This is a genomic window from Agrobacterium genomosp. 2 str. CFBP 5494 (assembly GCF_900013495.1).
Lineage (GTDB): Bacteria > Pseudomonadota > Alphaproteobacteria > Rhizobiales > Rhizobiaceae > Agrobacterium > Agrobacterium pusense.
Map to the genome: position 1 here is coordinate 303,152 of NZ_LT009720.1, position 55,198 is coordinate 358,349.

The window sequence follows — 55,198 nt, forward strand, 5'->3', positions numbered from 1 at the left end:
TCCGGCGGGGAGATACCCGCCGGACACCTGATGTGTTACTGACCGCGGATTTTCTTCAGGTCCGCCAGAACGGCGTCAACGACGTCGGCGCCGATTTCAGCCTTGTGCTTTTCGTAAACGACCATCGACTTTTCGCGGATACGGGCCTGCTCTTCAGCAGAAAGCGTGTTCACCTCGAGGCCGGCCGCCTTGATCTTTTCCAGCGACTTCTGGTTCAGTTCACGGATGACCTTGCGCTCTTCGTCACGACCCACGACCGCGCATTCGCGCAGGGCTGCCTGTTCTTCCGGCGTGTAGCTGTCGAAGATCGGCTTGGAGAAGAGGAAGAGGAACGGCGTGTAGGCGTGGTTCGTCTCCGTGATGTACTTCTGCACCTCGTAGAACTTGGAGGTGTCGATCGTCACATAGGGGTTTTCCTGCGCATCGATCGCATTGGTCTCAAGCGCCGAGAAGACTTCGCCGAAAGCCATCGGCGTAGCGTTTGCACCGAGGTTCTGGAAGGTGTCGAGGAAGATGTTGTTCTGCATCACGCGGACCTTGAGGCCCGAGAAATCTTCCCACTTGTTGACGGCATGCTTGGAGTTCGACAGGTTGCGGAAGCCGTTTTCCCAGTAGGCCAGATTTACGAGGCCCTGTTCTTCCAGCTTCTTGTTCATCATGTCACCGAAGGCGCCGTCCATGACGGCATCGGCTTCCTTGGCATTGGCGAAGAGGAACGGCAGGTCGAAGACGCCAAGCGACGGGATGAGACCGACGAGCGGCGAGGACGACGTGACGACCGCTTCCTGAACGCCGGAGCGCAGGGCCTGTGTCGCCTGAAGGTCACCGCCGAGAGCACCACCCCAGAATGCCGTCAGTTTCAGCTTGCCGCCGGACTTGTCGTCGAGGCAGGCCTGCATGGCCTTGATGCCGTTGCCGACGGGATGATCCTGGTTGATACCGTTCGAAACGCGGATGTTGCGGCTGTTGAATTCGGCCATTGCCGGCGCTGCCGCGCCAACTGCGAAGGCGATTGCCGTGGTGGTCAGAAGAAGCTTTCTCATAATATCCTCCCTTGGATTGTGGTCGAGAAAAAGTTCACTTAACGAAGGTACTGCAGAGGTACGAGGACGATGTCCGGGAAAATCACCAGCAGGAACAGCACCGCGACCTGCGTTAGCAGGAAGGGCAGAACGCCCGCCGTTACACGACCCAACGGTACCCTGCCGACGCCGCTGACGACGTTCAGCACCACGCCAACCGGCGGGGTAATCAGGCCGATACAGGTGTTCATGATGAAGAGGACACCGAAATAGACCGGGTCGATGCCCGCCTGCTTGATGATAGGCATCAGAACTGGCGTCAGGATCAGGATGGTCGGCGTCAGGTCGAGCGCGGTGCCGACGATCAGAATCAGGACCATGATTGCAAACATCAGCAACATTGGCCGGTCGATCAGCGGCTCGATATAGCCGACAACCTCATTTGGAATGTTCGCAGCCGTAATGAGCCATGCGGAGACGAGTGCCGCGCAGACCAGGAACATGATGATAGAGGTGCTTTTTGCGGCGCGCAGGAGCACATGCGGAAGTTCACTCGGCTTCAATTCCCTGTAGACCACCATGCCGACGAAAAGCGCGTAGACGGCAGCCACGACGGCGGCTTCCGTCGGCGTCATGATGCCGGCCTTGATACCGCCGAGGATGATGACGGGCATGCCGAGCGCCCAGCCGGCGCGAGCCGTCGCCTGCAGACGTTGCTTTGCAGTCGTTTTTGGCAGAGGCGTGATGTTGTCCTTGCGCACCACGAACAGCCAGGTCGCGACCAGAGAAAGGCCCATAAGGAGGCCCGGAACGATCCCTGCCATGAACAATTGCGTGATCGACACGTTGGCGGCGACACCGAAGACGATGAACGCCATGGACGGCGGAATGACCGGGGCGATGATACCGCCGGAGGCAATAAGACCAGCCGAGCGCGGCACATTATAACCGGCCTTCGCCATCATCGGGATGAGGATTGCGGCAAGGGCTGCGGTATCGGCTGCGGCCGAACCGGAGATGCTGGCCATGATGATGGCCGCCATGATGGCAACAATGCCGAGGCCGCCTCTGATGTGGCCTACACAGGCGATGGCGAAATCGATGATGCGGCGGGACAGGCCGCCGGAATTCATCAGTTCGCCAGCGAGAATGAAGAAGGGGATGGCAAGCAGGGTGAAGGTGTCTGCGCCCGAGATCATGTTCTGCGCGATGATCTGGGTATTGAACATGCCCATGTACCACATGAGCACGACGCCACAGAACATCAGCGAGAAAGCGACGGGAACGCCAATCGCCATGGCTCCAAGCAGAGAGCCGACAAAAACGAGAAGTGTCATGGTATCAGCGCTCCGAAAGCTGTTCGATCGTCATGTTCTCGCCCGCGAACTGGGCGATTTCGTCTTCCGTCACGCGGCCCGTCAGAAGACGGTACAGGCGTTCCAGCGCGATGATGAACATCAGAGCACCGGTGAACATGCCGATGCCATAGACCCAGATCATGGAGAGCTTGGTGACCGGCGCATGCATGCTGGCGTTGATGCCGGACTGTTTCCAGGTGCCCCAGAAGAAGATGGCGGAACAGGCCAGAATGATGATGTTCGATATGATCATGCAGACGATGCGGCCCCGTCGAGACAGGAACATCACCATGGTTTCAATGCCCATGTGGCCATGTTCCCTGAACGCGACCACCGCGCCGGTGAAGGTGAGCCATACGAAAAAGAAACGCGACAGTTCTTCCGAGACATTGATGCCGGAATTCATCGTGTAACGCATGACGACGTTGACGAAGACCATGATCGCCATGCCGGCGAGCAGCAGGATGAGAATGATTTCGAGAATCCGGTAAAAGAGATTGATGGTCTTTTGCATTTTCCCCTCCCGAAGAAATATCTAGAGCAGCCCTCGTTTCGCCAGGTTGCGCATCAGTGCCGCGGTGCCGAACGTCCATTCCGGGCATTCGTCAGTCGTCGTGACCCAGTTGATCAGCTTACCGAGCTTGGGCGTGGAGATTTCGACACGGTCACCCTTTGAATGGGTGAAGCCGAGACCTGGGCCATGGCGGTCCTTTACCGGCGCGAACATCGTGCCAAGGAAAAAGACTGCGCCGTCAGGATATTGGTGGTTACGGTTCAAGAGCTGCGAAGCGAGGTTTTCCGGGCGTGCGGCTGATCGCCTCCATGGGGCTGACGCCCGTCATGGTGAAACCATCCTCTCCTTCGACCAGAAGAGAAATCTGCGCCTTCTTCACATCTTCAATGCTGAAGTTGCCATCGAACAGGCGGATGAACGGGCCGATTGCGCAGGAGGCATTGTTGTCCTTCGCCTTGCTGAGCAGCAGGGCGGAGCGGCCTTCGAAATCGCGCAGGTTGACGTCGTTGCCGAGCGTCGCGCCGACAATGCGACCGTCAGAGGTGATGGCCAACACCACTTCCGGCTCAGGGTTGTTCCACTGCGATTTGGGATGGACGCCGATCAGGGCACCACAGCCGACGGAGGCCATGGCCTTCTTGGAGAAGATTTCCGCATCCGGGCCGATGCCCACTTCCAGATATTGCGACCAGAGGCCCATTTCCTGAAGCAGTTTTTTCACCTCGGCGGCTTTTTCTGAGCCGGCCTCAAGTCCCTTGAGGATTGTCGCCAAGAACAGGCGCCAGCCGTCCGCGAATTTCCTGCGCACGCAGCGGATCGCCTTTGGCCTGCTCTTCGATTACGCGTTCCAGCATACTGTCGGCAAAGGTGACACCTGCAGCCTTGACGGCCTGAATATCGTTGGGGGCGAGGAGTTCGCCGGCTGAGCCGTCCAGAAATGCGTCCAGTGCGCCTAAGGCGACGAAAGTACCGGTGTCGTTGAGCTGCTCCACCAGGTCGGTCTTCTCCAGAAGCTCTGACATGGTCGGAGAAACAGATGTGAGGTCATAAAGCACGCCATCCTTGAGGAGGACGGGGCAGGGGCCGCCTTCGCTTTTCGACCATACGCGGCCGACGAGCAAAGCGTTTTCATAATCCTCAGGCAAAATTGCGGTAGCGTCGATCGACCTTACGCCGGCCATGTATATCCTCCCACTATCTATGCGTTCGCTAGCATACGACTGGATGTCAGACAACCCGACCTATGTGAAATTCAAACATTTTTATTTGCCCGCAATGGCATGCCGAAGAGTGCGTCCTCACCAAGTCCTAATCGGCTGGCCGAATTAACGATGTGAGAGGTCATCCATTTCTCCGCACCATCCTGGTCGCGAGCGGCGATTGCCTCGTAAACAGCGCGGTGTTCGTCGAATGTTGTTGTCGCGATATTTGTGTCGCCTGTGCAGCGAAAGGCGAGGGGAATGATGTCGCCCAGATAGGTTAACAGGGGAGACAACATATCGACATAGAATCGGTTTTGCGTTGCCCGTGCGACAGCCAGATGAAATGCGATATCAGAGCCGATGCCCTTCGCAAGCCAGTCGCTGACCCGGCTCATTTCGAAGACATGCTCTCTTAGAATGGAAAGATCGTTGACCTTATGCTCCGTTGCGGCCAGTCGAGCAGCTTGCCTTTCAAGAGGCAGCCTCAGTTGGAACAGCCCAGGCAGATCATTCGGATCGGGAACACCACAGATCTCCAGACGAATTTTCGATCGACGAACCGTCGACAATACAAACGCTCCGATACCATGACGGGTCTCGACCAGGCCTTCACTCCGAAGCTTTGCAATTGCTTCACGGATAACGGATCGACTCACGCCGAATGTCCTGGCAAGGCTCAGCTCCGCCGGAAGTTTGCCTCCCGGTTGCAGCTCTCCAGTTTCGATCTTCTTTCCTATCTCATCAGCTACCTTTTGCGGCAAGTGGTGAGTGCGCTCAACGGGTTGAAACATGTCTGGATTGTCCTCCCTTTCGGCACGACGCAAGTCGCTGTGCGTCTTTTGCCGAGTTTTGTGGCGAAAACAATGGTCCGGGGCATTTTATTCGTTCCCGATTTGCTCGTCTGGCTCGCTTCTGTCCCGGCAGGCGTGACTGCAACTCTAGCTCAACGTGTCTCGCGCAAATGGTAGAGGGCTTGAGAGGCCAGCCCGCCAATCCGGCGAAGTGGCCCCAAGAGGTGTCCGGAATACATCACGAGGTGGAGACAGTCTCGCCGGAAGCCTTCGACGTCCGGCGACTTGATGCGCCCAGCACAATGGCGCCCAAGACACCTGCAACGACCGATCCCATCAAAATTCCCACCTTAACATGATTCTGAACTTCCGGGTCGTCGAAGGCGAGCAAGCCAATAAAGAGAGACATGGTAAAGCCGATCCCGCATAAGAGGGCAGTGCCAGTCACCTGACCCCAGCTTGCCTGCGCGGGAAGTTGTGCAAGCCGAAGCTTTACCAGCAAGGTGACGACGCCAAGTACGCCAGCGAGCTTGCCGAAAACGAGGCCGCCAGCAACGCCCATTGTCAACGGCTCGCTGAAGACAGAGACGCTGAGACCGGAAAGTGACACGCCAGCGTTGGCGAAGCCGAAGATTGGCACAATGATGAAAGCAACCGGCTTGTGAAGCGCATGTTCAAGGCGATGGAGGGGGGACTCGGCTGGCGTTGCCTCCGGGGTGCCGGGGGTAAGCTTCAACGGGATCGTCAGTGCGAGCATGACACCAGCAAGTGTGGCATGAACACCTGACGCAAAGACTAGCACCCAAAGGACAGCACCGAGTGTGAGATAAGGCCACAGCACCTTTACCTTCATCCTGTTGAAGATGAAGAGGTTGCCCCAAACAAGTGCAGCGCCAATAAGAGCGGTGAGGTTCAGGTCTGCCGTGTAAAACAGAGCGATGACGATAACAGCGCCGAGGTCATCAATTATAGCAAGCGCCGCGAGAAAAATCTTGAGCGACGTCGGAACTCGTGATCCGAACAATGAGATGACTCCCAGCGCGAACGCGATGTCGGTTGCCGTGGGGATCGCCCATCCCTGTAGTGCTGTGGGATTGCCGCGGTTCAGAAGAACGTAGAAGATGGCCGGAAACAGCATGCCGCCTGCTGCTGCAGCTCCTGGCAAAACCCTCCGACTCCAGGTGGAGAGCTGCCCATCAAGCATTTCGCGCTTGATTTCAAGCCCGACCATCAGGAAGAAGACTGCCATCAGAGCGTCGTTGATCCAGTGTTGAAGGCTCAACGGTCCCAGATAGACATGAAGGACATGAAAGTAGCTTTCCGCCACAGGTGAGTTGGCTGTAATGATCGCGAGTAAAGCGACGGCCATGAGGACGAGGCCGCCCGAGGCTTCATTGTCAAGAAACTTGCGAAGTGTGGAATTGATGCGACCTGGATTTGATGTCGAAGACACAGGTTCACGCTCCCTTGCTTGGAAGTTGATCTCAGTCTCCGTGGATTTCGGGGAACCCGCAGCGCACGCAGCACGCGCTGTTCGAATATAAATATCCGAAGCTGTAGACGGTTTCCACAAAAACCGGAAATTTTTCGCTGAGTGGACCGCCAAGACTTTACGATTGAGCCAAACACCGCATTCTAGACGTAGCAAAGCTATGGGAGACACACTTGACCGCCGCCAACCTCCGTTCCGCGATCCACATTGCCTCCTTGTTCGGCATCTACCTCAGCGTCGCGATGATGGTGCCTGCGCTTGCTGATTTCTACGTTTCGAACCCGGACGCAATTGTTTTCACCCGAGTGAGTGTTCTATGCACGGCCCTGTTTGCCGGAACAGCCATGGCAACCCGGGAGGCACACCGCAACTTAATCGACGCATGGGGGTGCTGCTCGTCAATCTGCTCTGGATTGTTTTCTGCGTTCTTGGCGCCTTACCGCTCTGGCTCAGTGGAGAAGGCCTCACCTTTTTCAAAGCACTTTTTGAATCCGTTTCCGCGGTGACGACAACCGGATCAACGGTGATGACCCATCTTGATCATGCCCCGCCTGGAGTTCTTCTTTGGCGTTCGATGCTGCAATGGTTCGGCGGAATCGGGTCGTCGCATTAGGTCTCTTTGTGATGCCTTTTTTGCGCCTTGGGGGGATGTCATTTGATCGTGTCCCAGCGCGTGGTGTAGCTGGATTTCATAGCCATCGGTGATTTCCGGTAGGGTCGGGTTGCTTAGATCCAACCTGAAGGACACCACCGATGACCGACGATATGATGAACCTGCGCTCACTCGTTGAGAAGAGTGCCGACGCCGATTTGCTCCGGGATATGATCGGCTTTGCTGCCGAGAAGTTGATGGCACTGGAAGTCGGGGCGAAGACTGGCGCGGGATATGGCGAGAAGAACGGCTTTCGACTTGCCCAGCGCAACGGCTACCGCGATCGAGACTGGGAGACACGAGCAGGGACCGTCGAGCTGCGCATTCCCAAGCTTCGCACAGGCAGCTACTTCCCGAGTTTCCTGGAGCCGCGCCGGATGGCGGAGAAGGCTCTGACGGCGGTCATTCAGGAGGCTTACATCCAAGGCGTTTCGACCCGATCCGTAGATGATCTCGTCAAGGCCATGGGCATGAGCGGCATCTCCAAGAGCCAGGTATCGCGGCTCTGCGAGGAGATCGACGAGAAGGTGAAGGCCTTCCTCGACCGTCCTATCGAGGGCGAGTGGCCATACCTCTGGATCGATGCCACCTATCTGAAGGTTCGTCGCGGCGGACGCATCGTCTCTGTCGCTGTCATCATCGCTGTCGGCGTCAACACCGACGGTCGACGCGAGGTGCTCGGCATGGAGATCGGCACTTCAGAAGCAGAAGCGATCTGGACTGAGTTCCTGCGCAAGCTGACCAGGCGAGGCCTGCGCGGCGTGAAGCTTGCTGTCTCCGATGCGCATGAGGGCATCAAGGCAGCGGTGTCGAAGGTGCTGTCCGCCACATGGCAGAGGTGCCGGGTCCACTTTATGCGCAATGCGCTTGCCCATGCCGGGAAGAGCGGACGGCGTGTCGTCTCTGCCTTCATCGCCACGGCGTTTGCCCAGGATACTCCGGAGGCTGCAAGCACCCAATGGCGTAATGTCGCCGACCAGATCAGGCCGAAAGTGCCGAAACTCGCTACCCTGATGGATAGTGCCGAGCAGGATGTGCTCGCCTACATGACCTTTCCCAAGCAGCACTGGGCAAAGCTTCATTCAACAAACCCGATCGAACGTCTCAACGGCGAGATCAAGCGGCGCACCGAAGTCGTCGGTATCTTTCCGAACGACGACGCCATCATCAGGCTCGTCGGCGCTTTGCTCCTCGAGCAAAACGACGAGTGGGCTGTTCAGCGATCCCGCTACATGACACTTGAGACCATCGCCACAATGAGCGATGATCCGCTCATCAGCCTGCCAGCCGCAAGCTGACACTCATCCGCCCCTCTGGGATGAGCCGTGGTCGTCTAAGCTACACCACTCCCCGGGACACGATCTGTCATTTTTCCGGCTGGAATCTTCGGACAAGGGCGACAAGGTTTTCGCGCGTATCGCGAGTTTCCTTCGCGCTTTCGTGGCGATCTATGTCACAATCACACTCGTATGCGCTTCGGCTTATCATGTGCTCGGAATGGATCAGTTTGATGCGCTGAACCATGCGATGACCACAGTCGCTACGGGTGGTTTTTCCACCCACGATGCTTCCTTTGCCTATTTTGACAGCGTGCCATTGCTGTGGGCCGGTACGTTCTTCATGTCTTTGTGCAGCCTGCCTTTTTCGATCCTCATTCTGTTCGCTGTAAAACGCTCCTCTGCCCCATTGAGAGACCCGCAGATCATCACGTTTCTCGGTTACCTCATCCTTTCGGCTCTGGCACTGGGCGTGTACCACCATCTGCATAACAACGTCGCAATAGGGACATCGCTGGCCCACTCGTTTTTTAATTTGGCCTCGATCTTGTCGACATCCGGATTCGCCAGCCAGGACTATACGGCGTGGGGACCTCTCGCGGTGTCGCTGGCCTTTGTCGCTACATTTGTTGGCGGTTGTTCAGGGTCGACAGCGGGCGGCATCAAGGCATATCGTTTTGTCATCATGTACAGGTCGCTGCGACCAGCAATTATGAAGGTTATCTATCCAGACAGCGTCACCACCATTCGATATGGAGGAACTGTTGTGGACGCGGACATGCAGAAGGCGATCTTTCTTTTCTGTCTTCGTTTCGTTCTGGGCGATGGGAACGGTCGTCCTGAGCGCGCTCGGATATGACTTCCAGACAGCAGCTTCATCCGTTTTAACCGCGTTGTCGAACGTCGGACCCGGGATCGGTTCAATGGTCGGCCCCGCCGGCAACTTCGCGGAAATGTCGAACCCCGCTCTGCTTCTCCTCTCTATCCTGATGCTGATGGGTCGTCTGGAGATCGTCACCGTCCTTATTATTCTCTCGCCGCTTTTCTGGCGCAACTAGCGCAATCAATCGTTATCGTTCGGAATGTTCAGCAACTGCCCGCAGGCTTTGCAGTGGACCGCGTCAATCTCATGCCTTTGGAGGCCACATGTCTCGCATGGATACAGGACCTTGTAGGGACGCACGATAGATTGCGCGAGCCGAACGAAAAGCGAGATTCCGACGATCATCGTGACAACGGAGGTGAGTTTTCCGAGGGGGCCCGGAAGAGTGATGTCACCGAACCCGGTCGTCGTCATTGTGGCAACTGTGAAGTAAAGGGCGTCGACGAACCCGATGAGCCCGCCCTGATGGTAGAAGAACGTCGTGTAAACAAACCCCGTCACCATGAAAAGGAAGACGAGGAAGTTCAACGATGCGCGCGCCACGTCCTTAAAGTGATGACAGCCCAGCCGTTTCAGAACAATAACAAAAAGCGGGCTCGCTCCCACTGCCCATAATCGCATCGCTCTCAGAAAAGCGAAATTGAAAAGTGCATCAGGAAACAGCAGCGTCGCGAGGATGACAAGATCGATCCATGTCATCGGGCGCCTCAGCAACGTCGTAACGGAACCGGTAGCGAATGCACGCGCAAACAGCTCCGCCAAGATCCAGACGGCGATGATGTAGTCAATGATCAGATAGGACGGTCCGGTTCGCAAAAACGGCCCGAAGATGAAGAATGCAATGATACTGACGTCGATCACCGCGAGCGCGGCCTGCCAGGCAAGTGCCCACTGATCGCGCCCGCGTTCGATACGACGTAGTTTCATACGCAAGATCTCGAGGCGAGACGGCACGGATCTTCTGGTTCTTGTCGATGGTCTCATTCGTAAGCGATAGGCGCGAGTGAGGTTCGGGTCAACAACGAGGGCGATTCCCAGAGCGTTAAACCTCGAAGCCGGCCTTCGTGTTGGTGTAGGGTGATCACGGACGTCCAGGCGGCCGCGCCGATCATGGCCGCTTGGTAATGCACAACATGCGGCTTGTTTCTGGTTCTGCATGGATCGTAGCGGAGATCGATCCTGCAAAAACGCAGACGGCGCCGCGCTGCAGCGACAACGCGGGTGCCCGCGCATCCGCCTGGTTCGGTGCATCGAAGAAGTCGATAATCATCGACGCTTCCGGAGCTGCGCCACGCCCACGACCGGCGCAGAAGCGCTCGCGGCCGTCGTCAATTTGGAGGCTAGGAATTTGTCCGATCGGCGGCCATCAATGCTATGACACGCAGTCGTGTCGAGAAGATGCGAGATCACGGAAACATCGTATTCTCCAGCCGGTCCTGTGGATCTGGCTGGTCGCGCACGTCTTTCATAAAATCGTCGCTCACGCCGCGCGCCATCGCTGCTTTCAGAGAGTTCCAGGCCTCGGCACGCTCAACATGGGACGCAAGATCGGTGCATCGCCCGCTTGCGTTATTTCCACACGATGGACGTCGAACACAATTCTTTCGGCAGGCGAACCGGCTGAGAGGTACCGGACTGAAATACGCGGGTGACATGGGGCATGGTTCGCTCCCTTCAGTTTGACCGCTTTTATAAAAATCATATGTCCCGCGACTTAAACTAGCAACCTCCCTGTAACCGACAGAGCGTAAGAAACGCGCAAGAGCAGGCTGCCGCAATGAGCGAGGCAAAGGCTCCGCCCTAGACTTGACTGATATCGCCGTCCGCCAGTTGAGCAAGGCCCGGTAGATCGCATACGAGAAGCTTCTGCCGGCCGCCCTGTACCAGGCCCTTGCTCTCCCAGCTGGACAGGATGCGAGAAACGGTGTGGAGCGTGGTGCCGGTCATTTCCGCTATATCCTGCCGCGAGATCGGGAAGTCGATTCGAATACCGTCCACCTCCTTGCGCCCTGCCTGTTGCGAAAGGCGCAGTACGGCGTGCGCCACCCGACGCTCTACCTCCTGCGTCGACATTTCGCGTATGCGCGTATGGGCTTCCTCAAGACGTTGGCCAATGGTCTGCATGGCGGAGACGGCAAGGTGGGGGTTCTGCTCGACGAAGTGCGGCCAGAGGTCCGTCTGCCAGGAAAGGATCACGCTTTCGGCGGCCGTGGTCGCGGTACCGGGATAATCGGACCGCTGCAGCGCCCGGGCGAAACCGAAGAGATCACCGGGATGCACCACACGCACGATGATCTGCTGGCCATCGTGCGTGACCTGCGTCACCTTCAGGCGGCCATGGATGAGCAGGAAGAAATGCTTGGCTGGCTGGCCCTGCTCGAAGATGGCCTCGCCCGGCGGCACCAGCCGAGATGTGGCGTGCGTCAGCAGTCCATCCAGCTCATCGTCGGCCATCCTGGCAAACAAGGCCAGCGACCGGATGACGCTTCGGTCAATCTTCACTTGCACCCTCTCCGGTTAACTGGCACCGCGCGCTCCCCGCCAGGAGAAACATGATGCGAGCGTTCTGTATTCTCCACGATACAGCTCTACCCATGGGGCGAAGAAGAACAAATGATATAAATCAACTGGATGTTTTAAGCGACGACTATCACGTAGCCAGACCGGCTGCCCGAAGCTTTTCGACAAGCGGAGCATACCAGCGCGTGTCCTTCACCAGCCGGAAGCCGAGATTGTCAGGCGGTACTCCGACAGCGCAGCCTCCGCTCTTCGGGTTTTTGACGAAGGCGCTCATGGCCGCGCGGTGTTTTCCCGACGCGACCGGGATACCGCAGGAGGCAACGCTATCGATCGCCTCACCATCCTTGCCGAGCGTCACGCGGTGGCTGCAGCTCGATGTCCATTCCCAGACGTTGCCCCCGAAATCGGCAAGGCCATATTCGTTTTCGCCAAAGCTGCCATAGGATTGCGGAACCGGGTTGCCCGAGGCTTTACGGCGGGTCTGCCGCTCGTAATCGGCCAGCCAACGCAAGGCCGGGTTTTCGCTGTCCGCGCCGACACCTAGCGTCTCATCCGGGAAATGCGACCCGGCGGCGAAAGCCAGTTCAGCGTCGCTCGGCAGGCGCCAGACCTCGCCTGTCCGCTCACTCAGCCACGTCGCATAAGCGCGGGCGTCATCCTGACTGATACCGGTTGCCGGTATCTCGCCGCCGACCGGAGCGGCAAAGCCGGGTTCCGGCTGCTGACAGCCGCCTTCCGCTACGCAGCGCGCATAATCGCCGCTCGACACCTGATATTTCATGATCGTCAGATTTTGCCGCATCGCTACGTCGACCACCGGGCCATCGACGGCATAGCCATTGCGGAAATATTCGCCCTCCGCCCGGTAGGTGAAATGTCCTGCGGGCACCGTAACGACCTGTGGAGCCATCATGGCCGCGCGGTCACCATTGCCGCTGCGGATGATCCCGGACTGGAAACCGATGGCCGTTGCCAAAAGCGTTGCAATCGAGAGCGGGAGAAGAAGCGAGACGGCGTTTGGGAAGTGGCTGTTGCGGGGAATGCCCATGGGAACCTGCCTGCGTCGAGAAGACGCCAAATTCGGGCCTGCGTTCAGGCGCGGAGAGCAGAACCTTGAGCGCGCCCGCGGCTGTCGACGGGCGCGCTACCGTTTGTGTCAGATGCTCGACGGGGCGAGCACCGCCTGCATCAAGCTGTTGTTCCACTCGCCCGTCACCTTGAAATGGGCGGCCGCGCCCAGTTCGAAGGCTTCTATAAGGTTGTGATTGACATAGGCGTAGATGCCGGGCTGCTCGAAGGTATAGAAGGCCGCACCCGCCGTGCCGCCGGGGATGAACCAGGTTTCCTGGTCGAGATCCGGCGGGTTGCGGAATTTACCCGTTGCCCAGACATAATCGCCATGGCCGCCGATAAGGTGCGGGCGGGTATCACGGTTCGCCTGCGAATGCACGATCAGCACCTTTTCACCCACGGCGGCCTGAAGGGCGTGTTCTCCCGTTAGCGCGCCGACCGCACCGTTGAAGACGATGTGACTCGGTGTCAGCTTGCGCATCACCTCCAGCGTGTCGGCCATGGCGTCGCCGGCGCTTTCATATTTTTTGAAATTGCCGTTCTCGTCGCGCGGGATGTAGAAGTCCTGCTCGCCGACATAATAGATCTTGTCATAAACAAGCTCCTTGCCGTGGCCATCCGTCAGGCCCTCACGCGGCAGTACCATGATCGCGCCATTCATGCCCGAGGTGACGTGCCACGGCACCATGCCGGGAGGTGCGCAGTGATAGACGAAGACGCCGGCCTTGGTGGCCTTGAAGCGCAGGATCGCCTTTTCACCGGGGTTGACGATGGTGAGCCCGCCGCCGCCGAGCGCGCCGGTGGCCGAGTGGAAATCGATGTTGTGCTGTAGCTCATTGGTATCGGGGTTGATGAGGGTCAGTTCGACATAGTCGTCCTGGTGCACCACCATCAGAGGCCCCGGAACCGAACCGTTGAAGGTCATGGCGTGGACCTCGGTGCCCTTGTCGTCGAGGATCATCTTCTGCTCTTTGATCGTGAGCGTGAACTCGACGATCTTCGGTCCGCCTTCGGCTTTCTGCGTGTGAGCATGCACGAAGGGCGGCTTGACGAGATCAACTTTTACGCGAGGTAGTACTCCAATCTCCGCCTTCGTCAATGGCTTGGCCGCAGCCTTTTTTTCCTCTGCCGCGCTCGCTGTCGATGGCATGATGACGGGAGCGAAAGCCCCTGCAAATGCCGCGCCTGCGAGAATATTACGCCGTGTGATGTGGAAGGTTTCCGTCATCATAGTTCTCCTGTCCCTCTTGGGGCAGAGCATGCTTTGCTCTGTCACAGCATTTGTAGTGGAGGTACGGAAATACAATTTGAGATGGAGCAAACTGCGCGTCGGGCCACCTGCGACATTTTGGCAGGCGGTTACGGCTTCATGCGGACGGGTAGCACCGCCTCTTTGCCTGTTCGCAAAGAAGCGAGACGGGATTGCGTCTAGACATATGTCAAGACCAAATGAGGAGCATTACAATGAGTGGCAGCCAAACCGTTCCCACCCAGGGGCGCAGCCGGCCAAAAGGCGGCATTCCAAGGGGGCTGGCACGCACCGGCCCGGTTATCTTCTCCTACGGCTTCCGGCCGTTTTTTCTCGGTGGCGCCCTTTGGGCCATTGTGGCGATGGTGTTGTGGATAGCAGCCCTTTCCGGCTTCATTGACCTTGGCGGAGATTACGGCGCGCCGAACTGGCATGCCCATGAGATGCTGTTCGGTTTCGCTTCAGCGGTGCTGGCCGGCTTTCTTTTGACGGCTGTGCCCAACTGGACGGGGCGGCTGCCCGTATCGGGCAAACCGCTGGTCTGGCTGTTTGCGCTCTGGTGCGCGGGCCGGATCTTCCTGCTCGTGCCAGACACGGTGGGTGTGGTCACCGCCGCAACCGTTGACGGACTTTTCCTGCCGGCACTTCTCACGATCTGCGCGCGCGAGGTCATTGCAGGACGCAAGTGGAAGGACCTCAAAGTGCTGGGTGGGCTATTGGCGCTTTCCGTCGCCAATATCGTTTTCCATTTGGCGGCGATTGAAGGCGACCTGAGCCAGATGGCGACCCGTCTTGCCGTCTCAGCCTACACCGCGCTCGTCATTATCGTCGGCGGCCGGATCGTGCCGAGTTTCACTCGCAACTGGCTGAACCGTTTCGGCCGCACGGATTTTCCTGTGCCCTATAACGGCTTCGACACCGCCGCCATCCTCACCGGCATTGCGGCGCTGGCCACCTGGACAATGGAACCCGAGAGCATGCTGGCCGTGACAACGGCGCTTCTGGCGGCTTGCATGCATGCGGTGCGGCTCATCCGCTGGCGCGGCTGGACGACATGGCCGGACCAGGTGCTGGTGGTGCTGCATGCGGCCTATGCCTTCATCCCTGCCGGTTTCATCGCCATCGCGCTGGCGGCTCTCGATGTCATGGATACACGCTCGGTCCTGCATGTCTTCACCGTCGGCGTCATCGGCTGCATGATGCTTGCGGTGATGACCAGAGCGAGCCTCGGCCATACCGGACGAAAGCTCGCGGCTAGCAAAGTCACTATTGCCGCTTATGTGGCGCTGATCGCCTGCGCACTGCTGAGGCCGGCAGCCGAGTTCTTCCCCGGCGCGATGATGCGTCTCTACGCCTGCTCGGCGCTTCTCTGGATCGTGGGTTTCGGTCTGTTCTGCTTCGAGTACGGGCCAATCCTGATGCGCGAGCGCAAACCGCTCAAAGCCTAGAAGGCCTCCTTGCCATACCGCCAACAAAACGCCCCGGAAGCAATTTCAGGGGCGTTTCGTTTTCCGGGAGTTTGACTTATGGTTTAATGCGCGCCGGCACCGGCGCGGATGAAAATGCGAAACGCCGTGCGCGCCTCGTCGAAATTTCCGGCCCATTGATGACCCCGGGCCAGAAGCTCCGGGTAGAGGAAGGTCGGTTCCTGCGGCATCAGCAAGAAGATCACGGAACCTAGGGGAAGACGGTCAAGTGTGGCAAGCGTACGGGTCGTTTGACCCCCGGTCGCCTCATCGCGCAGATCGAGATAGACGACCGGGTCGGGCCATATCTGCGGCTCCTCCGCGTTGCCCGCAAGCGCGGGCGACACGGAAATCTGCTCGGCTTCACTGGATCGCGGCGTGAACAGCACCTCCCAGTCGCCGCCGCCGATTTCCCGGACCTGATGGTTGAAACCGCGTTCGGCCATCACCTTGAACAGTGGACTGGGCCGGAAGGTGGCGTATAATCGTAGCGCCTCACCGGGCGCAAGCCCTGCCACGGCTTCCATGATGGCCGGAAAAGGCTCGCCGCCGCTCAGCAAAAGCGGCCGGACATCGAGTTCCCTGATCATTTCCGTCATTGAATCACCTCATCTGTCGGCTGGCGGCGGCAGGGGCCGTCCGCCAGAGGAATTTTCACCATGCCGCAGGCGCCGGGGTCAATGTTCGGATCCGCAGCAGCATTCGCAGCCGGAGATATCGTCTTCCGAACCTTCGGCCTGTTCTTCCAGCCGGCCGATATCGAGACGCCAGACGTCCGGACCCTGTTCGAGATATTCCCAGCCGAACTGGCCGGGGAAATTGGTGGCGAGCTGGTAAAGCAGTGGACGGGGATCGTGATCGCTGGTGATCTGTAGCGATTGACCCTCGGTCAACGCGCCAAGTGCACCGAAAATGCGCGGATGGCGTTCGCGATGCGGAATGATGCGCACATCGATATTGGTCGCACTTTGGGCTTCGGACATAGGCTGGCTCCGTGGCCGCGGATGGAATGATGCCCGGCGGTGCGGCTGGCCGGCGGACTGGAAAAACCTATCCGCCTTGGCGTTGGGAGACATTGTCGCCGCGCAAACAAACCTGGGATTCGTCAGGTCCGTCTGCGCGACAATCAGCCGGCAAGGCTGCGATAGATTGCCGGCAGCGCCGATGGAAGCTTGGCTATCCTGCTGACGATGGCATAACCGTTCTGGCCGAACATGGCCGGAATATAGGATTGCGCCTTGCTGTCGACGGTCACGCCGAAGACGCTTACGCCCGAACGTCTGGCCTCGGAGACCGCACGGCGGCTGTCCTCGATGGCGAAGCGGCCCTCATAGTGGTCGACATCGTTCGGCTTCCCGTCCGTTAGCAGCAGAAGCAGCTTGCGGCGCTCCGGCCTTTCATGCAGCTTGGCGCTGGCGTGGCGGATGGCGGGGCCGATACGGGTGTAAAAGCCGGGCCTCAGCGCCGCGATGCGACGCTCGACGGTGTGGCCCATCGGCTCATCGAAATCTTTCACCGTTTCCACCCGCACCCACGAACGGCGGCGGGAGGTGAAGGTCAGGATGGAGTGACTGTCACCACAGGCGGAAAGCCCGTGCGCCAGCACCAGCAGGGCTTCCTTTTCCACATCGAGAACCCGGCGATTGTCGAACCAGGCATCGGTGGACAGGGACACATCGACGAGGATCATTACGGCAAGATCATGCGCGTGTGGGCGGCTTGCCATATGAATGCGGTCGCTGCCCTGTCCTCCGGCGGCGATGTCGCTTCTCGCGCGCACCACGGCGTCAAGATCGAGATCATTGCCGTCAAGCTGGGCGCGCAGCATCTCGTGGCGTGGCCGCAGCACCTCGAATTGCCGCCTGATCCGACGGATGAGGCTCTTGGTGTCCGGGTCGGGTTCCGATGCCGTTTCGGCGTCTTTCGCCGGACCGGCGATGACCCGGCAATGATCGGCGAGATAGGTACCGCTGCGATAATCCCATTCGGGATAGGTCAGCTCCGCTGTAAGCGGGGTATGGTTCAATGCTTCGGGCGGCAGGTCCAGATCGAAGCGGAAGCGGGCGGAAGGCCGTCCCTTTCTCTCGCCCAGCGTCATGTCATCCAGTTCGTCGGCTGCGCTGCCGTCGGCATCGTCGCTATCGTCACCGGGACGATCGACATTGACCATCTCCGCCATGGCGAGGATTTTTTCGAAACGGTTGAGGATGAAGGGGCTGCGTTCGGTCTGGCGGTTCTCAGTTTTTTCGCGCACGGCGATATGACGGGCGGCCTCCGCACTCTGCGGCGCTGCATTGGAGGCCGGCTGGTCCTCGCCGTGCCGGGCCTCGGATGTCTCGCGCAGCAGCGTATCCGGCCACAGCGGCACCGGCAGCATCGGCAGGTATCGTGGCGGCGCTTTGGCCAGAAAGCCAACGGGTGGCTCATGTCCCTCGATCCCTGCCGCATCGGCCAGCATGGAAAGCACCCGTTGTTCCACCTGCTGTTCGGCCTGCGGCAGTGGCCGCTTTTGCCGCACCGCGAGCATGGCGGCGCATAGCCGGCGATAGCGGGTCTTCATGCCGGGAAAGGTACGGGTTACGGTCTCGGCCAGTTCCGCAGCGCGGTCGAGCCGGGCAAGATCGGCGCGCAGCGGATCGGCAGCCACGACCGGTTCAAGCGACATCATCGCCATGGCGGCGGCGAGCCAGAGATAGAGATCGCGGTTGAGGCACCGGTCGGGAAACAGATCGAGCATCGGCGGCAGCATCAGCGTGGCATGATCGCGTCCGGGTTGGGCGAGCTTCTCTTCGCCAAGGCCCATGCGCTGGCGCAGCCTCAGCCGGTGGCTGGAAGTGCGCGCGCGGGCCGGAGCGATCTGCACCGCGTGTTCGCCGCCAAAACCGCGGAAACAAATGGCCAGCACGGCCTGCATATCTTCCAGCTTCACGGCTTGATCCGGAAAGCGCAACCATGTGCCGGTATCGCCGATCAGCCTGTGCCAGGCGCGGCCGACGGTTTCTTCCAGTTCCAGAAAGTCCAGCATGGTTTATCCTCATGGCATCAGGCCGGAATGCGAGGGCCTCGCCGCGCATTCCGATACGGATAAAAATGCGCCCTATCGAATGATCGCATCCGCAACTTCATGCAGCGCGGCCTTCACGTCAGGCTCGTCGGTCAGCGGCTCAATCATCGCCGCGCGCACGGCCTGACGGGCGGGAAGGCCGGTGTCGATGAGGCTGGCGCAATAAACGAGCAGGCGGGTGGAGACGCCTTCTTCCAGATCGTGACCTTTCAGGCCGCGCAACCGGTGGGCGAGATCGACGAGCGGCTCGACGTCGCGCGCATCGAGCCCGCTTTCATGCGAAACGACGGCAATCTCCTGCTCCTTCGGCAAAAAATCGAATTCAATGGCGACGAAGCGCTGGCGGGTGCTGGGTTTCAGGCTTTTCAGCAGGTTCTGGTAGCCGGGATTGTAGGATACGACGAGCATGAAACCCGAGGGCGCTTCCAGCACCTCGCCGGTGCGGTCCAGCGGCAGGATACGACGGTCGTCGGTGAGCGGATGCAGCACAACGGCCACATCCTTGCGCGCTTCCACAATCTCGTCGAGGTAACATATGCCGCCCTGACGCACGGATCGTGTCAGCGGGCCGTCCATCCACACGGTTTCACCGCCTTTCAGCAGGTAACGACCGGTCAGATCGGCGGCGGCAAGATCGTCGTGACATGAAACGGTCGAAAGCGGCAGGCCGAGTTTCGCCGCCATATGGCTGACGAAACGGGTCTTGCCGCAACCTGTCGGGCCTTTCAGCAGCAGCGGCAATTGCCGCACCCAGGCGCTTTCGAACAGCGTGCATTCATTGCCAAGCGGGGTATAGAACGGCGTGTCCGGCAAAGGCTGCGGCGGGGGGCGGAAAATCGTATTCATGGTCATCTCCATGGTTGGTGGTAAGGACCGGCTCTCGGGGGAAAAGGAGAGCCGGTCCGTTTCTCATTCGGCGGGCTGCACGAGGCGGGCGACGTCGCCCTGTTTCTGCTTGCCCGGCACCAGGACTGCCCAGATGAACATGACCGCCGAAATGAGAACTGCGAAACCGGAGCCGAGGCGGATCCAGTAGAAGATCGCCAGCTGGTCCTGCACATCCATGAAGCTTTCGCCCATGACGCGCTGAAGCTGGATCTGCACAACGCCGGCAAAGGTCAGCGCGAAGGTCATGATCGACATGGCCGTGCACATCACCCAGAAGCTGGTCATCGAAAGCCACTGGTTGTAGGGCGCGCGTTTCTTCATTTCGGGGATGGCGTAGGCCATCATCGCAAGGTTCAGCATCACATAGGCGCCGAAGAAGGCGAGGTGGCCGTGCGCGGCGGTAAGCTGCGTGCCGTGGCTATAATAGTTCACTGAAGACAACGTGTGCAGGAAACCCCAGACGCCGGCGCCGAAGAAGGCCATGACCGAGCAGCCGATCGACCACAGAAGCGCTGCGCGGTTCTCATGCTTGCGGCCGGCCTTCCAGGTCATAACGAAGGTGAAGATGACCATGGTGAAGAAGGGGGCCACTTCCAGCGTCGAGAAGAGCGAGCCGATCCATTGCCAATAACCGGGCGCGCCGATCCAGTAATAATGGTGGCCGGTGCCGAGAATGCCCGAAAAGAGGGCAAGGCCGACGATGACATAGAGCCATTTTTCCACCACTTCGCGGTCGATGCCGTTGAGCTTGATCATCAGGAAGGCGAGGATCGAGGCCATGATCAGTTCCCACACGCCTTCCACCCACAGATGGATGACGTACCACCAGTACATCTTGTCGAGCGCGAGGTTCATGGGGTTGTAGAAGGCGAAGAGGAAGAAGATCGCCAGACCCCAGAGGCCGAAGAGCAGGATGTTGATGACGGTGGTCTTGCGGCCCTTCAGCGCTGTCATGGTGATGTTGAACAGGAACATCAGGACGACAAGGACGATACCGACCTTGATGGCGAAAGGCTGTTCGAGGAATTCGCGGCCCTCATGGATGCGGAAGATATAACCGACCACGGCGACGGCGGCGGCCACCAGGAAGATCCAGAACTGCGCGATGGCGAGCTTGGGGCTGTAAAGCTCCGTTTCCGTTTCTTCCGGCAGAAGATAGAAGGTCGAACCCATGAAACCCATCAGCAGCCAAACCACAAGGGCATTGGTGTGGATCATGCGCACGATGTTAAAGGGCAGAAGCTCGGAAAGCGTATTGGGCAGCACGTAGATCGTCGCGGCGACGACGCCGAACAGGATCTGCGCCACGAACAGCCCGATTGCGCCGTAAAAATACAGCATGGCGACTTTTTGCGTCTGGTATTTCATCTCGTCATCTCCTTGCCGTCAGCCTCAACCCGCATCGTTCGGCGGCCAGTTCTGCGTCTTGATCCGGCTCGTCCATTCGAGAAAGTCGACGAGATCATCGAGTTCCTGTTCGGTGAGATTGAACTGCGGCATCTGGCGCCGGCCCTCGATGCCGGTGGGCTGGGCTGCCATCCAGGCCTTGATGGAATCGCGCGCCGCATCCTTGTCGTCCACGCCGCCATAGCGCTTCCAGACATTGCCGAGTTCGGGCGCGAAATAGGCGCCTTCGCCGAGCAGCGTGTGACAGTTGATGCAGGAATTTTTCTCCCACACATGTTTGCCGCGCGCGACGCTTTCCGTCAGCGTGCTTTCATCCGTCGAGGTGGTGCGTATGTAATAATGGCTATGGGCGGTCAGCCCGACAAAAATGGCGAAGAAGAAGATGGAGCCGCCGTAAAAGACGTTTCGCGCTCCTGTTTTGGTCAGGCGTTCTGCCATGCCAATGGTCCTTTCCATCCGGAAGACCGCTTATGCGGACTGGCTTGATCGAACCCTCTTGCCGGGATTTGCCAGCAGGCTGGCGGAATGCGGTGGGGTCTGACGCCTTTCTAGCCGCTGGCTGCCGGCGTTCTTTGCCATTTGGCAAACAAGTGGAGAGGTGGCGTTATCCGCCTTTTCAGAGCGGCAAAATGCCCTGCAGGAACGCCCGCAAAAGGGCTGCGGCGGCAAAGATGGCAGGCCATGCCAGAAGTGCCGTGCGCAGCAGGCCCCGCTCTTCGCCAAAACCCAGAAAATCGTCGATGACGCGTCTGGATTTCAGGAGCGCGAAAAGCAGCATCAGGCAGGCGACGGCAACCGGCGGCAGAAGCGCCGCCTTCCACGAGGTGACGGCGGCCGTACCGGCGAGAACGAGAATGGCGAGCACTGCAAAACTTCTTGCAAGCTGGCGGGAGGTGCGGTGGATCATGACTGTCAAACCAGATAGACGATGGGAAAAATGACGATCCAGACGAGATCGATCACATGCCACAGCGTCGTCACCAGCGTGACGTTCTCGTTTTTCGGGAAGACTGCGACGAGAAACAGCAGCACGGCCACGAAGACGACATGCAGCAGATGGAAGCCGGTGAGCAGAAAATAGAGCTCGAAGAAAGCGCCATAGGCGGGATCGGAGGCGAAGGCGATTTCGGTGGAATATTCATAGAGTTTTACGCCGACGAAAACGAAGCCCAGCAGGCCGGCAAGCGCGAGCGCCCGCCTTCTTCCCGGCAGCGCGGTGTGGCGACTGGCCGCAACGGCCGCCTGCCAGCCGCTTGCCAGCAAAATCAGCGTATTGAGACCGGCAAGCTGCGGCTGCAGATGTTGGCGCGCGGCGGCGAAGGCCTCGGGCTTGAGGGCGAAGGCAATGATGAAGGCACCGGTCAGCGCGCCGAAAGCGGCAAGTTCGCTCCAGACCAGAATCCACAAAAGCAGGCTTCCGCTTTCCTCTTCCGTATTGATCGCCATGGTCTTGTCCGTAATTGTAAAACAGCAAGCCACGCTTAGGCGTCCTCAAACCCCGCTTCTTTGCGGTCGGTCAAAGAAGGGAGCGTGCAAAGTCCTATTGTCATGACAAAGCGCAACTCTGGAAAATGGAGCTTCCCATGAACGACGCGCAGGTCGGGCTGATTGTCGCAACCCCTATTATCGTTGGCTTTGCGGTGCTGTTGTACCGTATGGGTGTGTTGCAGCGCATGGGTGCGGTTTCCGCCGTGCTTGCCTCCGTGGCCATTGCTTCGGTGCTGTTCCTGAACCAGTAAGAAGGCAGTCACATGCTTGAACTTGTCGCCGCTCTTTCGCTTTTCGTGGCGCTGCATTCCATTCCCGCCGTACCTGCCGTGCGCGGCCGGCTGATTGCGGCCATCGGCAGGCCCGCCTATTTCGGGACTTATTCCGCCGTTTCGCTTCTGACGCTGGGCTGGGTATTTTATGCCGCGCTGTCGGTCGATTATATTCCGCTTTGGGATGTTGCGCCCTGGCAGGCGCATGTCACCTTTCTGGCAGCGCCGATTGGCCTGTTTTTCGTGCTGGCCGGCCTCCTCAGCGTCAATCCGCTTTCCATTTCCGTGCGGCAGGGAGATAGACCGGGGGCAATCGTGCGCATCACGCGGCACCCGGTACTCGTCGGCTTTCTGTTCTGGTCGTTGGGGCATGTCGTGCCGAATGGCGACCTGCGTTCCGTCATCCTGTTCGGCGGCTTTGCGCTGTTTTCGCTTGGCGGGATGGCGATGACCGAAAAACGCGCGCGGAAAAGACTGGGTAATGCATGGAGCGCGGCGGCTGCTAAAAATGCAACGATCCCTTTCGCAGCAATGCTTTCCGGCAAAACGCGCCTCGCCGTGGACGGGCCGATGCTGCTAGCCGCAGCGCTGACAGGGTTGACGGTGTGGTGGCTGCTGGCCGGTGGTCATGCCGCGCTCTTTGGTGCTGACCCGATGGCCTATCTTTGATGGCTCACGACGTCTTCACCAGATGCGGCTGCCATATCGGCGCCTGCGGCGCGGGCGCGATACCGAGCTGATCGATGGCGCGAGCGGCCATCTGGTCGACAATATCGGCGACGCTTTGCGGTCTGTTGTAAAAGGCCGGCACCGGCGGCATGACGATCGCACCGGCCTCCGTCACCGTGCACATGTTGCGCAGATGGATGAGATGCAGCGGCGTCTCGCGCGTCATCAGCACAAGTTTCCGGCGTTCCTTCAGATGCACATCGGCGGCGCGGGTGAGGAGATTGTCCGAAAACCCGGTTGCGATGGCCGCAAGTGTGCGCATGGAGCAGGGGGCGACGATCATGCCGGCCGTCGGGAAAGAGCCGCTGGCAATCGCCGCGCCGATATCGTCGACGGCATGATTGACGCCAGCGAGTGAGAACATCCGCCCCATGGCTTGCGCCCCTTCCTCATGCAACACGGTGCGTCTGGCGGATTGCGACAGGACGAGATGGATTTCGACGCTTTTCATCTCGGCGAGGCGCTCGACGATCCGCAACGAAATGCCGCCACCCGAGGCGCCGGTGACGCCAACCACGACGCGGCACGGGGTCATGGCCGTTCTCCAAGGCTGAGATCGCGCCACATCAGATCCACTTTCGCTATCACGTCAGGCGTCATCGACAGCACACGGCCCCATTCGCGCTCCGTTTCCGGCGGCAGCTTGCGGGTGGCGTCCAGCCCCATCTTGCCGCCGAGCCCGGCTTTCGGCGAGGCGAAGTCGAGATAATCGATGGGCGTATCGTTTATGATCATCGTATCGCGCGAGGCGTCGAAACGGGTTGAGAGCGCCCAGACGACGTCCGCCCAGTTGCGCACATCAATGTCGGGATCGACCAGAATAATGAGCTTCACATAGCTGAACTGCGGCAGCATCGACCAGAGACCCATCATCACCCGCGTTGCCTGACCGGGATAACGCTTGTCGATGGAAGCGACCATGACGCGGTAGGAACAGGCGTCCGGCGGCATCCACAGATCGACAATTTCCGCAAACTGCTTTTTCACGAGCGGCAGGAAAATGTCGAGCATGGCTTCGCCGAGAACCGAAGGCTCATCCGGCGGCCGGCCGGTATAGGTGGAAAGATAGATCGGATCGCGGCGCATGGTGATTGCCGAGAGCGTCATGACCGGGAAGGATTCGACCGAATTATAATAGCCGGTATGGTCGCCATAAGGGCCTTCGAGTGCCGTTTCCGATCCCGAAACGGTGCCCTCCAGTACGATCTCGGCATTGGCCGGCACCGGCATCGGCACGGTTAAAGCTTTTGCGATGCGGCTTTTCGAGCCGCGCAGCAGGCCGGAGAAGCCAAGCTCGCTGATATGGTCGGGAAGCGGCATCACGGCAGCGAGAATGGTGGCGGGATCGGCACCGATGGCGACGGTAACGGGCATATCCAGCCCGCGCGCTCGCCACAGCCGGTGGTGATGCGCGCCGCCGCGATGCGCCAGCCAGCGCATGATCACCCTGTCCGGTCCCAACACCTGCATGCGATAGATGCCGACATTGATATCGTCGGGATCGTCAGGCGAACGGGTGATGACCAGCGGCCATGTGATGAGCGGGGCCGGCTCGCCCGGCCAGCACCACTGCACCGGCAGGCGGGCAAGATCAACTGCATCACCCGTCAGTACCTTTTCCTGTACCGGCGCGCGCGCGACGTTGCGTGGCCGCATGGACAGTGCGGCCTTCAGCAAAGGCAGCTTACCCCATGCCTCGGCCATGGATTTCGGCGGCCGTGGTTCGCGCAATTCGGCAAGCTTTTGTCCAAGCGCCGGCAGGCCGCCCGTTTCCAGCCCCAGACCCCATTCGATACGTTGCCGCGTGCCGAAAAGATTGGTAAGCAGCGGCATGTCCCGCACCTTGCCCTCATGGTCGACGGGTTGCTCGAACAGCAGCGCCGGCCCGCCATCGGCGAGCACGCGGCGGTGGATTTCGGTGATTTCATGCACCAGCGAGACCGGCTGGCGAATTCGCCGCAGCTGCCCGCGTTCTTCCAGCAACCGGGCGAAACTGCGCAGATCGGCTGCGTGGGCGGGTTTAGTTTCTGTTTTCTCGTCTCTCATGCCGCCTGTTTGCCGATGGCAGTACGGCATGTCCTTGCGCTGCCGCAAATGCGGCTTCAATGCGAACGAAGATAGTCGGCGAGAACCAGGGCGTGGTTATGTTCGATATCATGGGCGGCATAAAGCAGCGTGACGCGGCCTTTCGCCATCAGCTCCTTCATGTGCGCCACGGCATCGGGATTGGCCGAGAGTTCCTTATGATAATGCCGGGTAAATTCCTCAAAGCGAGACGGCATATGGGAGAAGTTCTTGCGCAATTCGTTGCTGGGCGCGATGTCCTTCATCCACAGGGAAAGCTTTGCCTTTTCCTTGCTCATGCCGCGCGGCCAGAGCCGGTCCACCAGAATGCGCGCGCCGTCATCGTCGCTGGCGGGTTCGTAAATCCGTTTGACCCTTAAATCGGACACGGGCGGCCTCCGTCGCTTGGCAAGTGAATGAATTATAGCGGCTTTTGTGAAGGCGCACCTGAAAATTTCCCTGTCTTTGCGTTCGCTCAAACCGCCACCCGCGCGCTGCGGTTAGGTTGCCGCCCGCAACTGAGCCGACAGGACCTTTCATGAGATCTTTTCCCGCCGCCATCGCCCGCCCCATGAATTTCCTACCCCTTGCCGTGGTGCAGCGAGCGACGGCGGCGATGCTGGCACAGATCATGAAGCGGCATCCGGATATGTTCGTCCGGCTCGGTGAACATCGTGGCAAGCGCTACGCCTTTCTGCCCGTCGATCTCCCCTTCGCCTTCATGGTCGAGCCGGCAGGTCGCGCCATCACCGTCAGCCGCAAGGCTCGCTTGGCCAAGGCGGATGCGGCGGTCGAGGGACCGCTTTTCATGCTGCTTGCGCTGATGGAGGGGCGGCAGGATGCCGATGCGCTGTTCTTTTCGCGTGATCTCAGCGTCACCGGCGACATGGAGGCGATGCTGGCGCTGCGCAATGCGCTTGATGACAGCGGCATCGATCTGCCGCGTGACCTCGGTGCATTTGCCGGGCCTTTCGCGCCCATGATAACGCGTGTCGCGAACCGCCTGCGTGGCCATGTTCTGTCCGAAACGCGGGGAGTTGACGCATGGAACTGATCTGTCCTGCGGGAACGCCTGCCGCCTTTCGCGAGGCCGTGGATGCCGGGGCGAATGCGGTCTATTGCGGTTTTCGGGATGAAACCAATGCCCGCAATTTCCCCGGCCTTAATTTTTCCCGCGAGGAACTTGCCGAGGCCATCGTTTACGCGAAAAAGCGCGGTGTCCAGACCTTCGTGGCGCTCAACACCTTCATGCGTGCTGGCAATGAGGATATCTGGTATCGCGGCTCGGCCGATGCGATTAAGGCGGGGGCGGACGCACTTATCCTTGCCGATTTCGGTCTGATGGCGCATGTGGCGGAACATCATCCGCAGCAGCGTATCCACGTCTCCGTGCAGGCCTCCGCCTCCAATGCGGATGCGGTGAATTTCCTCGTCGATGCCTTCGGCGCGAAACGCGTGGTGCTGCCGCGCACCCTGACGATTGCCGACATCGCCCGGCTGGCGCGGCAAATCCGCTGCGAAATCGAAATCTTCGTGTTCGGAGGTCTCTGCGTCATGGCGGAAGGGCGCTGCTCGCTGTCGTCTTACACCACAGGCAAGTCACCCAACATGAACGGCGTCTGCTCGCCGGCAAGCCACGTCCGCTACCGGCAGGACGGGCAGGCGCTGGTGTCGGAACTTGGCGAATACACCATCAACCGATTTCCGGCCGGCGAGGCGGCGGGTTACCCCACGCTGTGCAAGGGCCGTTTCGAGATTGCCGATGACAAGTCCTATGCCTTCGAAGATCCGGTATCGCTTGACGTGATGGACCAGATCGATGCGCTGCGCGAGGCGGGGGTCAGCGCGCTGAAGATCGAGGGTCGCCAGCGCGGCAAGGCCTATGTGGCGGAAGTGGTTTCCACCCTGCACCGGGCGCTTTCCGCCGGTGCCGAAGAACGGGGACGGCTGCTCTCGCGCCTGCGGCTCTTAAGCGAAGGCCAGCGCACCACCGTTGGCGCTTATGAAAAACGCTGGAGATGAAGGCGATGGCAAAACCCGCAAAGGCCACTCTGGCGCTCGGCCCGGTCCTTTATCTCTGGCAGGGCGAGAAATGGCGAGATTTTTATTTCCGCATCGCCGATGAAGCGCCCGTCAGCCACGTCTATCTCGGTGAAACCGTCTGCTCCAAACGGTTTCATTTTACCGAGCCTTATCTCGCCGACGTGATCGAGCGACTGGAGAGTGCCGGAAAGAAGGTGATCCTCTCGACGCTTTCGCTGGTGACGCTGGAGCGGGAAAGTCGCCAGCTGCGCGGTCTGATCGCCGACAGTCCCTATCCGGTCGAGGCGAACGATCTTTCCGCGCTCGGCATTCTGCACGGCACGCCGCATGTCGTCGGGCCAATGGTGAATGTTTATAATGCCGCAACCGCGCGGCTGCTTTCTTCTCGTGGGGCGAGTGCCATCTGCCTGCCGCCGGAACTGCCGATGACCTCGGTCGAGCGGATCGTGGCGCAGACGCCCAATGTGGGCTTCGAAATCTTCGCCTTCGGCCGCCTGCCGCTCGCCATTTCGGCGCGCTGCGCCCATGCCCGCGCCAAGGGCAATATCAAGGATAATTGCCAGTTCGTCTGCGGTGACGACCCTGACGGATTGCCGGTGCGCACGCTTGACCGGCAGTCGTTTCTGGCGCTGAACGGCGTGCAGACGGTGTCGCACACCTGCCAGTCGCTGCTTGGCGAATTGCAGGATCTGGCCGCCGCCGGCATTTCCCGCTTCCGGCTGTCGCCGCAGGACTGCGACATGGTTGCGGTGGCGCAAATCCATGACGATGTTCTGGCCGGCAGGCGGGAGGCGGAGGACGGTCTTGCACGTCTCGGGCAAATTTATCCGGACGTACCCTTTTCCAATGGTTTCCACCACGGGCAGGAAGGGGCGGCCTGGATCGCCCGCGCCCGCAACACGGCGCATGGGGTGAATGCATGACGACGGACGAGCAAAAGCTGCCCGCAGCGGCGCCGGGCGGAGCGGATATCGCGGCGGCAATCCATCTCGTGCGCGACATTGTCTTGCAGAGCGCGCTTGATTGCGGCTGCCGCGACAGGGTGCACGAGGCGCTGCGCGAACTCGAGGATTTCGAGCGCCAGCGCAATATCGTCAAGCTTCTGGCCGCCGCCCGCGAGGAGCGGCGCAAGATAGCGCTCCTGACCGAGATGCTCTGCGACTTCGCCGACGACGACACGGTGGATGAAGGTGTGGTCGAAACCGCAAGCCTGATGTTTCTCGATATCGCTGCCGCCGCCCAGGAGGGTTCACGAATCCTGCGGGACGCGCTCTCACTCAAGAAGGGTGAATAAATCCCTGTTTTCGGCCCTGTTTGATCCTGCGCAAAGAGCGGGTGCTTGCAAAATGTCATTTCCGGGTTGGTGACGCGCCGGGACCGGAAGACAGGTCTGAGCGGGCGTCACGCGCATCATGGCGCTTCCGGCGCGAAAGGATCAGGACCATGGCCCATCTCACCCGTCGTCAGGCTCTTTCAGCCTTTTCCGGGCTCGCGGTCGCGACACTTGCCGTACCGCATGTTGCGAAGGCGGAAGCGCCGCTCACCTTTTATGGCCCTCCGGCCGCGCCGTCGGCCGTGCTGGCCCATGCGGTAAAGGGCGGGTTCCTAAAGGATGTCACACCCGGAGCGGTCTTCAAAGCCTGGAAAACCCCGGATGAAATGCGTGCCGCCGTCGCCTCCGGTTCCATGGGAGCGGTGGTGATGCCGAGCTACGGCGTCGCCAATCTCCACAATCGCGGTCTCGGCCTCGGGCTGTTGAACGTGCTGACCACGGGCCTGCTCCATATCGTTTCGAAAGACGGGACGCTGAACTCCCTGCAAAGCCTTTCCGGCAAGACCCTCGCTTTGCCGTTCAAGAACGACATGCCCGATTTCGTGCTGCGCCGCCTTGTTGCTGAAAACGGCCTGAAGCCCGGCTACATCAAGCTGGAATATGCCGCCTCGCCGCCGGAAGCCGTGCAATTGCTGCTGACGGGACGGGTGGATGCCGCCCTGCTGAGCGAGCCGGCCGCGACCGCCGTGCTCATCAAGGCGAAGTCTTTTTTCATGACCGTCCATCGCACCATCGATATTCAGCGGGAATGGGCGAAGGTGGCCGGCAAGGCTGAAATTCCGCAGGCTGGCCTCGCCTTGACATCGCCGGTCCAGCAAAAACTCGGCAGGGCCGGCATCGAGGCTTTGCAGGGCGCCATGGAGACGGCGCTCGCCAGCGCCGCGGCCGATCCGAAGACGGCGGCCGCTGCGGCCGCCGATGCCTTGGGTTTCCCGCCGGAAATCATCGCCGCCTCCTTCCCGACAAGTCATCTGTGCGCCCTGAAGGCAAGCGCTGCGCGCGCCGATCTCGAGGCGTTCTACGATGAGCTTGCCAGGGCCGACCCGGCAATCATCGGCGGCCGGCGGCCGGATGACGGGTTTTATCTGGTGTAGCAGGCATGAACCGCATTCTCGAAAGTCTTGGCTGGATGGGCCGCTATCTCTGGGCGGGCTGGGCCGGGCTTTCAGGTATTTTCTGTTTTCTCGCCGCCTGGCAGGCCGGGCATGAGATTTATGGCTCCTTCATCCTGCCTTCGCCGGGGGAGACCTTCGCGGCAATGGGGCTTCTGGCGGCGCGGCCGGATTTCCTCGCCATCCTGTCGCAGAGCGCAGTCAGGGCCCTGACCGGCTTTGCCATCGCCGCCGGCATCGGCACGATGGCGGGCGTGCTGGCGGGTTATTCCTTCGCGGCCATGCGGCTGATGAAGCCTGTCGTCACCGTTCTGCTCGGCGTGCCGCCCATCGGCTGGATCGTGCTGGCGCTCATCTGGTTCGGCTCGTCGGGGGGCACGGCTGTCATGACCGTCATCATCGCCTCGGCTCCCGTGTCCTTTGCCGGTGCGCTGGAAGGTGTCGCCAAGCGGGACCGTCAGCTGGAGGTGATGGCGCAGGCCTTCGGCGCTCCGTGGTTTTACCGGCTGCGCACCGTCACCATGCCGCATGTGCTCTCCTACCTCTTCCCGGCCTGGACGACGACGGCCGGAAGCGCGTGGAAAGTAACCGTCATGGCCGAGCTCCTTTCGAATTCCGGCGGCATTGGCGGCGAACTGGCCACCGCACGCGCGCTGTTCGACATCGCACAGGTCAGCGCCTGGCTCGCCATCACCGTCGCGCTGGCGCTGCTGACCGATTACGGCCTGCTGCATCTGCTGCGCGAGGCGCTGGAACGCTGGCGCGCCGCCGGGCTGCCATGGGGTGTCAAACGATGAGCGACCGTTCCATCCTGCATTTCGAACATGTCGGCCACGCCTTTCTCGGCCGCAGCCTGTTCGAGAATTTCAATCTCGGCATAGCGCCCGGGGAAACCGTGGCGCTGCTTGGCCCCTCCGGCAGCGGCAAGACGACGATTTTGCAGATCGCGGCTGGTATCATCGATCCCGTTCGTGGCCGCGTGTACCGCCATTATCGCCGGCAGGGGCTGGTGTTTCAGGAGCCAAGGCTTTTGCCGTGGATGACGCTTATCGACAATATCGCCTACGGCCTTGCGGCGGCCGGCATGCCGAAACGGGAGCGGCGCGAAAGGGCGGGCCTTTTCGCGCTGGAAGTCGGTTTGGAGGCGGCGGATTTCGGCAAATATCCGGTGGAACTCTCCGGCGGCATGCGCCAGCGCGCCGGCGTTGCGCGGGCGCTCGCCGTGGAGCCGGACATGCTGTTTCTGGACGAGCCCTTCAGCGCCGTCGATGTCGGCCTGCGCCGTCATTTGCAGGAGCTTCTGGTGGGCGCCGCCTGCCGGCGCGGTTTTTCCACCCTTCTCGTCACCCATGATCTTCATGAGGCGTTGCTGGTTGCCGACCGGCTGATCGTGCTCTCCGGCGTCGATGGCCGCGTCATTGCCGCGCATAAGCCCGCGGGTTCGCCGGGCCGGCGCATGGCGCGGGCGGTTTTCGACGAAGCGGAACGCCTGTCCGAGAGCCCGGCCTTCGCCGAACTGTTTTCAGCAAAGGAGCGGGTGCGATGAGGCAGCCCCCCATCCTTTCGGAAGCCCTGCGGCTGTTTTTCCCTCTGGCCGCCCTGCATGGCGCGGGCTGGCCCTTCCTGTGGGTCGTCATCGGTGGTTATGCCCTGCCTTTTGCCGATGCGGTGCCTGCATCGCAATGGCACGCCCATGAAATGATCTTCGGCACCTATGGCATGGCGCTTGCCGGTTTCCTCGGCTCGGCGGTGCCGGAATGGACGGATACGAAACCGGCGCAGGGACGAACGCTGCTTCATCTCGCCGGTCTCTGGCTGCCGGGCCGCCTTATCGGCTTTCTCGGGATGGAGGCATGGAGCCTGTTTGCGGGTTTTTTCGATCTCGCCTTTCTGCTCGCGCTCTCTGTTCTCATCGGCAGGGCGATGCTGGCGCGGCGCACGATGAAACACCTGGCATTCCTCGTCTGGCTTCTTCTGTTTGCGGTGGCTGAAGCGGGTGTGCGTTATGCCTGGTGGAGCGGCGATCCCGAACTTGCATCCCGCTTTCTGGAAGCGGCGCTGTGCATCTTCACCGTGCTGTTTTCACTCTCCGCCGCTCGTATTAATGTGGTCGTCATCAATCTGGCGCTCGATCCGGGCGGCGAGACCACGCCTTACCGGCCGCATCCCGGCCGCCAGCATATGGCGGGCGCCATGGTGACGCTTTACATGGCGGCGAAGCTTTTCTTTCCGCAAAGCGATGTCTGCGCCTGGCTTTCGCTTGCGGCCGGGGCCGCCTTTTTCGACCGGCTGGCCGAATGGTTCATCGGGCGTGCCGTCTTCAAGACCGAGGTGCTGTTGCTCGGTCTTGGCAACGCCTTTGCGGGCTCGGGTTTTCTGGCGCTCGGCGCAACAAGGCTCGGTTTTTCCGTCACGCCCGCCGCAGGGCTGCATCTGCTGTCGATCGGGGCGCTGGGATGCGCCATAATGGCCGTCTTCATCATTGCCGGGCTGCGGCATACGGGTCGCAACCTGACGCATCTGCCGTGGCAGGCGCATGTGGCCGCCCTTCTGATGGTGATGGCCGGGCTGGTCCGCCTCCTGCCGGAATTCGATTTTGCCGCAACATTGTCACCCTATCACCATGGCCTCAGCGCCGTTTTGTGGGCGGCGAGCTTCGGGGTCTGGTTGCAGGGCTTTCTGCCTTTCATGCGCGCGCCTGGCATCGATGAGGCGGGGGCATGCGGATGAGAGACACCTTGCCCCGCGGCGGCGACATCACTGTCCCGACCGGTTTGTTTATTTTTTTGGCAAAAGCACAAAGTGAAATCAGTGACTTAGGGGAGGGATATTGATGAATGTTAGTTTTGATAAATAATCAATAAAATCAAGTAGTTGAACATATCTTCTTTTTGGTCGATTATAACTCCAACCGAATAGGGAAACGCGAATATGCCTAAAATAGTCGCGCCTCAACACGCAGATGAAAAGCCAGGTCGGACGAGGGAACTTGTCACCTTCGCCGTTCTGGCATTCGGAATCTGGCCCATTCTGGCGGTCGGATTTGTCGGAGCCTATGGCTTTATCGTCTGGATGTTCCAGATCATTTACGGCCCGCCGGGGCCGCCCGGCCATTGAGGGCGAGATGATGATGGAAGTCTCTCTCAGCCGGCGCGATTTCCTGCGCGGCGGGCAAAAAAATAGACCACGCATCTGTCCCCCCGGGGTCGCGCTGAGCGACCTCGCCGCGTGCAGCGGTTGCGCAAAATGCGTCGAGGCCTGTCCTACCGGCATCATCGCCATGGCGGACGGTTTGCCTTGCGTGGATTTCTCCGCCGGGGAATGCACCTTTTGCGGCAAATGTGCTGAGGCCTGTCCTGAGCCGGTCTTTGCTGCCCCCACGGCACAGCGCTTCGGTCACGTCATGGCGATCGGTGAGGGGTGTCTCGCCTTCGGCAATATCGATTGCCAGGCCTGCCGCGATGCCTGCCCGACCGAGGCCATCCGGTTTCGGCCACGCCGTGGCGGCCCCTTCGTTCCGGAACTGCTGGGAGATGCCTGCACCGGTTGCGGGGCCTGCGTGTCCGTCTGTCCCGCCAGTGTGATCGAGATCAAAGATAGAGCCACGGAGATGCAATATGCTTGAAAATACAGGCCGGTATCATGTTTCAAGCGCCGTGGTGGCGGTGATGCCGCAGATGCGGGACGCCGTGCTCGCAACGCTTTCGACGCTCGACAATGTCGAGGTTCATGGCGAGGGCAACGGCAAGATCGTCATCGTCATAGACGGCACGAGCACCGGCATGCTGGGCGATACGCTCACTTATATTTCGACGCTCGACGGTGTGATTGCCGCCAACATGGTTTTCGAACACGTCGACACAGAGGAGACAAGCGGCGATGAGCAGCGAACTGACGCGGCGTGATCTATTGAAGGCCCATGCCGCCGGCATTGCGGCGGCAACGGCGGGCATTGCGCTGCCGGCCGCCGCCCAGCCGGTGCCAGGCGGGGTTTCCGCATTGCAGATCAAGTGGTCCAAGGCGCCCTGTCGTTTCTGCGGCACGGGCTGCGGCGTCATGGTCGGCGTCAAGGAAGGCAAGGTCGTCGCCACCCATGGCGACATGCAGGCGGAGGTCAATCGCGGCCTCAACTGCATCAAGGGCTATTTCCTGTCCAAGATCATGTATGGCAAGGACCGGCTGCAAACTCCGCTTCTGCGCAAGAGAAACGGCGTCTACGCCAAGGATGGCGAGTTCGAGCCTGTGAGCTGGGACGAGGCCTTCGACGTCATGGCCACGCAGTGCAAGCGGGTGTTGAAGGAGAAGGGACCGACGGCCGTCGGCATGTTCGGCTCCGGCCAATGGACGATCTTCGAAGGTTACGCCGCAACCAAGCTGATGCGTGCCGGCTTCCGCTCCAACAATCTCGATCCTAATGCCCGTCACTGCATGGCGTCTGCTGCCTATGCCTTCATGCGCACCTTCGGCATGGACGAGCCGATGGGCTGTTACGATGATTTCGAACATGCCGATGCCTTCGTGCTCTGGGGTTCGAACATGGCGGAGATGCATCCCATCCTGTGGACGCGCATTGCCGACCGGCGTCTGGGCTTCGACCATGTGAAGGTGGCAGTGCTTTCGACCTTCACCCATCGCAGCATGGACCTTGCCGATATTCCGATGGTCTTCAAGCCGGGCACGGATCTCGTCATCCTCAATTACATCGCCAACCACATCATCAAGACCGGACGCGTCAACGAAGACTTCGTGAGGAACCACACGAAATTCGTGCGCGGTGTCACCGATATCGGTTATGGCCTGCGGCCCGACAATCCGGTTGAGGTGAATGCCGCCAATTCCGCCGATCCAACCAAGACCGAAGCGATCGATTTCGAGACCTTCAAGGAATTCGTCTCCGAATACACGCTGGAAAAGACCGCAGCCATGACCGGCGTTGAAGCCGGTTTTCTGGAGGAGCTGGCCGAGCTTTATGCCGACCCGAAACGCAAGGTCATGTCGCTGTGGACCATGGGTTTCAACCAGCATGTTCGCGGCGTCTGGGCCAACCAGATGGTCTATAACATCCATCTTTTGACGGGTAAGATTTCCGAGCCGGGTAATAGTCCGTTCTCGCTCACCGGCCAGCCCTCGGCCTGCGGCACGGCGCGTGAGGTGGGAACCTTCGCCCACCGCCTGCCTGCCGACATGACGGTGACCAACCCCGAGCACCGCAAACATGCCGAAGAAATCTGGCGCATTCCCCACGGCATCATCCCGGAAAAGCCGGGTTATCACGCCGTCCAGCAGGACCGCATGCTGCATGACGGCAAGCTGAATTTCTACTGGGTTCAGGTCAACAATAACGTCCAAGCCGGACCCAACACCAAGAACGAGACCTATAAGGGATATCGCAACCCGGAAAACTTCATCGTTGTTTCCGATGCCTATCCGACCATCACGGCCATGAGCGCCGACCTCATCCTGCCGGCCGCCATGTGGGTGGAAAAGGAGGGGGCCTATGGCAATGCCGAGCGGCGCACCCATGTCTGGCACCAGCTTGTCGAGGCCTCGGGCGAGGCGCGCTCCGACCTCTGGCAGCTGGTGGAATTCTCCAAGCGCTTCACCACGGATGAGGTGTGGCCGGCGGAGATACTGGACGCCAATCCCGCCTATCGCGGCAAGACGCTGTACGAGGTGCTCTTCAAGGACAGTGATGTCGGCAAGTTCCCGTTAAGCGAGATCAACGCGGATTACCAGAACCAGGAATCCAAGGATTTCGGCTTCTATCTGCAAAAGGGTCTCTTCGAGGAATATGCCGCCTTCGGGCGCGGCCACGGCCACGATCTGGCGCCTTACGATGCCTATCACGAGGTGCGCGGCATGCGCTGGCCGGTGGTGGATGGCAAGGAAACGTTGTGGCGTTACCGCGAAGGTTACGACCCCTATGTCAAACCGGGCGAGGGCGTGAAGTTCTACGGCAACAAGGACGGCAAGGCGGTCATCATCGCCGTGCCCTACGAACCGCCGGCGGAATCCCCGGATGCGGAATTCGATACCTGGCTGGTGACGGGCCGCGTGCTGGAGCACTGGCATTCCGGCTCCATGACCATGCGTGTGCCGGAACTTTACAAGGCTTTCCCTGGCGCCCGCTGTTTCATGAATGCCGACGACGCGCGCAAGCGCGGGCTCAATCAGGGCGCGGAAATCCGCATCGTTTCACGCCGTGGCGAAATACGTTCCCGGGTGGAAACGCGCGGCCGTAACCGCATGCCGCCAGGCGTCATCTTCGTTCCGTGGTTCGATGCCAGCCAGCTCATCAACAAGGTCACGCTCGACGCAACCGATCCCATCTCCAAGCAGACGGATTTCAAGAAATGCGCAGTCAAGATAGAGCCAGTCGCATGATCAGGAAACATGGATGGATCGCCGCCACGCTTCTGGTCGTGGCGTTGGCGACGGGGGCCGTTGCGCAGATGGTGCCGGAATTGTCCGGCCCACGCGGTGATGCCATGCAGACCGAACCCGCCAAACCCCTGCCGAAATGGGTGGTCGACGATTTTAGACGCATGCGCGCTTACCCGGAGCAGCCGCCGGTCATCCCGCATTCGATCGACGGTTACCAGCTTTCGGTCAATGCCAACCGCTGTCTTTCCTGTCACAAACGCGAGTTCACGCAGGATTCCGGCGCGCCGATGATCAGCGTAACCCACTATATGACGCGCGAAGGCCAGATGCTGGCGGACGTTTCGCCGCGCCGTTATTTCTGCACCGCCTGCCATGTCCCGCAGGCTGATACCCGACCGCTTGTGCCCAGCACGTTTGAGGACATGAGCACGATGGGCGTCAAACCGGCGGGTAGTGAATAATGATCGCCCGTGTGAAAAAACTTCTCACCTGGTTATGGGCGGTTCTGACGACGCCGGCCGGCACGCTCAGCCTCGCCTTCCTGACGCTAGGCGGCTTCGTCGGTGGCGTGATGTTCTGGGGCGCCTTTAACACCGCGCTCGAGATGACCAACAAGGAAGCCTTCTGCATTTCCTGCCACGAGATGCGTGCCAATGTTTATGAGGAACTGACTCGAACGGTGCATTTCTCCAACCGTTCCGGCGTGCGCGCCTCCTGTCCCGATTGCCATGTGCCGCATGAATGGACCGACAAGATCGCCCGCAAAATGCAGGCCTCCAAGGAAGTCTGGGGCAAGATTTTTGGCACAATCGACACCCGCAAGAAGTTTCTAGACAAGCGGCTGGAACTTGCCCAGCACGAATGGTCGCGCCTCAAGGCCAATGACAGTCTGGAATGCCGCAACTGCCACTCCTCCGTCGCCATGGACTTTACCAAACAGACACAGCGCGCCGCCGATATCCATTCAAAATATCTGCTGACGGGCAAGGCCACCTGCATCGATTGCCATAAAGGCATTGCTCATGAACTGCCGAACATGGAAGGCATTGATCCAGGTTGGAAAATGCCGCCGGCCCTCGACGGTCACCCAGGACAGACGGCATCTGCGATCGATGATTTGCGACGGGCGATGAGTGATGTGCACCGGAACGTTTTCTAGGAACCCCCCTCGTTCCAAAGACGAGCCTTCGATCGCCGCGGCGTCTGTGCGGGCGTCGAAGCCTATGGGTCCGTTCGGTCCAAAGGCGTCGACATATGCTCGATTATGGACAAAGACCTTTCCAGCCCGTCCGCCATAACAGCGCTCATGCGAAAGCCTCGGTCCGCCCTTCGCCGCCAGCAGGGAGGCGCGCGAAGCATCCTTATCCGCTCTATGGGTCTCTATCGGTCGTCCAGTACAATCCAGGCGGGGGCGTGATCACTGGTGTGTTCCCACGCACGCGCAAACTTGTCGACCCCACACGCCTGCAATCGTTCCTGCATGGATGGGGTCAGCAGGAAATGATCAATGCGCAGACCCGCATCCCGCGCAAACGCGTTCCGAAAATACTTCCAGAACGTATAGATCCGCTCGTCCGGATGCAGCAGTCTGATGGCGTCCGTCCAGCCCATTGAAATCAGGCCGGCATAGGCTGCGCGAACCTCGGGGCGAAACAGGGCGTCGTCTCGCCAGCGCTCAGGCTTATAGACATCGAGGTCGGTCGGCATGACATTGAAGTCTCCAACAAGGGCGCATGGCACGTCCAGCTCAAGCAGTTGACCTGCGTAGAAACGCAGCCGCTCAAACCAGCGCAGCTTGTAGTCAAATTTCGGCCCGGGTGCCGGGTTGCCGTTTGGCAAGTAAAGGCAGCCGATGATCATGCCATCGATGGCAGCCTCGATATACCGGCTGTGGCTGTCGTCAGGGTCTCCGGGAAGCCCCCGGCGCGTCTCGAGAGGTTCCTGACCCCGGGCAAGGATTGCAACGCCATTCCATGATTTCTGCCCATGCCAGATGGCGCCGTAGCCGGCGCGCTCGATTTGGCGGCGCGGAAACTTTTCGTCCGGCGCTTTCAACTCCTGCAGGCAGACGACATCGGGTTTTGCCTGATCGAGCCAGCGGATCAGTACTTCGAGCCGGCCGTTGATACCGTTGACGTTATACGTGGCGAGCTTCACCGGGGTTCGTCAGTGTTTGCGATCACCCCGGTCACCCTGGCCCGGTTTCGCATCATGCTTCGCATCGTGGCGTGCGTCGGCGGAGAGCGATCGCGAGACGTCGACGCTTTCCTTGAACTTGCCGTCCTTATCGCGGCGCACATAACGCTTGTCGGTTCCGGTATCGATCAGTTCACGCTTGCTCATGACAGGCCTCCTCTTTGCGTTTCGTGAAGAGGAAACGTTCGTCGCCGCAAAAAGATGCACCGGAATCAAGCGTCTAGCGAAGAATCGCAACGCCAGTTGTGATCGTGGCCCTAAGTCCTTGAAAAATGATTCGTTTTGACTCGGAACAAATGCATGCTGATTCGCTTGAATCGCATTGGTTGTGGCAGGAGTTTTGCGTCATGGTTGCCCCGCGAGCGAATTGGAAGGGCTTTATCAAATTCGGAGAAGTCGCGTGTCCTGTGGCTCTCTATACTGCGGCATCATCATCTGAACGGATTGCTTTCAACACCCTCAATCGCCGAACCGGCAACCGGGTGAAACGCGAATTTATCGACAGCGAGACCGGCGATCCGGTGGAACGGGACGCACAGGTCAAGGGCTATGAGATCGAGAACGGCCAGTATATCGTTCTCGAGCCGGACGAGGTTGCTGCGGCCGTGCCTCACAGCGACAAGACGCTGAAGATCGACGCCTTCATCCCCTGCAGCGAGATCGACAGCGTCTATTTCGACAAGCCGTATTATCTGGCGCCCGACAGGATGGGGACGGACGCTTTCGTTCTTTTGCGCGATGGCATGAAAAGAGCCAAAGTTGCTGCGATCGCCCGCACCGTGCTCTTCCGACGGCTGCGTACGGTGCTGATCAGGCCACACGGGAAAGGCCTGATCGCCACGACGCTCAACTTTGACTATGAAGTCCGCTCGTCGGTGGAAGTCTTCGAGGAGTTGCCGGACCTTAAGATCGAAGGCGAGATGCTTGAGCTTGCCGAGCACATTATCGGCACAAAGAAGGGGACCTTCGACGCAAGCACGTTCGACGACCGTTATGAGGCCGCCGTTGCCGAGCTGGTGAAGGCCAAGATCGAGGGCAGGGCCCTGCCGAAGAAGAAGGCCGCAGCGGTCCCGCGGCAAAACGATCTTTTGCAGGCGCTACGCGAGAGTGCTGGCATGGGCACCAAATCCAGGCAGAAACGCGCCGCTTCTAACGCCAACAAGAGTGCTGGCCGTCAGAAGGCCTCGAAACCGGGTGCTGCTGCCAAATCAAATGCGGTCTCTTCACAGACGCGCCGCGCCGGCTGACGGAGGAAATCATGGCTGTCCGTCCCTATTGGAAAGGTTATCTGAAACTCTCGCTCGTCACCTGCCCCGTGCAGATGATGCCGGCAACGTCCGAAAGTGAGAAAGTTCGCTTCCACACCCTCAACCGCGATACCGAAAACCGGGTCGTCAGCCACTACGTCGATAGTGTTACCGGAAAAGAGGTGAGGGAGGAGGATGAGGTCAAGGGCTATGAGCGTGGCGAGAACGAATTCGTCATCCTCGAAGACGAAGAACTGGAAAACGTTGCGCTCGACAGCACCAAGACCATCGACATCTCGACATTTACGCCCCGCGACAGCATCGAGTGGATATGGCTCGACACGCCCTATTATCTTTCACCCAACGATGCTGTCGGCCAGGAAGCATTCTCGGTCATCAGGGATGCGATGGAAGCGCAGAACATGGTGGGGATTTCACGTCTGGTGATTACCCGCCGCGAACGCGCCGTCATGCTTGAGCCACGCGGCAAGGGTATCGTTCTGTGGACGCTGCGCTATGGGGATGAAGTCCGTGACGAGGATACTTACTTTGGGGGGATCGAAGAAGATGAAACGGCCGATAGCGAGATGATGCGTCTCGTGCAGCAACTGATCAAAAAGCAAACGCAGCACTGGGACCCCAAGATGGTCATCGATCCGGTTCAGGAACGGTTGCTTGACATCATTGCCGCCAAGAAGAAAGCGCTGAAGAAGTCTGCAAAACCCAGGGCATCCACACCGGCGAAGTCGGCACCCAACAATGTCATCAATATCATGGACGCGCTGAAGAAATCGGTTGCCGCCGAGAACCGGGCGGGCAAATGAAACGCCCCGCCAAGCCGCTTCTGCAGAATGACAGCCTGACGGCAAAATCGCAGCCGCGCCGCAGGCGCGATCCGGCTCAGCCCAATCTGCCGTTCGACCCGATGCCAGATCGCGTCGAGCCGTGTCTGGCGCTCCTGAAGACGGCCCCGCCGTCCGGCCCCGAGTGGGTCTATGAAATGAAGTGGGACGGCTATCGGCTCGCGGTCCATATCGAGCCGAAGGGTGTGCGGATCATTACCCGGGGCGGCCACGACTGGACGCACCGGTTTCCCGCTATCGCCGCAGCGGCCAGGGACCTTGGAGTTGCAACAGCCATCCTTGACGGCGAAGCGGTGGTGCTGAACGGCGAGGGTCGCTCCGATTTTGGCGCTCTGCAACGCTCGCTCGGTGGGCGAGGCGGCAAACGGGCGTCGACAAAAGCCGTACTCTTCGCCTTCGATCTTATGTATTTCGATGGTCACGATCTCACTCGTACCGAGCTGTCGGTCCGCCGGCACTTGCTGGGGAACCTGCTTGAAGACGCGACCGGCGCAATCCAGCTGTCCGAAGAAATAGAAGCGGACGGCGCTGAATTATTGGCGAGCGCGTGTTCCCTCGGCATGGAAGGCATCATCGCAAAACATCGTGACAGCACTTATCGCTCGGGCCGGACCGGAGACTGGCTGAAGATCAAGTGTGTTCAAAGCGAGAGCTTCATGATTGTCGGCTACGAGCAGTCGGCGGTGGCGCGCGGCGGGATTGGCAGTTTGCTGCTGGCGGCGAGACGTGGCCATGACTGGGTCTATGTTGGCGCCGTTGGAACCGGGTTCAAGGAGAAAGATGCGGCGTATCTGAAGCAGACCCTGGATAGGCTGAAGACGAAGACACCGGTCGTTCCGCTCAAGGGCAGGAATTACGTCTTCGCGCAGCCGACGCTCATCGCCGAAATCGAGTTCCGTGGCTGGACCGACGATGGCAACCTGCGTCATGCGTCCTATAAAGGACTGCGCGAGGTACAGGACAATGCCGCGGTCCATGAACTCGACTGAGTTGGTCTTGGCCGGCGCCAGGACGTCAATTTTTTCTGACGGCACCCTTGAATCGTAAATTTCCGAAAACCAAATCGATTGCCGCCAGCTGCTGAGACAGGGCTGGACTTGCTGGAAGCGCCGCGTTTCGGCGCTTCTGTACCCATGTTGCTTCAAGGAGGATATGGCTATGGCAACATCTTATGACTACGCACCCCTGTTCCGCTCGACCGTCGGCTTCGACCGGATCTTCAATCTTCTTGAAAATGCCCAGCGCGCCCGCTCGATCAGCGACTGGCCGCCCTATGACATCGTCAAGACCGGCGATGACAGCTACCGGATTTCGGTCGCGGTCGCAGGGTTTGCCGAGGACGAGCTAGACATCACCTTTCAGTCCAACCTTCTCACCGTTACCGGCAAGAAGCAGGACGCTTCCGCCGATGAATACCTTCATCGCGGTATAGCCGGCCGGCCTTTTGAACACCGTTTCGAACTTGCCGACCATGTCAGGGTGAATGGCGCCGATCTCCGCAACGGTCTTCTGTCGATCGATCTCGTTCGTGAGATTCCTGAGGCCTTGAAACCGCGCAAGATCGATATCCAGACCAGCCCGGCCCTTCAGCATAAGGTTGCCTCGGCGCAGATCGAAGCGCAAAAGGCGGCCTGATCGAATTTTAAAAAAACGGGCGCCGTTGCAGCGGCGCCCGTCAACATCGGGGGTAGGAAGGAGAGCGCGATGAAACCCGATATGTTCAACGAGCCCGTCACCATCCTTATCGGCCTTGGTTTCCCGACCGAGGTTCGCAGCGTCATCGACGCTTACCGGCATCTGGCGGAATGGCCGGCATCAATGCGCGATACGGCGCATTCAATGGCGCTGAAGGCCTGCAGGGCGGCATTGCGCGGTGAGATCGAAGCGGACACCGCCCGGGGTCTGTTTGCAGCCTTTGCCGCCAAACACGATCTGCTGGCCCCGGACGTTGATGTCATCTCCGCGTCCCGTCACTCGCACGACAAGGATCCGCACGTTCGCTGAGGAAGCCTCCATGCATGAGAATCCGCAGCTTGCCGCTCAAGGGTATGGAAATTGCGCGGCCGATCGATGTGGTGGACGCAACCACGCTCAAGGTCGACGAAAAACGGACCATATTGGCCGCTTGGGCTTCGAACCTCTACACGACCGACTCAAGGCCGGCGTACCGCCAGATGCCTGGAACACCGGGCCCTGTCCTCAATCGATGAGGTGCAGGCTGCGCTGAGCGACCTTGACCTGAGCTACGGGTCTTGATCCAGGCCGCTCTCAGGCGGCCTGTTTCATCGATTTCGTCAGCCGCTTGATGGCCTGCTCCAGCGAACGCTGCCCGTCGCAGTAATCCTCCCAGGCGGTTGTCTTCGACAAAAGCGCCGGTACGGTGCGAATGGTGAAGCGTTTCGGATCGAGATCCGCTTTTACCTGCTTCCAGGTCAGTGGCATCGAAACTGGTGCGCCTGGCCGGGCGCGCGGTGACAGCGGCGCGACAGCAGTCGCCATTCGGTCATTGCGCAGGTAGTCGAGGAAGATCCGACCGTTGCGCTGGTTCTTCGCCATCTTGATCAGGTAAAGGTCAGGGTTGTCACGTGCCATCTGCAGGCAGACATCGTGTGCGAAGCCTTTCGCCTCCGGCCAGCTCAGCTTCTTTCCCTTCGGTACCGCAAGCGGGGTGACGACGTGAAGGCCCTTGCCGCCGGTGGTCTTGCAGAAGCTGACGAGGCCAAGTTCCTCCAGCCGGTCGCGCATTTCCCGGGCGGCTTCGACCACGGTGGAGAAGGGTACGTCCGGACCCGGATCAAGGTCGAAGACAAGACGACCGGGCACCTCCGGTTCGTTGGGCTCGCAATTCCAGGGATGCAGTTCGACGCCGCCGATCTGGGCGATGGCGGCAAGGCCCTCAACGCGATCAATCTGCAGATAGGGTTTCTTGTCGCCGAACACCTTGACCAGTTCGAGCAGGTTCGACGTTCCCGGCATCGCGTGTCTCTGGAAGAACTGCTCACCACCGATGCCGTCAGGCGTCCGGATGATGGAGCATGGCCGTCCCTTGATATGGTCGATCAGCCATGGACCAACGGCCTCATGATAGTGCGCGAGATCCTCCTTGGTGACCGGCTCACCGTCATTTGCATCGGGCCAGAGCGGCTTGTCAGGGCTGGAGATCATCACGCCCATAACTTCTGCCTTGGTGTTCTTGCCGCGTGCCGGTCGCGACGGCTTTGGCCGGGCCGGCGTTGGCGTTTCAGTTTTCCCTGGCGATGCCGGCGTTTCGGCCTCGACCTCCTTCGCCGGCTTGTCTTCGCGCAAACCCTTGAAGGCTGCCTGACGGACCAGTCCGTCCGCGGTCCAGCCGGCGAACTGGATCTCGGCCACCAGTTCGGGCTTGACCCAGACGATGTTGGGTTCTTTTTTCGGAGCGCCTATTCCGGTAAAGGGCGATTTTGAGGTTTCCAGTTCCCGGAGCTTCGGCAGGATTGTATCCACCGTTTTGGCACCATAGCCGGTCCCGACCCGCCCGACATAGACGAAGTGATTGTCCCTGAAGACGCCGACAAGAAGTGAACGAAACTTGCCGTTGGTTTTGGCGTAAGCGCCAATTACAACCTCATGTCCGGCGCGGCATTTGGATTTCGCCCAGGTATCGGTACGCCCCGACTGATAGGGGGCATCCGCCTGCTTCGAGACAATGCCCTCCAGCGAGAGCTTGCACGCCGATTTCAATACTGCATCGCCGCCGGTCTCGAAATGTTCGACGAACCGCAGGCGCGGATCTTCCCCCGCCTTACTCAGCAGCGCTTCGAGCCTTTTCTTGCGTTCCGTAAGCGGTAGTTGCCTCAGATCCTCACTCCCCTCGAACAGCAGGTCGAAAGCAAAATAGACGAGCGCATCCGTTTTACCTTCTGACAGCGCCGCCTGAAGTGCGGCGAAGTCCGGGGCACCGTTTTCATCGAGCGCACAGATCTCCCCGTCGATGATGGCATCGGGCAAGCTCGCGGCCGATGTCGCAATCGCCGGATATTTGGCCGTCCAGTCCAGCCCCTTGCGCGTCTTCAGCGTGACTTCGCCGTTTTCAATGCGCGCCTGAATACGGTATCCGTCGAATTTGATCTCGTGGATCCAGCCATCGGTGGTGGGTGGACGTTCGAGCGTTTCGCAAAGCTGCGGAGGTATGAAGTCAGGCATCGCGGACTTCGCTGCTTTCCGCGCTGCCGGGCGCCTTTTCTTTGTATCCGCCGCACGTTTGTCTGCCGCCAGTCCATGATTGCTGTCCCAGACGGCGTCGGCCTGCACATCGCCGCTCTGCACCATGAACGGTTTTGGTTTCTTTCCTTTACCTGCGGCGATGGCGGCCATGGTTCTGCCCGAGGCAACCGACGTGTTGTTTTCGTCAAGGATGGCGGCGCCGTTTTCTTCGACCGAGAAGTCGTCGCGATGCTTGATCAGCAGCCAGTTCGTCCGCTTGCCACCCTCACGGTCGTTGCGGATCCGCACCAGCACGAAGCTGCCTTGCAGCCGCTCTCCTTCAAGGGTAAACTTGAAGTCGCCCTTGGCGAGAGCCTGCTCGGGCGTCCTGTTGCCTTCCGGCTCCCAGTAGCCGCGGTCCCAGAGCATGACCGTGCCGCCGCCATACTGGCCTTTGGGAATCGTGCCTTCGAAGTCACCATAGTCCAGCGGGTGGTCTTCCACCTCCACGGCCAGGCGCTTGTCCTGGGGATCGAGAGACGGTCCCTTGGTCACAGCCCAGGACTTGAAGACGCCGTCGAGTTCGAGGCGCAGGTCATAATGGAGCCGCGTGGCGTCATGTTTCTGGATGACAAAGCGCCGGCGGTTTGAAGCTTTCAGCTTCGTTTTTCCGCTTGGCTCCTGCGTCTTCTGAAAATCGCGTTTCTGCCTGTAGGTCGAAAGCTTGTCGTTGGCCATGGGTATCCCCGAAAAAATCCACCTCCCGCTTCGAAGGAATACGGGATGAGGCACGGGCCGACAGGTGGACGCGTAATCGCCTTTTCGTTGTGCGGGATGAGAAACGGGTTCGCATTCATCACCCCGTTGCGTCCGGTGCACACAGCCCGCGAACTCAACGGTGAAAAGGCAACGGGTTATGCTTTGGTTCCATACAGAGGCCACCAAGGCGGAATGGCAGTTCAAGCGGACGACCAAGTCGAAGTGGGTGTTGTCTCGTCATCGCCAGGCAGGAAGGTTCATTCAAACCGGACGACAGATTTCAGGGGGATTTTTGCGACCAGCACGCCGTCGCCTCTGACGACCTCGAATTCCGCGCCATCCACGATTTCATCCTTGAGGATTTTTTCCGCCAGCATTTCTCTTGCAGCCTGCGCGGCCTCGATATACGCGCGCTCGTCACTTGCCAGCATGGTTCCCTCAGTGTCTTCGGAGAGGCCGTCAGCGTCCCGAACGTGGAAGTAATACCGCTGCATGTCTTAGCTACCTGTTTTGTCTCGCAGATTTTTCAACCGCCTTCAAAGAACATGGTTCCATCGGACCCTCTGAAAAGGTATCGTCTCAGCGGGAACCCTCATCGCTATGCGCGGTTTGGCATGAATGCCATGACAGCAGTCGCGAATTGCCAAGCTGCAAGCCATGGATAACACGAGAACCGACCGCGTCTTCCGCTCGCAGGCGGTTCATTGCGCAAACAGAGGATATCTCTATGTTGCGAGCGTTTCGTGGGAAAAAGCTGATCATCGTAGAACAACGCCTTATGCTGACATTTGCGTGCCGTCAGCGGCTGCAGGCAGCAGGGGCCACCGTCCTGGGATCGGTTCGATCGACACGATGCCTGCTCGATGCGTTACTCGAGTGGGATGTTGACGCCGCAATCGTCGACGTGGAGATCGACGATCAGACGTTGCTGAATGTTTCGATTGCACTGGAGAACGCCAATGTGCCATTCGTTTTCGCGAACCGGGCCAAATCGAACGACCGCGGTTACTCTGTGAGCGGCGATAGCGCGGAGCTTCGGGAAATAGCCGATGCACTTTTCGGTCCGCCCGGAACGTCAACCACTCTTCACTGACCGTCGCTCGACGGTTGATCGTTCCCGGAACGACGCTCAACGCCTGGGCGAGGACGAGTACTGAATTCCTGGAGAGCGATACGTCGCAAAGTGGCGAGAAGCTCTACATCAATCCTGGAGTCGTGATCGGCGGCTGGAAAATCCCGGATGATCTCGCCAATCGTTTTTTCAACAAGCCGGCTCTGCACTCGCTCGTCAGCGGTAAAGCGCGCGGCCCAGCGGAAAAGGAGGCGTCGAAGCGGACATTCGTGAAAATTTGATGGTTTGGGCACGCAGCCGTCCTCCACACGATATAGGCGGGAGCACGTAGTAACCTCAGCTGCCACCGCCTATGAATTCGGTTGGTGGCGATGGAAGGAGTGTAACACGTCTGGTGGATGAGTCGAGCGATTAGAGTTCAAGGGTAGAGAGTTGTAGCCCGGCAGCAGGCTGTCGCAGCCGGTCTGAATGGTTGTTGAAGGCATAATTTGCGTGCGATGTGAGCAAAAAGAAACCCTCCAGTGCGGAGGGTTCCAAGCTGTGCAACCGTGACCGGCTGCAAGAGCAGTGGACGGGGGAAAGACCATCCGCCTGCCTAACCGTCGCCGTGATAGTCTGTTCCGAAAAATTCGATCCTCAATTGAGGTTATTGCGGCGCTCGCAGCCAGCATGCTTGCAACAGTGCTTCTCGCATGAATGGCCTCGCCAGCCTTACTGCTTCCAACGCTCACTGATGTGCACCTCCGATTATATCGACTGGTCCTCTCGATGTTTCCATCAGCGGCCAGCGGACCTTCCTCTTCCATTCGGTCAAGGCATCGGCAGGTGAGGTGCAGAAAACCCACTCAATGAAAGCATCGGATATGTTAGGATGGTCGTAGAGGAGGGCGGCGATGCCTTTCCGCTCGCTAAACAATATCTCGATCTTCGCTCCCGTCGGGATGTCGTCATCATCAGCCCAGAGTTCCATGGCAACGTATCCGGAATAGGCGGTCAGGTCGGATTCCCGATCGACTTCGGCGACCAGCCGCTGGTCGAGATTATCGTGAATGGATTGCCGCATGCCGAAGAATTGACCATCCTCCAGAAATCTCTTTGGATAGACACCATGATTCTCGAGAATGTAAGGGTGGATATGCATCTTCCTTCTCCTCTCTCCGAACAGTTCAGCGGGTTTAGTCTCCTCATCAATTGGCATCCATCTGGCGATGGCCGCCAGTTATAAAAGGCTGCCTTGCTCCACCGGTTCGCCAGATTTCGAAATGATCGATGATCCATAAGGTTCACGCGACAGGATGATCAGCGCGTCGTTTGGTAGTGGGCGGGCGAGGTGCCTTGCCTCATCCCAAGGCGCCCGCATCCAGACGTCGGTTTCTTCCTTCGTCAGCAGTAGAACAGGCATTGCCTTCTCGTGGATCGGCTTCACGAGATCATTCGGATCGGTCGTCAGGAAACCGTATAGGTCGTCGGTTGTGAGCCCGTCCCTGACCTTGCGGACGCTCTTCCATTGCGGCACGTGGATGCCCGCAAAGAACATCATCGATTTCGTATCATCGCGGGCAACCCAGGCATTGGGAACATTGCCACCCTCCTGTTTGCTCATCGGGTCCGGTTCGGCAAAGCTTGTGACCGGGACGAGACACCTGCGCTCGACGCCGAACCATCGCGTCCAGTGAGGCAGGTTGAGCTTACGCACATTGGTCACGCCACGATCCGGTTCCATGCGGATGAGCTCATCCATATCGACGGCCTTGCCCTTGGCCTTCAGTTTATCCGCCCTTGCTTCGGCGGCTTTCTTTTGGACGAAGATAGGCGAGGGCAGGCCCCATCGTGCATGAACCAGCTGCTTCTTGCCGTCCGCCGTGTTTCGGATGATCGGCCCCATCTGGTCGGGGTTCATCTGATAGGCCGGCATGAGGTTGATAAGGCTTTCGGCGTCCTGGGCCCACTTTGAGACCCAGTCCCTGTCTTCCATCCGATAAAGGTTGCACATGGCAGCAATTCCTCCGTTGCGACCGAATGCAGTTTTTCCGGTGACTTCCGCCTGCGTATCTAGTCGAGCTTATAAACGTCGGCATTGTCCTACCGTTCCCGCAGGCCGTTGTAGGAAGCGTGGCGGAGTTTATCGTCGCCCGTCCTGCCCTGAACTCGATCTCGGCGATCAGGCAAACGCCTATCCTCTGGTCTCCATCGGCTGCGGATGCGATTGCCCGCTGCGGCTAGCGCCGTGGAGGAACGCCGCATGTCAAGGCGCAGGCGCTATTCCGCAGCCCGTTTAGGTCGCTTGATGCCACCGCATTAGCCGGTCAGTCCCGACATTCTCAACAGAGCTATTCCGATTGCAGCGGAAATCACGGTCAGTGATATACATGCAAACAACCGGTAAACTCTCTCCTTTGACGTCAAGAGGAGATAGACCGAAGCGATTCCCAGAAAGCAAATCGTCGCGAGGGCGCCATAAGCTCGATACTCGCCCGAATAAAGCCATGTCCCCAAAGCCACAAAACCACAAATAACAAAAACAAGTTCGAGCTTTTGCAACGTAACACCCCAAGAAGATCTGAGCGGGATTTTAGGGAATTGATCTCGCAGGTCAACTTTGCCATCGGGCTGCATGCGGCGGGGCTTGATGCATCCGCCTACACGTCCGATGTTCATATGGCCTCAAGCTTAAAAGCTCCCGTATAGGTCGAACGCTGCGGACAGCCATTGATGCAATCAACCGCAGCGACGCGGCATTAAATAGAGCTGGGCTTCGGTATTACGATCGAGCTTTGTCTCGGTGGCTTCGTCATGCAGGCGAGTTCAGCACGAAACCTTAAGAAGATTGTGACGCCGCTCATCTATCCCCGCTATCGCGATCTGGAGCCCGACAAGAGTGGAGTGCGGCAAAAATTCTTGTTATCCCTACAGCCTTGAATCCTTTTCGAATCTTCGGTTTTGCTAATGTTGTGATAATGTTGCTCAACTTTCTGGTGCTTGACTCTTTTATAGCGTCGGAACAAACAATGAACAAATAGCCTGTACGGCATAATGTCGATCCTTTGAACACCACCTTGAAGGGAGCCGTGAACGATGACCGCTGCGCGCCCGAAGGGGTTGTCGGATGTGATCTGTGATTTGCGTGGCCGCATCGCCTCGATGGAGGGCACAGCAGCGAAACGGGCCGGAACGCTCTCTTTCGGTGTGCCCGAGATTGATGCTTCCTTGCCTGGCGGGGGTCTTGCCTATGGAGCCCTGCATGAGTTCGCAGGCGGAGGATCCGGTACCGTCGATGGTGCAGCCGCCGCGCTTTTTGTCGCCGGCATTGCCGCCCGGACCAAAGGCCCCGTCATCTGGTGTCTGACGCGACCCGACCTGTTCTTTCCGGCGCTGGCCCAGGTCGGTCTCCATCCCGACCGCGTCATCTTCGTCGAGTCCGACAGGGAAGAGGATGTGCTGGCCAACATGGAGGAGGGCCTATCCTTCGGCGGTCTCGGCGCCGTTGTTGGCGAACTTGTCCGCCTGCCGATGGTGAGTTCCCGCCGATTGCAGCTGGCCGCCGAGCGAACCGGGACCATGGCGCTCGGCGTTCGGCGATGGCGGCGGCAGACGGAGGCGAATGATTTTGGCCAGCCCACGGCGTCAACGACGAGATGGCGCGTCAGCGTCATGCCGTCCGAGGCACTGCCGGTCCCGGGGGTGGGCAGGCCTCAATGGTTTCTGGAATTAATGCGCGTGAAAGCGGGTGAGTGTGCTGAGTTTCTCGTGAGAGCGTGTGATGACAAGGGTCGTATCCATTTATCTTCCAGATCTGCCGACGGATCGCATTCGTCGAGCCGATCCCTCCATTCCGCCTGAACAGCCGATCGCCGTGATTGCAAGAAGCGGTTCGAAGCGATGGGTTTCGGCTGCCGACCCGGCTGCCAGAGCGGCAGGCGTACATGTCGGCATGCCGGCGGCAAAGGCGCAGTCGCTGTTTCGCGGCCTGATGATGGTCGATGCAGATCCCGAAGTTGACGCCGCTGCACTTGAGCGCATCACGCTCTGGGCGCTGACGATCTATTCGCCAATTGTTGCCGTCGACGGGATTGATGGCATTGTCATGGATACCGAAGGCGCCGACCACCTGCAGGGCGGCGAGCTGCCAATGGTGACAAAGATCGCCAACAAGTTTCTGGGCAGGAAGCTGACTGCCCGCGTGGCGGTCGCCGACAGCTGGGGTGCGGCCCATGCCTGTGCGCGGGCCATCAATCGGGAAACGATCGTGGTTCCGCCGGGCGAGACCGTTCGGGCGGTCGAAAAGCTGTCGATTTCGCTCCTGCGCCTGCCGTCCAAGATTGTCAGCGATCTGCGCATCCTTGGTTTCCAGACCATCGGTGAGCTTGCCAATACCCCGCGCGCGCCGCTGACGTTGCGCTTTGGTCCGGAGATCGGCCGCCGTCTGGACCAGATGCTCTGTCGTATCGCTGAGCCGATCGAGCCGGTCCGCACCCCCGAGCTGGTCGAAGTTTCGAAAGCCTTCGCTGAACCGATTGGCGCTGCCGAAACGATCAACAAATATGTCGGCCGCCTCGTCGTCCAGCTGGTCGATGAGCTTCAGAAGCGCGGCCTTGGGGTGCGCCGTGCCGACCTGATCGTCGAGAAGGTCGACGGTACCAGGCAGGCCATTCGCGCAGGCACCGCCAAGCCTGCCCGGGACATCGCTTGGCTGACGAAACTGTTCAGGGACCGGACCGAAAAGATCGAGCCGGGTTTCGGGATCGAGAAGCTCATCCTTGTTGCCGTTCTGGCCGAGCCATTGGAAGAGGCGCAGAAAGTCTCTGCTTTGGTCGAGGATGACATCACCGATGTGACGCCTCTGATCGACATTTATGGAAACCGTGGACAGAGGGTCTATCGCGTCGCGCCGGTTGCATCCGATGTGCCGGAACGCTCCGTCCAGCGGATCAGTCCGGTTGCTGAACCGATTGCAATTGGCTGGGTGAGCCACTGGCGCCGTCCGGTCCGGCTTTTATCATGCCCCGAACTGATCGAGGCAATCGCTCTGATGCCTGACCGGCCGCCCGTCTCGATCGTGTGGCGCGGCAAGCGCCGTAAGGTCAAACGCGCCGATGGCCCGGAACGCATCTTCGGGGAGTGGTGGCAGCGCGACGCCGAGATGGAGGCGGTGCGCGACTACTTTGTCATCGAGGACGAGGCAGGCGAGCGCCTGTGGGTATTCCGCTCCGGCGACGGCGTCGATCCCGAAACCGGTTCCCATCGCTGGTTCTGCCACGGGATCTTCGCATGAGCTACGCCGAGCTTCAGGTCACGACCCACTTTTCCTTCCTGCGCGGCGCCTCCTCTGCACAGGAATTGTTCGAGACGGCGAAACAGCTCGGCATTGAAGCACTCGGCGTCGTCGACCGCAATTCGCTGGCAGGGATCGTCCGCGCGCTGGAAGCATCCCGCGCCACGGGTCTGCGCCTGGTCGTCGGCTGTCGGCTCGATCTCGCGGATGGCATGTCTGTGCTGGTCTATCCGATGGACCGATCCGCCTATTCACGTTTGACGCGCCTCATCACGCTGGGCAAATCGCGTGGCGGCAAGAACAACTGCATCCTGCACTGGGACGATATCGTCGCTTACTCCGAGGGCATGATCGGCGTTCTGGTGCCGGATCTGCCGGATGATCTTTGCGCGATCCAGCTTCGAAAAATGGCTGAGTTGTTTGGTGATCGCGCATACGTGTCTCTCTGTCTGCGTCGGCGACCGAACGACCAGTTGCGCCTGCATGAGATTTCCAACATGGCGGCACGGTTCAGGGTCAAAACCGTCGTCACCAATGACGTGCTGTTTCATGAACCGGGCCGGCGGCAGTTGCAGGACATCGTCACCTGCATCAGGCACAACACCACGATCGATGACGTCGGCTTCGAGCGCGAGAGGCATGCCGACCGGTATCTGAAGCCGCCGGAGGAGATGCAGCGTCTGTTTCCACGTTATCCGGAGGCCGTGGCACGAAGCATGGAGATCGTCAGGCGCTGCACGTTTAGCCTCGAGGAGCTCACCTACCAATACCCGGAGGAAGCAATTGTGCCGGGTAAGGATGCCCAAGCCTCACTCGAGCATTATGTCTGGGAATGCGCTCCCGATCGCTACCCCGAAGGCCTGCCGCCGGACGTCCTCAAAACCGTACGGCACGAGCTCGATCTCATTCGCACCATGAAATACGCGCCTTACTTCCTGACGGTGTTTTCGATCGTGCGCTTTGCCCGGAGCCAGGGCATTCTCTGCCAGGGCAGGGGATCGGCGGCCAACAGCGCCGTCTGCTATATTCTCGGCATTACCTCGATCGATCCATCGACCAACGACCTCCTCTTCGAGCGTTTCGTTAGCAAGGAGCGCGACGAACCGCCAGACATCGATGTCGACTTCGAGCATGAACGGCGCGAGGAGGTCATTCAGTGGATCTACAAGACCTACACGAAAGACAAGGCAGCACTCTGCGCCACCGTCACCCGCTACCGGGCCAAGGGTGCGATCCGCGATGTCGGCAAGGCGCTCGGCCTGCCTGAAGATGTGATCAAGGCGCTGTCATCAGGCATGTGGTCATGGTCGGAGGAAGTGCCCGACCGAAACATCCGGGAACTCAATCTCAACCCCGACGACCGCCGTCTGGCGCTAACCCTGAAACTGGCGCAGCAACTGATGGGAGCGCCGCGCCATCTTGGCCAGCATCCCGGCGGCTTTGTCCTTACCCATGACCGGCTGGACGATCTCGTGCCGATCGAGCCGGCGACGATGAAAGACCGGCAGATCATCGAGTGGGACAAGGATGACGTCGAGGCGCTGAAATTCATGAAGGTGGACGTCCTTGCGCTCGGCATGCTCACCTGCATGGCAAAGGCCTTCGATCTTATTCGCGAACACAAGGGCGATGATCTCGATCTGTCGAAGATCGAGCAGGAAGATGCCGCGACCTACGCCATGATCCGCAAGGCTGACACGCTCGGCACCTTCCAGATCGAGAGCCGTGCCCAGATGGCGATGCTGCCGCGCCTGAAACCCCGCACCTTCTATGATCTCGTCGTGCAAGTGGCGATCGTCCGGCCCGGTCCTATCCAGGGTGACATGGTGCATCCCTACCTTCGCCGCCGTGAAGGCAAGGAGCCGGTTGAATATCCCACACCCGAGCTTGAGGCCGTGCTTGGCAAGACCCTGGGTGTGCCGTTGTTTCAGGAGAGCGCCATGCGTGTCGCCATGGTCTGCGCCGGTTTTACCGGTGGGGAGGCCGACCAGTTGCGCAAGTCGATGGCGACCTTCAAGTTCACCGGCGGCGTTTCTCGCTTCAAGGAGAAACTCGTATCCGGCATGGTGAAAAACGGCTACTCACCCGAGTTTGCCGAAAAGACCTTTTCCCAGCTCGAAGGTTTTGGCTCCTACGGCTTTCCGGAAAGCCATGCAGCATCTTTTGCGCTGATTGCCTATGCCTCGAACTACATCAAGTGCCACTATCCGGACGTGTTTTGCGCAGCACTGCTCAACAGTCAGCCGATGGGCTTTTATGCGCCCGCCCAGATCGTCGGTGACGCGATCAAACACGGCGTTGAGGTGCGACCTGTGTGCGTCAACCGCTCCCGATGGGACTGCACGCTGGAAAAGATCGGTCATACCGATCGACACGCTGTGCGGCTGGGGTTTCGGCAGGTGAAGGGACTGGCCGTCGCAGATGCGGCGCGGATCGTAACGGCGCGTATGAACAGCCCGTTCGTGTCGGTCGATGACATGTGGCGCCGTTCCAGCGTGCCGACGGAAGCGCTTGTCCAGTTGGCAGAGGCCGATGCCTTTCTGCCCTCCCTCAAGCTCCAACGGCGCGATGCGCTCTGGGCGATCAAGGCGTTGCGCGACGAGCCCTTACCGCTGTTTGCCGCCGCGGCCGAACGCGAGATGGTGGCAATTGCAGAGCAGCAGGAGCCGGAGGTTGCCCTGCGACAAATGACGGACGGGCATAACGTCATCGAGGACTACAGCCATACCGGATTGACGCTGAGACAGCACCCTGTCGCCTTTCTGCGCAATGACCTTTCGGCACGAAACATCATAACCTGCGCGGAGGCGATGAATGCGCGGGACGGCCGGTGGGTTTACACGGCGGGCCTGGTGCTGGTCCGGCAAAAGCCAGGATCGGCGAAGGGCGTCATGTTCATCACCATCGAGGACGAAACGGGCCCCGCCAACATCGTGGTCTGGCCAACGCTGTTTGAGAAGCGCCGGCGAGTGGTGCTGGGGTCCTCGATGATGGCAATCAATGGGCGAATCCAGCGAGAAGGGGAGGTCGTGCACCTCGTCGCACAGCAGCTGTTCGATCTGTCGGGGGACCTTGTTGGCCTGGCCCATCGGGATGTCGAGTTCAAGCTGCCAACGGGACGAGGCGATGAGTTTGCCCATGGGGGCGGTGGGCCGGATTCACGGGAACGGCCGAAGCCGGTTGTCCCGCGGGACATGTTCACGCCGGACCTTCATATCGATACGCTGAAAGTGAAGAGCCGGAATTTCCAATGAAAAATGCTCAGACCGAGCGTGTCGAGGGAGCGCATGCACCACCAAAACCGCTTCAATCCTCAGGCGTGGCGA

60 protein-coding genes and 2 pseudogenes (1 of these 62 only partly in view) are annotated in these 55,198 nt (G+C 59.7%); 32 read left to right on the forward strand and 30 right to left on the reverse strand.

Going from position 1 to position 55,198, the window contains the following annotated elements; translation table 11 throughout:
* Positions 1-35: 35 nt before the first annotated feature.
* The 6 genes and pseudogenes from AGR2A_RS25965 to nhaA all read right to left on the reverse strand — a co-directional run bounded on the left by AGR2A_RS25965 (position 36) and on the right by nhaA (position 6,340).
* Positions 36-1,043, reverse strand: coding sequence for a TRAP transporter substrate-binding protein (locus tag AGR2A_RS25965; protein ID WP_080823536.1), 1,008 nt, complete (start codon positions 1,041-1,043; stop codon positions 36-38).
* A gap of 38 nt (positions 1,044-1,081) precedes the next feature.
* Positions 1,082-2,359: a TRAP transporter large permease gene (locus AGR2A_RS25970; protein ID WP_080823537.1), complete on the reverse strand. Its 1,278-nt coding sequence runs from the start codon at positions 2,357-2,359 to the stop codon at positions 1,082-1,084.
* Positions 2,360-2,363: 4 nt separating this feature from the next.
* The gene (locus AGR2A_RS25975; RefSeq protein WP_072528627.1) at positions 2,364-2,894 is read right to left on the reverse strand and encodes a TRAP transporter small permease; all 531 of its coding nucleotides are present in this window, start codon (positions 2,892-2,894) and stop codon (positions 2,364-2,366) included.
* 21 nt (positions 2,895-2,915) lie between these two features.
* A pseudogene (locus AGR2A_RS25980) lies at positions 2,916-4,075 on the reverse strand (fumarylacetoacetate hydrolase family protein).
* A gap of 71 nt (positions 4,076-4,146) precedes the next feature.
* Positions 4,147-4,887, reverse strand: a complete 741-nt coding sequence (locus AGR2A_RS25985; RefSeq protein WP_072495344.1) for a FadR/GntR family transcriptional regulator — start codon at positions 4,885-4,887, stop codon at positions 4,147-4,149.
* A gap of 238 nt (positions 4,888-5,125) precedes the next feature.
* A complete protein-coding gene (nhaA, locus tag AGR2A_RS25990) occupies positions 5,126-6,340 on the reverse strand; it encodes a Na+/H+ antiporter NhaA (protein WP_174150517.1) in 1,215 nt (404 codons plus the stop codon).
* 212 nt (positions 6,341-6,552) lie between these two features.
* Here nhaA and AGR2A_RS30235 point away from each other — a divergent pair, with 212 nt between their 5' ends.
* From AGR2A_RS30235 to AGR2A_RS26010, 4 genes and pseudogenes are all read left to right on the forward strand, one after another.
* Complete coding sequence (locus AGR2A_RS30235) at positions 6,553-6,885, forward strand: hypothetical protein (RefSeq protein ID WP_080823540.1); 333 nt, start codon at positions 6,553-6,555, stop codon at positions 6,883-6,885.
* Positions 6,792-6,992 carry a potassium transporter TrkG gene (locus AGR2A_RS30240; RefSeq protein WP_234825406.1) on the forward strand — a complete coding sequence of 67 codons (201 nt, stop codon included), beginning with the start codon at positions 6,792-6,794 and terminating at the stop codon, positions 6,990-6,992. The genes AGR2A_RS30235 and AGR2A_RS30240 overlap by 94 nt, the downstream gene beginning before the upstream one ends.
* Before the next feature lie 140 nt (positions 6,993-7,132).
* Positions 7,133-8,329, forward strand: a complete 1,197-nt coding sequence (locus AGR2A_RS26005) for an IS256 family transposase (RefSeq protein ID WP_080823494.1) — start codon at positions 7,133-7,135, stop codon at positions 8,327-8,329.
* Between the two features lie 64 nt (positions 8,330-8,393).
* Positions 8,394-9,366, forward strand: a pseudogene (locus AGR2A_RS26010) (TrkH family potassium uptake protein); the annotation flags it as partial.
* A 5-nt stretch (positions 9,367-9,371) separates the two neighbouring features.
* On the opposite strand, the gene AGR2A_RS26015 reads toward AGR2A_RS26010, so the two are convergent.
* The 5 genes from AGR2A_RS26015 to nirK form a co-directional block, all read right to left on the reverse strand.
* On the reverse strand, positions 9,372-10,118 hold the full coding sequence (locus tag AGR2A_RS26015; protein WP_312622377.1) for a potassium channel family protein: 747 nt from the start codon (positions 10,116-10,118) through the stop codon (positions 9,372-9,374).
* Between the two features lie 181 nt (positions 10,119-10,299).
* A complete protein-coding gene (locus tag AGR2A_RS29785) occupies positions 10,300-10,461 on the reverse strand; it encodes a hypothetical protein (protein ID WP_157952821.1) in 162 nt (53 codons plus the stop codon).
* Positions 10,462-10,991: 530 nt separating this feature from the next.
* Positions 10,992-11,693, reverse strand: a complete 702-nt coding sequence (locus tag AGR2A_RS26025; RefSeq protein ID WP_034499545.1) for a Crp/Fnr family transcriptional regulator — start codon at positions 11,691-11,693, stop codon at positions 10,992-10,994.
* Between the two features lie 148 nt (positions 11,694-11,841).
* Positions 11,842-12,759, reverse strand: coding sequence for an SUMF1/EgtB/PvdO family nonheme iron enzyme (locus AGR2A_RS26030; RefSeq protein ID WP_072495341.1), 918 nt, complete (start codon positions 12,757-12,759; stop codon positions 11,842-11,844).
* Between the two features lie 108 nt (positions 12,760-12,867).
* Positions 12,868-14,010 (reverse strand): copper-containing nitrite reductase, encoded by a 1,143-nt coding sequence (gene nirK, locus AGR2A_RS26035; RefSeq protein ID WP_072495340.1) that lies wholly within the window; start codon positions 14,008-14,010, stop codon positions 12,868-12,870.
* Positions 14,011-14,246: 236 nt separating this feature from the next.
* Here nirK and AGR2A_RS26040 point away from each other — a divergent pair, with 236 nt between their 5' ends.
* Positions 14,247-15,479, forward strand: a complete 1,233-nt coding sequence (locus tag AGR2A_RS26040; RefSeq protein WP_072495339.1) for an NnrS family protein — start codon at positions 14,247-14,249, stop codon at positions 15,477-15,479.
* A gap of 83 nt (positions 15,480-15,562) precedes the next feature.
* On the opposite strand, the gene AGR2A_RS26045 is transcribed toward AGR2A_RS26040, so the two are convergent.
* The 8 genes from AGR2A_RS26045 to AGR2A_RS26080 form a co-directional block, all read right to left on the reverse strand.
* Positions 15,563-16,096 carry a DUF2249 domain-containing protein gene (locus AGR2A_RS26045; RefSeq protein WP_072495338.1) on the reverse strand — a complete coding sequence of 178 codons (534 nt, stop codon included), beginning with the start codon at positions 16,094-16,096 and terminating at the stop codon, positions 15,563-15,565.
* A gap of 78 nt (positions 16,097-16,174) precedes the next feature.
* Positions 16,175-16,480 carry a DUF2249 domain-containing protein gene (locus AGR2A_RS26050; RefSeq protein ID WP_022557544.1) on the reverse strand — a complete coding sequence of 102 codons (306 nt, stop codon included), beginning with the start codon at positions 16,478-16,480 and terminating at the stop codon, positions 16,175-16,177.
* A gap of 143 nt (positions 16,481-16,623) precedes the next feature.
* Positions 16,624-18,522, reverse strand: coding sequence for a nitric oxide reductase activation protein NorD (locus AGR2A_RS26055; RefSeq protein WP_072495337.1), 1,899 nt, complete (start codon positions 18,520-18,522; stop codon positions 16,624-16,626).
* Between the two features lie 72 nt (positions 18,523-18,594).
* Positions 18,595-19,407, reverse strand: a complete 813-nt coding sequence (locus AGR2A_RS26060) for a CbbQ/NirQ/NorQ/GpvN family protein (protein WP_072528626.1) — start codon at positions 19,405-19,407, stop codon at positions 18,595-18,597.
* Positions 19,408-19,470: 63 nt separating this feature from the next.
* Entirely contained in the window at positions 19,471-20,817 is a 1,347-nt protein-coding gene (locus AGR2A_RS26065) for a nitric-oxide reductase large subunit (protein ID WP_072495335.1), read from the reverse strand.
* A 24-nt stretch (positions 20,818-20,841) separates the two neighbouring features.
* Positions 20,842-21,294: a c-type cytochrome gene (locus AGR2A_RS26070; protein ID WP_072495334.1), complete on the reverse strand. Its 453-nt coding sequence runs from the start codon at positions 21,292-21,294 to the stop codon at positions 20,842-20,844.
* A 178-nt stretch (positions 21,295-21,472) separates the two neighbouring features.
* The gene (locus tag AGR2A_RS26075; RefSeq protein WP_072495333.1) at positions 21,473-21,763 is read right to left on the reverse strand and encodes a hypothetical protein; all 291 of its coding nucleotides are present in this window, start codon (positions 21,761-21,763) and stop codon (positions 21,473-21,475) included.
* 5 nt (positions 21,764-21,768) lie between these two features.
* Positions 21,769-22,302, reverse strand: a complete 534-nt coding sequence (locus tag AGR2A_RS26080; protein ID WP_072495332.1) for a cytochrome c oxidase subunit 3 — start codon at positions 22,300-22,302, stop codon at positions 21,769-21,771.
* A 137-nt stretch (positions 22,303-22,439) separates the two neighbouring features.
* On the opposite strand from AGR2A_RS26080, the gene AGR2A_RS26085 reads away from it, so the two are divergent.
* Positions 22,440-22,595, forward strand: coding sequence for a hypothetical protein (locus tag AGR2A_RS26085; RefSeq protein WP_022557550.1), 156 nt, complete (start codon positions 22,440-22,442; stop codon positions 22,593-22,595).
* A gap of 12 nt (positions 22,596-22,607) precedes the next feature.
* Positions 22,608-23,285, forward strand: coding sequence for an NnrU family protein (locus tag AGR2A_RS26090; RefSeq protein ID WP_072495331.1), 678 nt, complete (start codon positions 22,608-22,610; stop codon positions 23,283-23,285).
* A gap of 4 nt (positions 23,286-23,289) precedes the next feature.
* Here the strand turns inward: AGR2A_RS26090 and AGR2A_RS26095 are convergent, their stop codons facing one another.
* Genes AGR2A_RS26095 through AGR2A_RS26105 form a run of 3 tightly spaced genes read right to left on the reverse strand, consistent with a single transcriptional unit; the run spans position 23,290 to position 25,798 of the window.
* Positions 23,290-23,880 carry a UbiX family flavin prenyltransferase gene (locus tag AGR2A_RS26095; protein WP_072495330.1) on the reverse strand — a complete coding sequence of 197 codons (591 nt, stop codon included), beginning with the start codon at positions 23,878-23,880 and terminating at the stop codon, positions 23,290-23,292.
* Complete coding sequence (locus AGR2A_RS26100) at positions 23,877-25,391, reverse strand: UbiD family decarboxylase (protein WP_072495329.1); 1,515 nt, start codon at positions 25,389-25,391, stop codon at positions 23,877-23,879. Before AGR2A_RS26100 ends, AGR2A_RS26095 begins: the two co-directional genes overlap by 4 nt.
* Positions 25,392-25,447: 56 nt before the next feature.
* A complete protein-coding gene (locus AGR2A_RS26105) occupies positions 25,448-25,798 on the reverse strand; it encodes a DUF488 domain-containing protein (protein WP_072495328.1) in 351 nt (116 codons plus the stop codon).
* Between the two features lie 149 nt (positions 25,799-25,947).
* On the opposite strand from AGR2A_RS26105, the gene ubiT reads away from it, so the two are divergent.
* The 14 genes from ubiT to AGR2A_RS26175 all read left to right on the forward strand — a co-directional run bounded on the left by ubiT (position 25,948) and on the right by AGR2A_RS26175 (position 37,440).
* Positions 25,948-26,463 (forward strand): ubiquinone anaerobic biosynthesis accessory factor UbiT, encoded by a 516-nt coding sequence (ubiT, locus tag AGR2A_RS26110; protein WP_072495327.1) that lies wholly within the window; start codon positions 25,948-25,950, stop codon positions 26,461-26,463.
* Entirely contained in the window at positions 26,454-27,431 is a 978-nt protein-coding gene (ubiU, locus tag AGR2A_RS26115; protein WP_072495326.1) for a ubiquinone anaerobic biosynthesis protein UbiU, read from the forward strand. Before ubiT ends, ubiU begins: the two co-directional genes overlap by 10 nt.
* A 5-nt stretch (positions 27,432-27,436) precedes the next feature.
* On the forward strand, positions 27,437-28,375 hold the full coding sequence (gene ubiV / locus AGR2A_RS26120) for a ubiquinone anaerobic biosynthesis protein UbiV (protein WP_072495371.1): 939 nt from the start codon (positions 27,437-27,439) through the stop codon (positions 28,373-28,375).
* On the forward strand, positions 28,372-28,746 hold the full coding sequence (locus AGR2A_RS26125) for a hypothetical protein (protein WP_072495325.1): 375 nt from the start codon (positions 28,372-28,374) through the stop codon (positions 28,744-28,746). Before ubiV ends, AGR2A_RS26125 begins: the two co-directional genes overlap by 4 nt.
* 149 nt (positions 28,747-28,895) lie before the next feature.
* On the forward strand, positions 28,896-29,879 hold the full coding sequence (locus tag AGR2A_RS26130; RefSeq protein ID WP_072495324.1) for an ABC transporter substrate-binding protein: 984 nt from the start codon (positions 28,896-28,898) through the stop codon (positions 29,877-29,879).
* Positions 29,880-29,884: 5 nt separating this feature from the next.
* Positions 29,885-30,694 carry an ABC transporter permease gene (locus tag AGR2A_RS26135; RefSeq protein ID WP_080823550.1) on the forward strand — a complete coding sequence of 270 codons (810 nt, stop codon included), beginning with the start codon at positions 29,885-29,887 and terminating at the stop codon, positions 30,692-30,694.
* A complete protein-coding gene (locus AGR2A_RS26140; RefSeq protein ID WP_072495322.1) occupies positions 30,691-31,443 on the forward strand; it encodes an ATP-binding cassette domain-containing protein in 753 nt (250 codons plus the stop codon). The genes AGR2A_RS26135 and AGR2A_RS26140 overlap by 4 nt, the downstream gene beginning before the upstream one ends.
* Positions 31,440-32,627, forward strand: coding sequence for an NnrS family protein (locus AGR2A_RS26145; RefSeq protein WP_072495321.1), 1,188 nt, complete (start codon positions 31,440-31,442; stop codon positions 32,625-32,627). The genes AGR2A_RS26140 and AGR2A_RS26145 overlap by 4 nt, the downstream gene beginning before the upstream one ends.
* 201 nt (positions 32,628-32,828) lie before the next feature.
* Positions 32,829-33,014: a periplasmic nitrate reductase, NapE protein gene (napE, locus tag AGR2A_RS26150; protein WP_022557563.1), complete on the forward strand. Its 186-nt coding sequence runs from the start codon at positions 32,829-32,831 to the stop codon at positions 33,012-33,014.
* Positions 33,015-33,021: 7 nt separating this feature from the next.
* A complete protein-coding gene (locus AGR2A_RS26155) occupies positions 33,022-33,522 on the forward strand; it encodes a ferredoxin-type protein NapF (protein ID WP_072495320.1) in 501 nt (166 codons plus the stop codon).
* Positions 33,515-33,802: a chaperone NapD gene (locus tag AGR2A_RS26160; RefSeq protein WP_080823552.1), complete on the forward strand. Its 288-nt coding sequence runs from the start codon at positions 33,515-33,517 to the stop codon at positions 33,800-33,802. Before AGR2A_RS26155 ends, AGR2A_RS26160 begins: the two co-directional genes overlap by 8 nt.
* Positions 33,777-36,281: a periplasmic nitrate reductase subunit alpha gene (napA, locus tag AGR2A_RS26165; RefSeq protein WP_080823554.1), complete on the forward strand. Its 2,505-nt coding sequence runs from the start codon at positions 33,777-33,779 to the stop codon at positions 36,279-36,281. The genes AGR2A_RS26160 and napA overlap by 26 nt, the downstream gene beginning before the upstream one ends.
* On the forward strand, positions 36,251-36,742 hold the full coding sequence (locus AGR2A_RS26170) for a nitrate reductase cytochrome c-type subunit (protein WP_034499927.1): 492 nt from the start codon (positions 36,251-36,253) through the stop codon (positions 36,740-36,742). The genes napA and AGR2A_RS26170 overlap by 31 nt, the downstream gene beginning before the upstream one ends.
* 2 nt (positions 36,743-36,744) lie before the next feature.
* Positions 36,745-37,440 carry a cytochrome c3 family protein gene (locus AGR2A_RS26175; RefSeq protein WP_107327949.1) on the forward strand — a complete coding sequence of 232 codons (696 nt, stop codon included), beginning with the start codon at positions 36,745-36,747 and terminating at the stop codon, positions 37,438-37,440.
* 221 nt (positions 37,441-37,661) lie between these two features.
* Here the strand turns inward: AGR2A_RS26175 and xth are convergent, their stop codons facing one another.
* Entirely contained in the window at positions 37,662-38,438 is a 777-nt protein-coding gene (gene xth, locus AGR2A_RS26180) for an exodeoxyribonuclease III (RefSeq protein WP_072495317.1), read from the reverse strand.
* A 9-nt stretch (positions 38,439-38,447) separates the two neighbouring features.
* Positions 38,448-38,624, reverse strand: a complete 177-nt coding sequence (locus tag AGR2A_RS26185) for a hypothetical protein (RefSeq protein WP_080823558.1) — start codon at positions 38,622-38,624, stop codon at positions 38,448-38,450.
* Positions 38,625-38,824: 200 nt separating this feature from the next.
* Here AGR2A_RS26185 and AGR2A_RS26190 point away from each other — a divergent pair, with 200 nt between their 5' ends.
* The 6 genes from AGR2A_RS26190 (at position 38,825) to AGR2A_RS26215 (ending at position 42,797) form a co-directional block, all read left to right on the forward strand.
* Positions 38,825-39,724 (forward strand): Ku protein, encoded by a 900-nt coding sequence (locus AGR2A_RS26190; protein ID WP_072495370.1) that lies wholly within the window; start codon positions 38,825-38,827, stop codon positions 39,722-39,724.
* Between the two features lie 11 nt (positions 39,725-39,735).
* Entirely contained in the window at positions 39,736-40,548 is an 813-nt protein-coding gene (locus AGR2A_RS26195) for a Ku protein (protein ID WP_072495316.1), read from the forward strand.
* A complete protein-coding gene (gene ligD, locus AGR2A_RS26200; RefSeq protein WP_072495315.1) occupies positions 40,545-41,576 on the forward strand; it encodes a non-homologous end-joining DNA ligase in 1,032 nt (343 codons plus the stop codon). Before AGR2A_RS26195 ends, ligD (AGR2A_RS26200) begins: the two co-directional genes overlap by 4 nt.
* 169 nt (positions 41,577-41,745) lie before the next feature.
* A complete protein-coding gene (locus tag AGR2A_RS26205; protein ID WP_072495314.1) occupies positions 41,746-42,222 on the forward strand; it encodes an Hsp20 family protein in 477 nt (158 codons plus the stop codon).
* 69 nt (positions 42,223-42,291) lie between these two features.
* On the forward strand, positions 42,292-42,591 hold the full coding sequence (locus AGR2A_RS26210; RefSeq protein WP_072495313.1) for a DUF982 domain-containing protein: 300 nt from the start codon (positions 42,292-42,294) through the stop codon (positions 42,589-42,591).
* A gap of 14 nt (positions 42,592-42,605) precedes the next feature.
* A complete protein-coding gene (locus AGR2A_RS26215; protein WP_312620668.1) occupies positions 42,606-42,797 on the forward strand; it encodes a hypothetical protein in 192 nt (63 codons plus the stop codon).
* 58 nt (positions 42,798-42,855) lie between these two features.
* Here AGR2A_RS26215 and ligD (AGR2A_RS26220) read toward each other — a convergent pair whose 3' ends face one another.
* Together ligD (AGR2A_RS26220) and AGR2A_RS26225 are read right to left on the reverse strand one after the other, a co-directional pair.
* Positions 42,856-45,507: a DNA ligase D gene (ligD, locus tag AGR2A_RS26220; protein ID WP_072495312.1), complete on the reverse strand. Its 2,652-nt coding sequence runs from the start codon at positions 45,505-45,507 to the stop codon at positions 42,856-42,858.
* A gap of 278 nt (positions 45,508-45,785) precedes the next feature.
* Complete coding sequence (locus AGR2A_RS26225; protein ID WP_035208414.1) at positions 45,786-46,022, reverse strand: DUF6894 family protein; 237 nt, start codon at positions 46,020-46,022, stop codon at positions 45,786-45,788.
* A gap of 284 nt (positions 46,023-46,306) precedes the next feature.
* Here AGR2A_RS26225 and AGR2A_RS26230 point away from each other — a divergent pair, with 284 nt between their 5' ends.
* Positions 46,307-46,621 carry a histidine kinase gene (locus tag AGR2A_RS26230; protein ID WP_037093040.1) on the forward strand — a complete coding sequence of 105 codons (315 nt, stop codon included), beginning with the start codon at positions 46,307-46,309 and terminating at the stop codon, positions 46,619-46,621.
* 14 nt (positions 46,622-46,635) lie between these two features.
* Complete coding sequence (locus AGR2A_RS26235) at positions 46,636-46,881, forward strand: hypothetical protein (protein WP_080823560.1); 246 nt, start codon at positions 46,636-46,638, stop codon at positions 46,879-46,881.
* Between the two features lie 446 nt (positions 46,882-47,327).
* On the opposite strand, the gene AGR2A_RS29920 is transcribed toward AGR2A_RS26235, so the two are convergent.
* From AGR2A_RS29920 to AGR2A_RS26250, 3 genes are all read right to left on the reverse strand, one after another.
* Positions 47,328-47,741 carry a hypothetical protein gene (locus tag AGR2A_RS29920; protein WP_052821207.1) on the reverse strand — a complete coding sequence of 138 codons (414 nt, stop codon included), beginning with the start codon at positions 47,739-47,741 and terminating at the stop codon, positions 47,328-47,330.
* A 78-nt stretch (positions 47,742-47,819) separates the two neighbouring features.
* Positions 47,820-48,593 carry an SOS response-associated peptidase family protein gene (locus AGR2A_RS26245; protein WP_072495311.1) on the reverse strand — a complete coding sequence of 258 codons (774 nt, stop codon included), beginning with the start codon at positions 48,591-48,593 and terminating at the stop codon, positions 47,820-47,822.
* A 305-nt stretch (positions 48,594-48,898) separates the two neighbouring features.
* Complete coding sequence (locus AGR2A_RS26250) at positions 48,899-49,258, reverse strand: hypothetical protein (RefSeq protein ID WP_052821205.1); 360 nt, start codon at positions 49,256-49,258, stop codon at positions 48,899-48,901.
* Between the two features lie 417 nt (positions 49,259-49,675).
* Between AGR2A_RS26250 and AGR2A_RS26255 the strand changes: the two genes are divergently transcribed.
* From AGR2A_RS26255 to AGR2A_RS26265, 3 genes are read left to right on the forward strand one after another with little or no spacing between them, the layout of a single operon-like run.
* Positions 49,676-50,440 (forward strand): ImuA family protein, encoded by a 765-nt coding sequence (locus tag AGR2A_RS26255; protein WP_072495310.1) that lies wholly within the window; start codon positions 49,676-49,678, stop codon positions 50,438-50,440.
* Entirely contained in the window at positions 50,361-51,872 is a 1,512-nt protein-coding gene (locus AGR2A_RS26260; RefSeq protein WP_072495309.1) for a Y-family DNA polymerase, read from the forward strand. The genes AGR2A_RS26255 and AGR2A_RS26260 overlap by 80 nt, the downstream gene beginning before the upstream one ends.
* Entirely contained in the window at positions 51,869-55,126 is a 3,258-nt protein-coding gene (locus tag AGR2A_RS26265; protein ID WP_080823562.1) for an error-prone DNA polymerase, read from the forward strand. The genes AGR2A_RS26260 and AGR2A_RS26265 overlap by 4 nt, the downstream gene beginning before the upstream one ends.
* A 52-nt stretch (positions 55,127-55,178) precedes the next feature.
* Here AGR2A_RS26265 and AGR2A_RS26270 read toward each other — a convergent pair whose 3' ends face one another.
* On the reverse strand, positions 55,179-55,198 hold the final stretch of the coding sequence (locus AGR2A_RS26270; protein WP_072495307.1) for a DUF3800 domain-containing protein. It continues 820 nt past the right edge of the window; the window shows 20 of its 840 coding nt (coding positions 821-840); the start codon falls outside the window, past its right edge — the gene reads right to left on this strand; its stop codon occupies positions 55,179-55,181.

Excerpts from the sequence above, each read along its gene's own strand:
- AGR2A_RS25965 (WP_080823536.1), bottom strand. The coding sequence starts at position 1,043 with ATGAGAAAGCTTCTTCTGACCACCACGGCAATCGCCTTCGCAGTTGGC.
- AGR2A_RS25970 (WP_080823537.1), bottom strand. The coding sequence starts at position 2,359 with ATGACACTTCTCGTTTTTGTCGGCTCTCTGCTTGGAGCCATGGCGATT.
- AGR2A_RS25975 (WP_072528627.1), bottom strand. The coding sequence starts at position 2,894 with ATGCAAAAGACCATCAATCTCTTTTACCGGATTCTCGAAATCATTCTC.
- AGR2A_RS25985 (WP_072495344.1), bottom strand. The coding sequence starts at position 4,887 with ATGTTTCAACCCGTTGAGCGCACTCACCACTTGCCGCAAAAGGTAGCT.
- AGR2A_RS26005 (WP_080823494.1), top strand. The coding sequence starts at position 7,133 with ATGACCGACGATATGATGAACCTGCGCTCACTCGTTGAGAAGAGTGCC.
- AGR2A_RS26015 (WP_312622377.1), bottom strand. The coding sequence starts at position 10,118 with ATGAAACTACGTCGTATCGAACGCGGGCGCGATCAGTGGGCACTTGCC.
- AGR2A_RS29785 (WP_157952821.1), bottom strand. The coding sequence starts at position 10,461 with ATGATTATCGACTTCTTCGATGCACCGAACCAGGCGGATGCGCGGGCA.
- AGR2A_RS26030 (WP_072495341.1), bottom strand. The coding sequence starts at position 12,759 with ATGGGCATTCCCCGCAACAGCCACTTCCCAAACGCCGTCTCGCTTCTT.
- nirK (WP_072495340.1), bottom strand. The coding sequence starts at position 14,010 with ATGACGGAAACCTTCCACATCACACGGCGTAATATTCTCGCAGGCGCG.
- AGR2A_RS26040 (WP_072495339.1), top strand. The coding sequence starts at position 14,247 with ATGAGTGGCAGCCAAACCGTTCCCACCCAGGGGCGCAGCCGGCCAAAA.
- AGR2A_RS26045 (WP_072495338.1), bottom strand. The coding sequence starts at position 16,096 with ATGACGGAAATGATCAGGGAACTCGATGTCCGGCCGCTTTTGCTGAGC.
- AGR2A_RS26050 (WP_022557544.1), bottom strand. The coding sequence starts at position 16,480 with ATGTCCGAAGCCCAAAGTGCGACCAATATCGATGTGCGCATCATTCCG.
- AGR2A_RS26055 (WP_072495337.1), bottom strand. The coding sequence starts at position 18,522 with ATGCTGGACTTTCTGGAACTGGAAGAAACCGTCGGCCGCGCCTGGCAC.
- AGR2A_RS26060 (WP_072528626.1), bottom strand. The coding sequence starts at position 19,407 with ATGAATACGATTTTCCGCCCCCCGCCGCAGCCTTTGCCGGACACGCCG.
- AGR2A_RS26065 (WP_072495335.1), bottom strand. The coding sequence starts at position 20,817 with ATGAAATACCAGACGCAAAAAGTCGCCATGCTGTATTTTTACGGCGCA.
- AGR2A_RS26070 (WP_072495334.1), bottom strand. The coding sequence starts at position 21,294 with ATGGCAGAACGCCTGACCAAAACAGGAGCGCGAAACGTCTTTTACGGC.
- AGR2A_RS26075 (WP_072495333.1), bottom strand. The coding sequence starts at position 21,763 with ATGATCCACCGCACCTCCCGCCAGCTTGCAAGAAGTTTTGCAGTGCTC.
- AGR2A_RS26080 (WP_072495332.1), bottom strand. The coding sequence starts at position 22,302 with ATGGCGATCAATACGGAAGAGGAAAGCGGAAGCCTGCTTTTGTGGATT.
- AGR2A_RS26085 (WP_022557550.1), top strand. The coding sequence starts at position 22,440 with ATGAACGACGCGCAGGTCGGGCTGATTGTCGCAACCCCTATTATCGTT.
- AGR2A_RS26090 (WP_072495331.1), top strand. The coding sequence starts at position 22,608 with ATGCTTGAACTTGTCGCCGCTCTTTCGCTTTTCGTGGCGCTGCATTCC.
- AGR2A_RS26095 (WP_072495330.1), bottom strand. The coding sequence starts at position 23,880 with ATGACCCCGTGCCGCGTCGTGGTTGGCGTCACCGGCGCCTCGGGTGGC.
- AGR2A_RS26100 (WP_072495329.1), bottom strand. The coding sequence starts at position 25,391 with ATGAGAGACGAGAAAACAGAAACTAAACCCGCCCACGCAGCCGATCTG.
- ubiT (WP_072495327.1), top strand. The coding sequence starts at position 25,948 with ATGAGATCTTTTCCCGCCGCCATCGCCCGCCCCATGAATTTCCTACCC.
- ubiU (WP_072495326.1), top strand. The coding sequence starts at position 26,454 with ATGGAACTGATCTGTCCTGCGGGAACGCCTGCCGCCTTTCGCGAGGCC.
- ubiV (WP_072495371.1), top strand. The coding sequence starts at position 27,437 with ATGGCAAAACCCGCAAAGGCCACTCTGGCGCTCGGCCCGGTCCTTTAT.
- AGR2A_RS26125 (WP_072495325.1), top strand. The coding sequence starts at position 28,372 with ATGACGACGGACGAGCAAAAGCTGCCCGCAGCGGCGCCGGGCGGAGCG.
- AGR2A_RS26130 (WP_072495324.1), top strand. The coding sequence starts at position 28,896 with ATGGCCCATCTCACCCGTCGTCAGGCTCTTTCAGCCTTTTCCGGGCTC.
- AGR2A_RS26135 (WP_080823550.1), top strand. The coding sequence starts at position 29,885 with ATGAACCGCATTCTCGAAAGTCTTGGCTGGATGGGCCGCTATCTCTGG.
- AGR2A_RS26140 (WP_072495322.1), top strand. The coding sequence starts at position 30,691 with ATGAGCGACCGTTCCATCCTGCATTTCGAACATGTCGGCCACGCCTTT.
- AGR2A_RS26145 (WP_072495321.1), top strand. The coding sequence starts at position 31,440 with ATGAGGCAGCCCCCCATCCTTTCGGAAGCCCTGCGGCTGTTTTTCCCT.
- napE (WP_022557563.1), top strand. The coding sequence starts at position 32,829 with ATGCCTAAAATAGTCGCGCCTCAACACGCAGATGAAAAGCCAGGTCGG.
- AGR2A_RS26155 (WP_072495320.1), top strand. The coding sequence starts at position 33,022 with ATGATGATGGAAGTCTCTCTCAGCCGGCGCGATTTCCTGCGCGGCGGG.
- AGR2A_RS26160 (WP_080823552.1), top strand. The coding sequence starts at position 33,515 with ATGCTTGAAAATACAGGCCGGTATCATGTTTCAAGCGCCGTGGTGGCG.
- napA (WP_080823554.1), top strand. The coding sequence starts at position 33,777 with ATGAGCAGCGAACTGACGCGGCGTGATCTATTGAAGGCCCATGCCGCC.
- AGR2A_RS26170 (WP_034499927.1), top strand. The coding sequence starts at position 36,251 with ATGCGCAGTCAAGATAGAGCCAGTCGCATGATCAGGAAACATGGATGG.
- AGR2A_RS26185 (WP_080823558.1), bottom strand. The coding sequence starts at position 38,624 with ATGAGCAAGCGTGAACTGATCGATACCGGAACCGACAAGCGTTATGTG.
- AGR2A_RS26190 (WP_072495370.1), top strand. The coding sequence starts at position 38,825 with ATGGTTGCCCCGCGAGCGAATTGGAAGGGCTTTATCAAATTCGGAGAA.
- AGR2A_RS26195 (WP_072495316.1), top strand. The coding sequence starts at position 39,736 with ATGGCTGTCCGTCCCTATTGGAAAGGTTATCTGAAACTCTCGCTCGTC.
- ligD (WP_072495315.1), top strand. The coding sequence starts at position 40,545 with ATGAAACGCCCCGCCAAGCCGCTTCTGCAGAATGACAGCCTGACGGCA.
- AGR2A_RS26205 (WP_072495314.1), top strand. The coding sequence starts at position 41,746 with ATGGCAACATCTTATGACTACGCACCCCTGTTCCGCTCGACCGTCGGC.
- AGR2A_RS26210 (WP_072495313.1), top strand. The coding sequence starts at position 42,292 with ATGAAACCCGATATGTTCAACGAGCCCGTCACCATCCTTATCGGCCTT.
- AGR2A_RS26215 (WP_312620668.1), top strand. The coding sequence starts at position 42,606 with ATGAGAATCCGCAGCTTGCCGCTCAAGGGTATGGAAATTGCGCGGCCG.
- ligD (WP_072495312.1), bottom strand. The coding sequence starts at position 45,507 with ATGGCCAACGACAAGCTTTCGACCTACAGGCAGAAACGCGATTTTCAG.
- AGR2A_RS26225 (WP_035208414.1), bottom strand. The coding sequence starts at position 46,022 with ATGCAGCGGTATTACTTCCACGTTCGGGACGCTGACGGCCTCTCCGAA.
- AGR2A_RS26230 (WP_037093040.1), top strand. The coding sequence starts at position 46,307 with ATGCTGACATTTGCGTGCCGTCAGCGGCTGCAGGCAGCAGGGGCCACC.
- AGR2A_RS29920 (WP_052821207.1), bottom strand. The coding sequence starts at position 47,741 with ATGCATATCCACCCTTACATTCTCGAGAATCATGGTGTCTATCCAAAG.
- AGR2A_RS26245 (WP_072495311.1), bottom strand. The coding sequence starts at position 48,593 with ATGTGCAACCTTTATCGGATGGAAGACAGGGACTGGGTCTCAAAGTGG.
- AGR2A_RS26250 (WP_052821205.1), bottom strand. The coding sequence starts at position 49,258 with ATGAACATCGGACGTGTAGGCGGATGCATCAAGCCCCGCCGCATGCAG.
- AGR2A_RS26255 (WP_072495310.1), top strand. The coding sequence starts at position 49,676 with ATGACCGCTGCGCGCCCGAAGGGGTTGTCGGATGTGATCTGTGATTTG.
- AGR2A_RS26260 (WP_072495309.1), top strand. The coding sequence starts at position 50,361 with ATGACAAGGGTCGTATCCATTTATCTTCCAGATCTGCCGACGGATCGC.
- AGR2A_RS26265 (WP_080823562.1), top strand. The coding sequence starts at position 51,869 with ATGAGCTACGCCGAGCTTCAGGTCACGACCCACTTTTCCTTCCTGCGC.